Annotated in this window: 57 protein-coding genes, 1 tRNA gene and 1 other annotated feature (1 of these 59 running past the window's edge); of the genes, 30 read left to right on the top strand and 28 right to left on the bottom strand. The window is 65.3% G+C overall.

The annotated features are described in order from the left end of the window. The 6 genes from IE126_RS10380 to IE126_RS10355 form a co-directional block, all read left to right on the top strand. On the top strand, positions 1-756 hold the 3' portion of the coding sequence (locus IE126_RS10380; RefSeq protein WP_189380916.1) for an AEC family transporter. Its footprint begins 171 nt before the window's first position; the window shows 756 of its 927 coding nt (coding positions 172-927); its start codon lies beyond the left edge, outside the window; the stop codon is at positions 754-756. A 12-nt stretch (positions 757-768) separates the two neighbouring features. Further along, positions 769-1,599 carry an S-formylglutathione hydrolase gene (gene fghA / locus IE126_RS10375; RefSeq protein ID WP_108128998.1) on the top strand — a complete coding sequence of 277 codons (831 nt, stop codon included), beginning with the start codon at positions 769-771 and terminating at the stop codon, positions 1,597-1,599. Then, positions 1,592-2,038 (top strand): YaiI/YqxD family protein, encoded by a 447-nt coding sequence (locus tag IE126_RS10370; RefSeq protein ID WP_054302486.1) that lies wholly within the window; start codon positions 1,592-1,594, stop codon positions 2,036-2,038. The genes fghA and IE126_RS10370 overlap by 8 nt, the downstream gene beginning before the upstream one ends. A gap of 69 nt (positions 2,039-2,107) precedes the next feature. Continuing rightward, positions 2,108-3,046, top strand: coding sequence for a DMT family transporter (locus IE126_RS10365; RefSeq protein WP_054302487.1), 939 nt, complete (start codon positions 2,108-2,110; stop codon positions 3,044-3,046). Beyond that, a complete protein-coding gene (locus IE126_RS10360) occupies positions 3,043-3,669 on the top strand; it encodes an HAD family hydrolase (protein ID WP_189380915.1) in 627 nt (208 codons plus the stop codon). Before IE126_RS10365 ends, IE126_RS10360 begins: the two co-directional genes overlap by 4 nt. After that, the gene (locus tag IE126_RS10355; protein WP_054302489.1) at positions 3,666-4,580 is read left to right on the top strand and encodes an ornithine cyclodeaminase family protein; all 915 of its coding nucleotides are present in this window, start codon (positions 3,666-3,668) and stop codon (positions 4,578-4,580) included. Before IE126_RS10360 ends, IE126_RS10355 begins: the two co-directional genes overlap by 4 nt. 60 nt (positions 4,581-4,640) lie before the next feature. Here the strand turns inward: IE126_RS10355 and IE126_RS10350 are convergent, their stop codons facing one another. Further along, positions 4,641-5,069, bottom strand: a complete 429-nt coding sequence (locus IE126_RS10350; protein WP_108129001.1) for a GNAT family N-acetyltransferase — start codon at positions 5,067-5,069, stop codon at positions 4,641-4,643. After that, a complete protein-coding gene (gene dapE, locus IE126_RS10345) occupies positions 5,066-6,211 on the bottom strand; it encodes a succinyl-diaminopimelate desuccinylase (protein ID WP_189380914.1) in 1,146 nt (381 codons plus the stop codon). The genes IE126_RS10350 and dapE overlap by 4 nt, the downstream gene beginning before the upstream one ends. Positions 6,212-6,500: 289 nt before the next feature. Between dapE and IE126_RS10340 the strand changes: the two genes are divergently transcribed. The 5 genes from IE126_RS10340 (at position 6,501) to IE126_RS10320 (ending at position 13,662) form a co-directional block, all read left to right on the top strand. Next, complete coding sequence (locus tag IE126_RS10340) at positions 6,501-8,084, top strand: Hint domain-containing protein (protein ID WP_189380913.1); 1,584 nt, start codon at positions 6,501-6,503, stop codon at positions 8,082-8,084. Beyond that, on the top strand, positions 8,081-9,118 hold the full coding sequence (locus IE126_RS10335; RefSeq protein ID WP_189380912.1) for a Hint domain-containing protein: 1,038 nt from the start codon (positions 8,081-8,083) through the stop codon (positions 9,116-9,118). Before IE126_RS10340 ends, IE126_RS10335 begins: the two co-directional genes overlap by 4 nt. 81 nt (positions 9,119-9,199) lie before the next feature. Then, positions 9,200-9,895 carry a nitroreductase family protein gene (locus IE126_RS10330; protein WP_189380911.1) on the top strand — a complete coding sequence of 232 codons (696 nt, stop codon included), beginning with the start codon at positions 9,200-9,202 and terminating at the stop codon, positions 9,893-9,895. 30 nt (positions 9,896-9,925) lie between these two features. Beyond that, positions 9,926-12,169, top strand: a complete 2,244-nt coding sequence (rnr, locus tag IE126_RS10325; protein ID WP_189380910.1) for a ribonuclease R — start codon at positions 9,926-9,928, stop codon at positions 12,167-12,169. A 227-nt stretch (positions 12,170-12,396) separates the two neighbouring features. Further along, positions 12,397-13,662, top strand: a complete 1,266-nt coding sequence (locus IE126_RS10320) for a lytic murein transglycosylase (RefSeq protein ID WP_189380909.1) — start codon at positions 12,397-12,399, stop codon at positions 13,660-13,662. Between the two features lie 12 nt (positions 13,663-13,674). Here the strand turns inward: IE126_RS10320 and IE126_RS10315 are convergent, their stop codons facing one another. The 8 genes from IE126_RS10315 to IE126_RS10280 all read right to left on the bottom strand — a co-directional run bounded on the left by IE126_RS10315 (position 13,675) and on the right by IE126_RS10280 (position 22,463). Continuing rightward, positions 13,675-13,872 carry a hypothetical protein gene (locus IE126_RS10315; RefSeq protein ID WP_054302495.1) on the bottom strand — a complete coding sequence of 66 codons (198 nt, stop codon included), beginning with the start codon at positions 13,870-13,872 and terminating at the stop codon, positions 13,675-13,677. 124 nt (positions 13,873-13,996) lie between these two features. Beyond that, positions 13,997-15,211: a phenylacetate--CoA ligase family protein gene (locus tag IE126_RS10310; RefSeq protein WP_054302496.1), complete on the bottom strand. Its 1,215-nt coding sequence runs from the start codon at positions 15,209-15,211 to the stop codon at positions 13,997-13,999. Positions 15,212-15,225: 14 nt separating this feature from the next. Beyond that, the gene (locus IE126_RS10305; RefSeq protein ID WP_054302497.1) at positions 15,226-16,053 is read right to left on the bottom strand and encodes an ABC transporter ATP-binding protein; all 828 of its coding nucleotides are present in this window, start codon (positions 16,051-16,053) and stop codon (positions 15,226-15,228) included. A gap of 55 nt (positions 16,054-16,108) precedes the next feature. Next, entirely contained in the window at positions 16,109-17,398 is a 1,290-nt protein-coding gene (locus IE126_RS10300; RefSeq protein WP_054302498.1) for an ABC transporter substrate-binding protein, read from the bottom strand. Positions 17,399-17,492: 94 nt separating this feature from the next. Next, entirely contained in the window at positions 17,493-18,569 is a 1,077-nt protein-coding gene (locus tag IE126_RS10295) for a branched-chain amino acid ABC transporter permease (protein ID WP_189380908.1), read from the bottom strand. Positions 18,570-18,667: 98 nt separating this feature from the next. Beyond that, positions 18,668-19,654 (bottom strand): branched-chain amino acid ABC transporter permease, encoded by a 987-nt coding sequence (locus IE126_RS10290; protein ID WP_054302500.1) that lies wholly within the window; start codon positions 19,652-19,654, stop codon positions 18,668-18,670. 38 nt (positions 19,655-19,692) lie between these two features. Next, the gene (locus IE126_RS10285) at positions 19,693-20,514 is read right to left on the bottom strand and encodes an ABC transporter ATP-binding protein (protein ID WP_189380907.1); all 822 of its coding nucleotides are present in this window, start codon (positions 20,512-20,514) and stop codon (positions 19,693-19,695) included. After that, positions 20,511-22,463: a long-chain fatty acid--CoA ligase gene (locus IE126_RS10280; protein WP_189380906.1), complete on the bottom strand. Its 1,953-nt coding sequence runs from the start codon at positions 22,461-22,463 to the stop codon at positions 20,511-20,513. Before IE126_RS10280 ends, IE126_RS10285 begins: the two co-directional genes overlap by 4 nt. A gap of 192 nt (positions 22,464-22,655) precedes the next feature. On the opposite strand from IE126_RS10280, the gene IE126_RS10275 reads away from it, so the two are divergent. The 3 genes from IE126_RS10275 to IE126_RS10265 all read left to right on the top strand — a co-directional run bounded on the left by IE126_RS10275 (position 22,656) and on the right by IE126_RS10265 (position 27,004). Then, positions 22,656-24,581 (top strand): hybrid sensor histidine kinase/response regulator, encoded by a 1,926-nt coding sequence (locus IE126_RS10275; RefSeq protein ID WP_189380905.1) that lies wholly within the window; start codon positions 22,656-22,658, stop codon positions 24,579-24,581. Beyond that, positions 24,578-25,285 carry a response regulator transcription factor gene (locus IE126_RS10270; RefSeq protein WP_189380904.1) on the top strand — a complete coding sequence of 236 codons (708 nt, stop codon included), beginning with the start codon at positions 24,578-24,580 and terminating at the stop codon, positions 25,283-25,285. Before IE126_RS10275 ends, IE126_RS10270 begins: the two co-directional genes overlap by 4 nt. 108 nt (positions 25,286-25,393) lie before the next feature. Next, positions 25,394-25,451 (top strand) — a sequence feature (sul1 is cis-regulatory element that is thought to sense ions involved in sulfur or methionine metabolism; They are found in Alphaproteobacteria). A 62-nt stretch (positions 25,452-25,513) separates the two neighbouring features. Continuing rightward, positions 25,514-27,004, top strand: a complete 1,491-nt coding sequence (locus tag IE126_RS10265; protein ID WP_189380903.1) for a SulP family inorganic anion transporter — start codon at positions 25,514-25,516, stop codon at positions 27,002-27,004. A 205-nt stretch (positions 27,005-27,209) separates the two neighbouring features. Here IE126_RS10265 and IE126_RS10260 read toward each other — a convergent pair. Both IE126_RS10260 and IE126_RS10255 read right to left on the bottom strand, forming a co-directional pair. Then, positions 27,210-27,286 (bottom strand) — tRNA-Arg (locus IE126_RS10260). Positions 27,287-27,457: 171 nt separating this feature from the next. Continuing rightward, positions 27,458-28,810 (bottom strand): sensor histidine kinase, encoded by a 1,353-nt coding sequence (locus IE126_RS10255; protein ID WP_189381042.1) that lies wholly within the window; start codon positions 28,808-28,810, stop codon positions 27,458-27,460. Between the two features lie 327 nt (positions 28,811-29,137). Here IE126_RS10255 and rpmH point away from each other — a divergent pair, with 327 nt between their 5' ends. The 3 genes from rpmH to yidD all read left to right on the top strand — a co-directional run bounded on the left by rpmH (position 29,138) and on the right by yidD (position 30,089). Then, positions 29,138-29,272, top strand: coding sequence for a 50S ribosomal protein L34 (gene rpmH / locus IE126_RS10250; protein WP_054302507.1), 135 nt, complete (start codon positions 29,138-29,140; stop codon positions 29,270-29,272). Positions 29,273-29,316: 44 nt separating this feature from the next. Further along, positions 29,317-29,745, top strand: a complete 429-nt coding sequence (gene rnpA / locus IE126_RS10245; RefSeq protein WP_189380902.1) for a ribonuclease P protein component — start codon at positions 29,317-29,319, stop codon at positions 29,743-29,745. 86 nt (positions 29,746-29,831) lie between these two features. Then, positions 29,832-30,089, top strand: coding sequence for a membrane protein insertion efficiency factor YidD (gene yidD, locus IE126_RS10240; protein ID WP_189380901.1), 258 nt, complete (start codon positions 29,832-29,834; stop codon positions 30,087-30,089). Between the two features lie 72 nt (positions 30,090-30,161). Here yidD and IE126_RS10235 read toward each other — a convergent pair whose 3' ends face one another. Further along, entirely contained in the window at positions 30,162-31,109 is a 948-nt protein-coding gene (locus IE126_RS10235) for an L-threonylcarbamoyladenylate synthase (protein WP_189380900.1), read from the bottom strand. Positions 31,110-31,225: 116 nt separating this feature from the next. On the opposite strand from IE126_RS10235, the gene IE126_RS10230 reads away from it, so the two are divergent. The 5 genes from IE126_RS10230 to IE126_RS10210 all read left to right on the top strand — a co-directional run bounded on the left by IE126_RS10230 (position 31,226) and on the right by IE126_RS10210 (position 35,388). Further along, positions 31,226-32,926 carry an acyl-CoA dehydrogenase gene (locus IE126_RS10230; protein WP_108128556.1) on the top strand — a complete coding sequence of 567 codons (1,701 nt, stop codon included), beginning with the start codon at positions 31,226-31,228 and terminating at the stop codon, positions 32,924-32,926. Next, on the top strand, positions 32,923-33,963 hold the full coding sequence (locus IE126_RS10225; protein WP_407646016.1) for an MBL fold metallo-hydrolase: 1,041 nt from the start codon (positions 32,923-32,925) through the stop codon (positions 33,961-33,963). The genes IE126_RS10230 and IE126_RS10225 overlap by 4 nt, the downstream gene beginning before the upstream one ends. Then, a complete protein-coding gene (locus IE126_RS10220; protein ID WP_054302512.1) occupies positions 33,960-34,457 on the top strand; it encodes a DUF6173 family protein in 498 nt (165 codons plus the stop codon). Before IE126_RS10225 ends, IE126_RS10220 begins: the two co-directional genes overlap by 4 nt. 73 nt (positions 34,458-34,530) lie before the next feature. Next, a complete protein-coding gene (locus IE126_RS10215; RefSeq protein ID WP_054302513.1) occupies positions 34,531-34,665 on the top strand; it encodes an aa3-type cytochrome c oxidase subunit IV in 135 nt (44 codons plus the stop codon). Between the two features lie 84 nt (positions 34,666-34,749). Next, complete coding sequence (locus tag IE126_RS10210; protein WP_108128554.1) at positions 34,750-35,388, top strand: hypothetical protein; 639 nt, start codon at positions 34,750-34,752, stop codon at positions 35,386-35,388. Positions 35,389-35,400: 12 nt separating this feature from the next. Here IE126_RS10210 and IE126_RS10205 read toward each other — a convergent pair whose 3' ends face one another. Both IE126_RS10205 and IE126_RS10200 read right to left on the bottom strand, forming a co-directional pair. Beyond that, a complete protein-coding gene (locus IE126_RS10205; RefSeq protein WP_054302515.1) occupies positions 35,401-35,754 on the bottom strand; it encodes an AzlD domain-containing protein in 354 nt (117 codons plus the stop codon). Continuing rightward, entirely contained in the window at positions 35,751-36,455 is a 705-nt protein-coding gene (locus tag IE126_RS10200) for an AzlC family ABC transporter permease (RefSeq protein ID WP_054302516.1), read from the bottom strand. Before IE126_RS10200 ends, IE126_RS10205 begins: the two co-directional genes overlap by 4 nt. Before the next feature lie 91 nt (positions 36,456-36,546). On the opposite strand from IE126_RS10200, the gene mobA reads away from it, so the two are divergent. Genes mobA through IE126_RS10185 form a run of 3 tightly spaced genes read left to right on the top strand, consistent with a single transcriptional unit; the run spans position 36,547 to position 38,530 of the window. Beyond that, positions 36,547-37,128 (top strand): molybdenum cofactor guanylyltransferase MobA, encoded by a 582-nt coding sequence (gene mobA / locus IE126_RS10195; protein WP_189380899.1) that lies wholly within the window; start codon positions 36,547-36,549, stop codon positions 37,126-37,128. Then, entirely contained in the window at positions 37,116-37,952 is an 837-nt protein-coding gene (locus tag IE126_RS10190; protein WP_189380898.1) for a molybdopterin guanine dinucleotide synthesis, read from the top strand. The genes mobA and IE126_RS10190 overlap by 13 nt, the downstream gene beginning before the upstream one ends. Further along, on the top strand, positions 37,949-38,530 hold the full coding sequence (locus IE126_RS10185) for a GNAT family N-acetyltransferase (RefSeq protein WP_054302519.1): 582 nt from the start codon (positions 37,949-37,951) through the stop codon (positions 38,528-38,530). Before IE126_RS10190 ends, IE126_RS10185 begins: the two co-directional genes overlap by 4 nt. Positions 38,531-38,537: 7 nt before the next feature. On the opposite strand, the gene IE126_RS26275 is transcribed toward IE126_RS10185, so the two are convergent. Next, positions 38,538-38,669, bottom strand: a complete 132-nt coding sequence (locus IE126_RS26275; RefSeq protein WP_255349797.1) for a hypothetical protein — start codon at positions 38,667-38,669, stop codon at positions 38,538-38,540. A gap of 155 nt (positions 38,670-38,824) precedes the next feature. Here IE126_RS26275 and pheT point away from each other — a divergent pair, with 155 nt between their 5' ends. Further along, a complete protein-coding gene (gene pheT / locus IE126_RS10180) occupies positions 38,825-41,242 on the top strand; it encodes a phenylalanine--tRNA ligase subunit beta (RefSeq protein WP_189380897.1) in 2,418 nt (805 codons plus the stop codon). Between the two features lie 60 nt (positions 41,243-41,302). Here the strand turns inward: pheT and IE126_RS10175 are convergent, their stop codons facing one another. Next, positions 41,303-42,298, bottom strand: a complete 996-nt coding sequence (locus IE126_RS10175; protein ID WP_189380896.1) for an NAD(P)H-quinone oxidoreductase — start codon at positions 42,296-42,298, stop codon at positions 41,303-41,305. Beyond that, positions 42,295-42,990 (bottom strand): COQ9 family protein, encoded by a 696-nt coding sequence (locus tag IE126_RS10170; protein WP_189380895.1) that lies wholly within the window; start codon positions 42,988-42,990, stop codon positions 42,295-42,297. Before IE126_RS10170 ends, IE126_RS10175 begins: the two co-directional genes overlap by 4 nt. A gap of 106 nt (positions 42,991-43,096) precedes the next feature. Here IE126_RS10170 and rpsU point away from each other — a divergent pair, with 106 nt between their 5' ends. Next, complete coding sequence (rpsU, locus tag IE126_RS10165; RefSeq protein ID WP_082400860.1) at positions 43,097-43,303, top strand: 30S ribosomal protein S21; 207 nt, start codon at positions 43,097-43,099, stop codon at positions 43,301-43,303. Positions 43,304-43,373: 70 nt separating this feature from the next. Here rpsU and IE126_RS10160 read toward each other — a convergent pair whose 3' ends face one another. The 3 genes from IE126_RS10160 to IE126_RS10150 are packed head-to-tail and all read right to left on the bottom strand — an operon-like array spanning position 43,374 to position 45,362. After that, the gene (locus tag IE126_RS10160) at positions 43,374-44,024 is read right to left on the bottom strand and encodes an aquaporin (protein ID WP_054302524.1); all 651 of its coding nucleotides are present in this window, start codon (positions 44,022-44,024) and stop codon (positions 43,374-43,376) included. Next, positions 44,021-44,854, bottom strand: a complete 834-nt coding sequence (locus tag IE126_RS10155) for an arsenate reductase/protein-tyrosine-phosphatase family protein (RefSeq protein WP_108128547.1) — start codon at positions 44,852-44,854, stop codon at positions 44,021-44,023. Before IE126_RS10155 ends, IE126_RS10160 begins: the two co-directional genes overlap by 4 nt. Positions 44,855-44,903: 49 nt before the next feature. After that, positions 44,904-45,362, bottom strand: a complete 459-nt coding sequence (locus IE126_RS10150) for an Lrp/AsnC family transcriptional regulator (protein ID WP_054302526.1) — start codon at positions 45,360-45,362, stop codon at positions 44,904-44,906. A gap of 170 nt (positions 45,363-45,532) precedes the next feature. Between IE126_RS10150 and ald the strand changes: the two genes are divergently transcribed. Then, entirely contained in the window at positions 45,533-46,651 is a 1,119-nt protein-coding gene (gene ald, locus IE126_RS10145; RefSeq protein ID WP_189380894.1) for an alanine dehydrogenase, read from the top strand. A gap of 73 nt (positions 46,652-46,724) precedes the next feature. Here the strand turns inward: ald and mscL are convergent, their stop codons facing one another. After that, complete coding sequence (gene mscL / locus IE126_RS10140) at positions 46,725-47,150, bottom strand: large conductance mechanosensitive channel protein MscL (protein WP_054302528.1); 426 nt, start codon at positions 47,148-47,150, stop codon at positions 46,725-46,727. 163 nt (positions 47,151-47,313) lie between these two features. Between mscL and IE126_RS10135 the strand changes: the two genes are divergently transcribed. Further along, positions 47,314-48,006, top strand: a complete 693-nt coding sequence (locus tag IE126_RS10135; RefSeq protein WP_054302529.1) for a glutathione S-transferase N-terminal domain-containing protein — start codon at positions 47,314-47,316, stop codon at positions 48,004-48,006. A 24-nt stretch (positions 48,007-48,030) separates the two neighbouring features. Here IE126_RS10135 and IE126_RS10130 read toward each other — a convergent pair whose 3' ends face one another. The 5 genes from IE126_RS10130 to IE126_RS10110 are packed head-to-tail and all read right to left on the bottom strand — an operon-like array spanning position 48,031 to position 53,219. Continuing rightward, positions 48,031-48,780, bottom strand: a complete 750-nt coding sequence (locus IE126_RS10130) for an ABC transporter ATP-binding protein (RefSeq protein WP_189380893.1) — start codon at positions 48,778-48,780, stop codon at positions 48,031-48,033. Between the two features lies 1 nt (position 48,781). Continuing rightward, a complete protein-coding gene (locus tag IE126_RS10125; protein ID WP_189380892.1) occupies positions 48,782-49,618 on the bottom strand; it encodes an ABC transporter ATP-binding protein in 837 nt (278 codons plus the stop codon). Then, positions 49,615-50,520 carry a nickel transporter permease gene (gene nikC / locus IE126_RS10120; RefSeq protein WP_054302532.1) on the bottom strand — a complete coding sequence of 302 codons (906 nt, stop codon included), beginning with the start codon at positions 50,518-50,520 and terminating at the stop codon, positions 49,615-49,617. The genes IE126_RS10125 and nikC overlap by 4 nt, the downstream gene beginning before the upstream one ends. 4 nt (positions 50,521-50,524) lie before the next feature. Then, positions 50,525-51,577, bottom strand: a complete 1,053-nt coding sequence (locus tag IE126_RS10115; RefSeq protein WP_082400862.1) for an ABC transporter permease — start codon at positions 51,575-51,577, stop codon at positions 50,525-50,527. 43 nt (positions 51,578-51,620) lie between these two features. After that, positions 51,621-53,219, bottom strand: coding sequence for an ABC transporter substrate-binding protein (locus IE126_RS10110; protein ID WP_189380891.1), 1,599 nt, complete (start codon positions 53,217-53,219; stop codon positions 51,621-51,623). 155 nt (positions 53,220-53,374) lie between these two features. Here IE126_RS10110 and IE126_RS10105 point away from each other — a divergent pair, with 155 nt between their 5' ends. Continuing rightward, positions 53,375-54,409 carry a dipeptidase gene (locus IE126_RS10105; protein ID WP_189380890.1) on the top strand — a complete coding sequence of 345 codons (1,035 nt, stop codon included), beginning with the start codon at positions 53,375-53,377 and terminating at the stop codon, positions 54,407-54,409. 151 nt (positions 54,410-54,560) lie between these two features. On the opposite strand, the gene IE126_RS10100 is transcribed toward IE126_RS10105, so the two are convergent. Further along, positions 54,561-54,794 (bottom strand): hypothetical protein, encoded by a 234-nt coding sequence (locus IE126_RS10100; RefSeq protein ID WP_189380889.1) that lies wholly within the window; start codon positions 54,792-54,794, stop codon positions 54,561-54,563. Positions 54,795-54,893: the final 99 nt, after the last annotated feature.

Genomic DNA, 54,893 nt, shown 5'->3' with positions numbered 1-54,893 from the left:
GCGGAAATCTTCGACCTGCCCTTCGTGCTGGCCTATCTTTCGGCCTCGCTGCTGCTTTATGCGGCGGTCATGGCCATCGCCATCGCACGCGGTCGCGGGGTCGAGGAAGCGGCGATGGAGGCGCAATGCGCGCAATCGGGCAATACCGGCTTTCTGGGCGTGCCCATGCTGGTCGTGCTGCTGGGCGCGCAGGCGGCCGGGCCGGTGCTGATGGTGCTGACGGTGGATATGGTGGTGTTTTCGTCCCTCATCACACTGATCATCACCGCTGCGCGCGGCGGGCGACCGGGGTTGCAGACGCTGCGCATGCTGGCAATGGGCTGGCTGAAGAACCCGATGGTGGTGTCAATCGTTCTGGGGCTGATCTGGTCCGGAGCGGCGCTGCCGGTGCCCGGCCCGGTGAACGAGTTTCTGGGCATCCTCGGCGCCGCCGCCACCCCCGGCGCGCTGTTCGCCATCGGCGCCTCGCTGGCCGGGCGCGGGGCGGAACGGCTGGGCGTGGCGATCTGGCTGTCCTTCGCGAAGCTGGTGCTGCATCCGGCGCTGGTGGCGCTGGCGGCTTTTGTGATCTTCCCGGTCGATCCGTCGGCGGCGGGCGTCATGGTGGCGGCGGCGAGCCTTCCGGTCGCGGGCAATGTCTATATCCTTGCGCAACATTACGGCGTGGCCCCGCAACGGGTGTCCACCGCCATTCTTGTATCCACGGCGGCCAGCATCCTGACCGTCACAATGATCATCGCCTGGATCACGGGCTAAGGAGGACCGACGATGAAAACCGTTTCCGAAAACCGCGCCTATGGCGGCGTGCAGGGCGTCTACAGCCATGGCTCCACCGCCTGCGGCTGCGACATGACCTTCGGCCTGTTCCTGCCGGAAGAGGCCGAGCGTGGCCCTGTGCCGGTGATCTGGTATCTCTCGGGCCTGACCTGCACGCATGAGAATGCCATGGTGAAGGCGGGTGCGCAGAAATGGGCGGCCGAAGCGGGCGTTGCGCTGGTCTTCCCCGACACCTCGCCGCGCGGCGCCGATGTGCCGAATGACGAGGCCTATGATCTGGGTCAGGGTGCGGGCTTCTACGTCAATGCGACGGAAAAGCCGTGGTCCACCCATTTCCGCATGTGGGATTATGTGACGGAAGAACTGCCCGAGCTGATCTTCAAGGCCTTCCCCGTAGCCGAGGAGCGGCAGGCGATCACCGGGCATTCGATGGGTGGCCATGGTGCCCTGACGATCGGCATGAGCTTTCCGGGCCGGTTCCGCTCCGTCTCGGCCTTCGCGCCCATCGCCAACCCTTCGGGCAGCGACTGGGGCCGCAAGCAGTTCACAGCCTATCTGGGCGCGGACGAGGCGAAATGGGCGCCGCATGACGCGACGCTGCTGATGCGCAAGCGCGGCTTCGACGGCCCGATCCTGATCGACCAGGGCTCGGCCGACCAGTTCCTTGACCTGCTGAAACCCGAGGCGCTGGCCGAGGCAATGGCGGCGCGGCGGCAGGGGGGAATCTTCCGCATGCAGAAGGGCTATGACCACAGCTACTTCTTCGTCTCCAGCTTCATCGAGGATCACATCGGCTTCCACGCCGCGGCGCTGTATGACTGAGCGCCGCATCCTCATCGACGCGGATGCCTGCCCGGTGAAGGCCGAGGCGGAAACGGTGGCGACGCGCCACCGCATCCGCATGGTGCTGGTGTCGAACGGCGGCATCCGGCCCTCGGCCAATCCGCTGGTGGAAAGCGTCTTCGTCGCCGAAGGCCCGGACGAGGCTGACAAATGGATCGCCGCCACCGCCGGACCCGGCGATGTGGTGGTGACGGGCGACATCCCGCTGGCGGCGAAATGCGTGGCAGCAGGCGCGGCGGTGCTGAAACCCAACGGCGAGGCACTGACCACCGCGAACATCGGCATGGCGCTGGCCACGCGCGACCTGATGTCCGACCTGCGCAGCGCCGATCCCTTTCGCCAGGGCGGCGGGCGGCCTTTCGCCAGGGCGGACCGCTCGCGCTTCCTCGATGCGCTGGAACGCGCACTGCGGCGGTGACGCGAATGTTCCGTCCCGCCGTCGCGGGCGGAACAGACGGAACGCGCGGCACACGGCTAGGCTTTGGCCATGATTTCGCAGGCTTCCCCCCGCACCACCCTGTTGGGCATCCTTTGCGCCATCGGCGGCGCCTCGGTCCTGTCGATCAACGATGTGGCGATCAAGGCGCTGTCGGGCGGCTATCCGCTGCATCAGGTGATCCTGACCCGGTCGGCCATCAGCATGGCCTTCATCCTGACCTTCATCGGCCTGACCGGCAGCTTCCGGCAATTGCGCACCCGCCGCCCGCGCGGGCATCTTCTGCGCGTCAGTTTTGTCATGCTGTCGAACATCACCTATTTCCTTGGTCTCGCCGCACTGCCGCTGGCCGATGCGGTGGCCATCGCCTTCATCAGCCCGCTGGTGGTAACCCTGCTGTCGGTCGTGGTGCTGCACGAACATGTCGGCCCGCGCCGGTGGGCCGCAGTGGCGGCGGGTCTGGTCGGTGTGCTGATCATGATGCGCCCCGGCGCGGGCGCGCTGCATCCGGCGGCGGTGCTGGTGTTCATTTCCGCCTTCACCTATGCCTCGACCCATATGATGACGCGGCGCCTGCGCGATACTGAAAGCGCGGCGACGCTGAACTTCTACGTTCAGTGCGGTTTCATTGTGGTCAGTACCTGCATGGGCCTGATCGTGGGCGACGGCCATCTGGCGGGCGGCGGCAATGCCTCGCTGGAGTTCCTGTTCCGCCCCTGGGTCTGGCCGCCCCCGCAGGACTGGCCGGTGTTTCTGGCGACCGGCCTTGCCGTCGGCATCGGCGGGCTGATGGTCAGCCAGGCTTACCGGCTATGCGAGGCGGCGCTGATCGCGCCCTTCGAATATGTCGCCATGCCGTTGGCGATTGTCTGGGGCGTGACCGTTTTCGGCCAGTGGCCCGATGCAACCGCCTGGGCCGGGATCGCCCTCATCTGCGGCGCCGGGCTTTATACGCTGTGGCGTGAAACCGTGAACAGGAGACGCACATGACCGCACCGCAGGCCGTGATCTTCGACATCGGAAATGTGCTGCTGGAATGGAACCCCGAACGGTTCTACGACTGGCAGATCGGCCGCGCCCAACGTGAGGCGCTGTTCGCCGAGGTCGACCTGCACGCGATGAACGAGGCCATCGACGCGGGTGCGCCCTTCCGCGATACGATTTATGATCTGGCTGACCGCACCCCCGACTGGGCCGATGAAATCCGCATGTGGCATGACAACTGGCTCGACATGGCCTCCCCGCGCATTGACGGATCCGTCACGCTGCTGCGGGCATTGCGGTCGCGCGGTGTCGCGGTCTTCGCGCTGACGAATTTCGGCATCGGCAGCTTCGATTACGCGAAAACCCGCTATGATTTCCTGTCGGAATTCGACCGGGCCTATGTTTCGGGCCATTTGGGGGTGACGAAACCCGACCCGCGCATCTATGAACGGGTAGAGGCCGATTGCGGCCTGCCGCCCGGTTCGCTGCTGTTCACCGACGACCGGGAGGCGAATATCGCCGTCGCCCTGCAACGCGGCTGGCGCTGCCACCTGTTCGAGGGCTGGCAGGGCTGGGCGCGGCGGCTGGTGATGGAAGGATTGCTGAACGAGAAGGAGGCAGGATTGTGACAGTGGAGATCATCGGGCGCGAGGCGGAAGCCGAACTGGACTGGCTGACGCTCTGCGACGCGATCGAGGCAGGCCACGGACTGCCGCGCGCCGAAATCGCCGATGCCCTTCTCTATCGCGGCAAGGATACACTGCTCAATCGCGCCGCATGGATCGACGGGCTGGGTCAGCTGGTGAAATGCGCGACCGTATTTCCGGGCAACGGTGCCCTTGGCAAACCCAGCGTCAATGGCTCGGTCACGCTTTATGCCGATACGACGGGCGAGCTGGAGGCGGTGGTCGACTTCCATCTGGTCACCAAGTTCAAGACGGCGGGCGACAGTCTGGTGTCTGCGCGGCGACTGGCCAGACCCGAATCGCGCGAGATTCTGATTGTCGGCGCGGGCACTGTGGCGCGGTCGATGGTTGAGGCCTATCGGGCCGGCTTCCCCGATGCACGGTTTCACATCTGGAACCGCAGCCCGGGCGGGGCCAATGCGCTGGCGCGGGAGACCGGCGCAGAGGTGGCCACCGATCTGGCGGCGGCGGTGTCGGCGGCTGACATCATCTGCACCTGCACCATGAGCACCGAGCCGGTGGTGAAAGGCGAATGGCTGCGCCCCGGTCAGCATCTGGACCTGATCGGCGCCTATCGCCCCGACATGCGCGAGGTTGATGACGAGGCCCTGAGCCGCGCACAACTGTTCGTGGATTCCCGCGCGACGACAATCCATCACATCGGCGAGCTGAAAGACCCGATTGCACGCGGCGTCATTTCGGAAGCGGACATCCAGGCCGATTTCTACGACATCCCGCAGGGGCTTTACCGCCGCCGTTCCGCCGAAGAGATCACCATTGCCAAGAATGGCGGCGGCGCGCATCTGGATCTGATGACAGCGGCCTATATCCTCGCCGCCTGGCGCGGTCGGTGAGGCCGGGGGTTTTGCACCCCCGGACCCCCGCAGGATATTTATGCCAGGGTGAATGGCACTTCAGCGCGACAGCGGCAGCGTCATGTCGCGGTGCGGAATGCCCGCATCATCATAGGCCGGGCCTTCGGCAGTGAAGCCGAGCTTTTCGTAGAAGCCCAGCGCGGGCACCTGCGCGCTGAGACAGACCTTGTTGAAGGATGGATCGGCCGTGAAATGCCCGATGCCCGCGCGGATCAGCGCCGCGCCAAGGCCGGTGCCGCGCGCCTCGGGCAGCACGCAGACCCGGCCGATCTTGCCGGTTGCGCCCTTGCGCAGCAGGCGGGCGGTTCCGACTGGCCGGGCATTGATTGTAGCCAGCAGGTGAATCGCCTGATCGTCGAGGTCGTCCAGTTCATCCGCCTCGGCGATGCCCTGTTCCTCGATAAACACTTTGCGTCGCAGAGCGACACAAGTGGCAATATCGGTGGTTTCCACGATGACCGGGGTCACGCGAAATACTCCCGCAGGATGCGGCTGTAGATCGTCTTGAGCTGTTCGATCTGCGCCACTTCGACCCGTTCATCGACCTGATGCATGGTCTTGCCGACAAGACCGAATTCCACCACCGGGCAATGATCCTTGACGAAACGCGCGTCCGATGTGCCGCCCGAGGTGGAAAGCTCGGGCCGGCGGCCGGTTTCGGCTTCCACCGCGCGCGCGATCAGATCCGACAGCGGGCCGGGCGGCGTCAGGAAACTTTCGCCCGAGATCTGCACCCGCATCGCGATGCGGACGCCGGTTTCCGCCTCGACTACGCGGGCGTGGCTGGCGAGCCAGTCCGTGAGGCTCGCGCCCGAATGGGCATCGTTGAATCGGATGTTCACCGTGGCATGGCCGCGCGCCGGGATCACGTTGGTGGCCGGGTTGCCGCAGTCGATGGTGGTGATCGCCAGCGTCGAGGCGTCAAAATGCGCGGTGCCTTCGTCCAGCGGCTTTTCCTCCAGCCGCGCGAGCAGTTTCACCAGCGCCGACATCGGGTTCTTCGCCCGGTGCGGATAGGCGCTGTGGCCCTGCACGCCCTCCGCGGTGAACCAGCAGGTCATCGAACCGCGGCGGCCGATTTTCATCATCTCGCCCATCTCGTTGGGGCAGGTGGGCTCGCCCACGAGGCAATGCGTCATCCGTTCGCCATTGGCGGCCATCCAGTCCAGCAGCGCGGTGGTGCCATCCTCGGCATCGCCTTCCTCGTCGCCGGTAATGGCCAGGATCACCGCGCCGTCCGGCGGTGTTTCGCGCACGAAATCCAGTGCGGCGGCGGCAAAGGCCGCAACGCCCGATTTCATGTCGGTGGCGCCCCGGCCCCAGAGGATGCCGTCGATGATCTCCCCTCCGAAGGGATCATGCGTCCAGGCGGTGGCATCGCCCACCGGCACCACATCGGTATGACCGTTGAAGCCGAAGCTGCGGTTGGCACCTTTCGTGCCCCAGCGCGCGAAAAGGTTGGCAATGCCGCCGCGATCCACACGCGTGCAGGTAAATCCCCCTTCGGTCAGCATCCGCTCCAGCAGGGTCAGGGCCCCTCCCTCGGCCGGAGTGACCGAATTGCAGCGGATGAGGTCGGCAGTCAGGCGGACGGGATCGACGGGCTTCATGGCGGCCTCCTTGTTCTGGCCCTCAGGGATAAGGTGCCGGAGCGGCTGCCGCAAGCCCGCCACCGCAGCCCCCACCACTGTGGCCGGGGCGCCACCGGACAGCGCGGACCGTGGGAATGTGGCAACAATAGGGATGACATGGGGCATAATGCGGACATATCGTTCTCGTCAGATGCGGATACATGCCGCAGTAACCGACAGGGTGGATCAACCGCCCGGCCCCGAGCAGACCGGCAGATGACGGAGAAAACTCCGCAGCCGGGGGGACCTGAAAAGGTGAGACAGGCACATGGCGACCGGCGCCGAACTGACATACCAGACCAACGCCTCGGCGTTGCAGATGGCCAATGCGATTTTCGGCGATGGCGTGACCGTCACCGGGGCAAGCTATACCGGGCCAAATGCGTCTTCCGCGATCTATTCCAACGGGCATCTTTCACCCGGTGTCGTGCCCTCGGCAAGCGGGGTCATCCTGTCAACCGGCAATGTGACGAGCTTCACCCAGAGCTCGGGCGATCCCAACCGCAGCGCCAGCACCTCGACCAATACCTCGGGTGTCGATAACAACAGCCTGTTCAACGCCATCGCTGGTGCCCGCACCTATGATGCGGCCTGGCTGGATGTCGATTTCATCCCGACCGGCAACATGATGACGATGAAATTCGTCTTCGCCTCGGAGGAATACCCGGAATACGTCAATTCACAGTTCAACGATGTCGTGGGCGTCTGGGTAAACGGCACCCATGTGCCGGTCTCGGTCGGCAACGGCAAGACCGCCGTGAACAACATCAACCTGAACACCCAGCCCAACCTGACCATTTCCAACACGAATGACGCCTACAACACCGAGATGGACGGCTTCACCATCACCCTGTCGCTGGACATGAAGGTGATCGCGGGGCAGGTCAATTCCATCCGCATCGGCATCGCGGATACCTCGGATGCGAACTATGACAGCAACCTGCTGATTGCGGGCGATTCCGTGCAGACCGCGCTGGTCGCGGTGGATGACAGCATCACCATGGGCCCTGATGGCACCCGCACGCTGAATGCCCTGGCCAATGACCGTGGTCCCGGTAACAGCCAGCTTGTCATTACACAGATCAACGGCATCAACGTGGTCGCGGGACAGACCGTGACCCTTGCCAGCGGCCAGCAGATCACGCTGAACGCAGATGGCACCTTCACCATCGTCGGCAACGGCCAGACCGGAAGTTCGTCCTTCACCTACACGCTCGCCAACGGCAACGGAAAGGGCGTGACGGATGTGGGGATCGTCACCATCAACTCCGTGCCCTGCTTCGTGGCAGGCACCCGCATCCGCACGCCGGACGGGGACGTGCCGGTGGAACAGCTGGAACCCGGCGACCTGGTTCTGACGATGGATGACGGACCGCAGCCGCTGCGCTGGATCGGCAGCCGTCATGTGGCCGCCAGCGGCGCTTTCGCACCCATCCGTATCAAGGCGGGCACCTTCGGGGCGCATGGCACGCTCTTCGTCTCGCCCCAGCACCGGGTTTTGCTGCGCGACCGGCTGGCCGAACTGCTGTTCGGAGAGGCAGAGGTTCTGGTCGCCGCGAAAGAGCTGGTGAACGGCCGCAGCATCACGGTGCAGCCGGGGGGAGAAGTGGAATATGTGCATCTGATGTTCGACAGGCACCAGCTTGTCTGGTCGGAAGGTCTGGTGACAGAAAGCTTCCTGCCGGGGCCACAGGCCGCCGAAATCCTTGACCGTCCGGTTCTGGACGAGATCCGGGCCCTGTTTCCCGAACTCGACCCCGAGACCTGGCTGGGCTACGGCCCCGCCGCCCGCCCCACCCTGCGCGGCTTCGAGGCGCAGGTTCTGCTGACCGACGCCCGGCGCGCCGCATGAACACAGCGCCGCGCCCGGGGGGATGGACCGCGCTGTCTCAGCACGACCCGACCCGTCCGGGCGCAGGCGCGGGCCGCAAGGGGCTGATGGAGCGCGGGGCGCTGGTTCTTGAACTGGCCGTGCCGCTGCGCAAGGCACAGGTTCTGCTGGATTACCATGCCGAGGCCGATGGCTGGGAACGGGCGTTTTCTATCCTGCACGATCCCGAAAGCGGCCTGACCATCCGCCATCGGCAGGGCAAGGCCGTTGCGCTGCACCGGCTCTGTGGCCCCCTGCCCGCCGAACCGGGCATCGCGCAGGTCATCCTGAGCTTCGACGCCCCTGCCCGCCACTGGAAGCTGAGCTACTGCCGACCGGGCAGCGGCACCTTCCTCGCGGCGACCGGCGAGGCCCCCCTTCCACTGCCGCTGGACGATCTGGACCGGATGTGTGCGCTGTCCCCTCTGGTGCGCCGGCACGAGGCGGTGCTGTGGTTCGGCGCCACCTCCCAGGCTACACCGCCCTGCGCCTCGGGCTGGGTCCATCCGCAAAGCCGGATTGCGACGCCCTCAGGCTTTCGGCAGGCGGGCAGCCTTGGACCCGGCGACACCGTGTTACTGCACGACGGATCGGCGCGCGGCCTGCGCTCGGTACGGCATCTTGATCTCCCGGGGCGGGGCAGCCACACGCCGGTGCGGCTGCGCGCACCCTATTTCGTGGCCGGTCACGATCTGCTGGTCAGTGCCGATCTTCCCGTTCTGCTGACCGGCGGGGATATCGAGGATGTTTACGGGGAGCCGGCCCTGCTGGTTGCCGCCCAGCACCTGACCGACAGTTTCGCCGCGATCTTCGATACAGGGCATATGGTGGTGCGGACCGTATCGCTGGATGTGGGCGCCCCGGCGGTGGTGCAGGGCGATGGCATGGCGTTCCTTTCCGCCAGTCATACCGCCGGGCAGAATGGCCCGCCCCCGCTGCGCCAGCTGCGCGGGTTCGAGGCGATGGCGCTGCTGGCCGCGCTGAACCGCGGCAACACGGGCTGGCGCGCGGCCTGAGCCGCGCCAGGCATAGCGCTTGCCATTCGCGGCCCGGAATGCTCCCCTCGCCCTGCGGCAACACCCGCGATGGGAGGCATCATGTATAAGTCCGGCGAAGTGGCTTACCAGCCGCTACCCCTGCCCGACCGCGTTCAGAAACCCGATGATCAGGCGCTGGCCGATGCTCAGGCGTTTCTGGATTACATGCGCAAGCGTCATTCGGTCCGCGATTATGCCACCCGCCCGGTGCCGGAGGAGGTCATTGCAGCCTGTATCGCAGCGGCGGGCACCGCGCCTTCGGGCGCCAATCACCAGCCCTGGCATTTCGTCGCCATCGCCGATCCGGCGATGAAGGCCCGCATCCGCGCCGCGGCCGAGGAGGAGGAAGCCGCCTTCTACGCCGGTGGCGCGGGCGACGAATGGCTGGCCGCGCTGGAACCCATCGGCACCGGCACCACGAAACCGCATCTGACCGATGCGCCCTGGCTGATCGTGGTCTTTGCCCAGCGGTATGGGGTGACCGAAGACGGGCAGCGCTACAAGAATTACTACGTCCCCGAAAGCGTCGGCATCGCCACCGGCCTGCTGATCACCGCCTTGCATCACGCCGGGCTGGTCTGTCTGGAACATACGCCCAACCCGATGAAATTCCTCAACGAGTTGTGCGGGCGGCCCGATCACGAAAAGGCCGTGATGATCCTGCCCGTCGGCTGGCCCGCCGATCACGCCACCGTGCCGGAGGTCGCCAAGCGGAAGAAGCCTCTGGCCGAGATCCTGTCAGTGTTTCGCGGATGACGCCGCAGCGCCAGCGTGCTACGCAGGCGCATGGACCAGTTGCCCAGCAAAGACCAGATCCGTCAGTGGATCACCGACAACCCCGGCCTCGCCTCGAAACGCGACATCGCGAAGGCGTTCAGCATCAAGGGTGGCCCCGCCCGCATCGAATTGAAGCGCCTGCTGAAAGAGATGGAGCAGGAAGGTGGCATCCAGAAGCGTAAGCGCCAGTTCCGCGAGGCGGGCACCTTGCCGCCGGTATCCATCCTGCGCCTGTTGCCGCCCGATGCGGCGGGCGACCTGTTTGCCCGGCCGAATGAATGGGAAGGCGAGGACGCGCCGCTGATCCATGTCATCGCCCGCACCGGCGACCCGGCGCTGGGTCAGGGCGACCGCATTCTGGCCCGGCTGGAAAAGGTGGAGGGCGAGGCCCACGCCTATGAAGCGCGGCTGATCCGCAAGCTGGGCACCTCGGCCATCCGCGTTCTGGGCATCTTCCGTCGCGGCCACGAAGGCGGGCGCATCCTGCCCATCGACAAGGGCGCCGACAAGGAATGGCGTGTGCCCCCCGGCCTGACACTGGAGGCCGAGGATGGCGAACTGGTCGAGGCCGAACAGGCCGGACCGAAGCGCATGGGCCTGCCCAGCGCCCGCATCGTCGCCCGGCTGGGCGACCCGTCCGGGCCGAAGGCAGTCAGCCTGATCGCCATTCACCAGCACGGCATCCCCGACCAGTTCCCCGAAGCGGTACTGGCCGAGGCCGACCGCGCCGAACCCGTGACGCTGGGCGACCGCGAGGATCTGCGCCACCTCGACCTCGTGACCATCGACCCGGTGGATGCCCGCGACCGCGACGATGCGGTGCTGGCCACCCCCGATACCGATCCCGGCAATGCCGGGGGCTTTCACCTCTGGGTCGCCATCGCCGATGTGGCCCATTACGTCACGCCCGGTTCCGCGCTGGACCGCGAGGCCCGCAAGCGCGGCAATTCCACCTATTTCCCCGACCGTGTGGTGCCGATGCTGCCCGATGTACTGTCAGGCGATCTGTGCTCGCTGCACGAAGCGGTGGACCGGCCCTGCATGGCGGTCTGCATCACCATCGACGCGCAGGGCAGCAAGCGCGGCCATCGCTTTACCCGCGGCCTGATGCGTTCGCGCGGGTCACTGCATTACGGGCAGGTGCAGGCCGCGATCGACGGCGCGGTGGAACCGAAGCTGGAACCGCTGATGGACAGCGTGATCCGCCCGCTATACGCCGCCTATGCCGCGCTGAAACACGCCCGTGCCGTGCGGCAGCCGCTGGAACTGGACCTGCCGGAACGCAAGATCATCCTCTCGGACGAGGGCAAGGTGCTGTCAGTCGCCTTCCGCGAACGGTTCGACGCGCATAAGCTCATCGAAGAGGCAATGGTGCTGGCCAATGTCTGCGCCGCCGAAGAGCTGATCCGGCTGAAACGCCCGCTGCTGTTCCGCATCCACGAGGAACCGAGCCAGGAGAAGCTGGATGCCCTGCGCGAAGTGGCTGAGGCTTCGGGATTCACGCTGGCCAAGGGGCAGGTGCTGAAGACCGCGCATCTGAACCGGCTGCTGGCGCAGGCGGAAGGCACCGATCAGGACGAGCTCATCAACATCACCACGCTGCGGTCAATGACGCAGGCTTACTACAGCCCGCAGAACTTTGGCCATTTCGGACTGGCGCTGCGCAATTACGCGCATTTCACCTCGCCCATCCGGCGCTATTCCGACCTGATCGTGCATCGGGCGCTGATCGACGGGCATGGCTGGGGCGCGGATGGCCTCAGCGCCTGGGACGTCGAGAGCCTTGACGAGACCGCCAAGCTGATCTCGGATTCCGAGCGCCGGTCGATGGCTGCCGAACGCGACACCATCGACCGCTATCTTGCCTCTTACCTCTCGGACCGCGTGGGACAGACCTTCACCGGGCGGGTTTCCGGCGTGCAGAAATTCGGGCTTTTCGTGAAGCTGGATGAAACCGGCGCCGATGGCCTTGTGCCGATCCGTGAGGTCGGACGCGAGTTCTTCTTCTTTGATGCCGACAGCCAGACCCTGACCGGCGCCGATACCGGCCTGACCATCGGCCCCGGCGCGCGCGTGACAGTGAGGCTGGCCGAGGCCGTGCCGGTGACCGGCGGGCTGCTTCTGGAACTGATCGAGATCGACGGCGGCGCCCTGCCCGCCCCGAAACGCGGCAAGGCCGGGCATGGCCGCGGACCGCGCAAACCCGCCCGCGCGGCCATCGCCAAACGCAAGGTGGTGCGCAAGCGGCGCTGAAGCAGGGGGCTGTCTGCCCCCTCGCCCCTTCGGGGCTCACCCCCGAGGATATTTGGACCAAGATGAACTTCACGCCTTCATCTTGGCCCAAATATCCTCGGGGGGAGACTCCGCAGGAGACGGGGGGCGGAAAGCCCCCCTTCTCTCATCGCCGCCTTTCCCAGACGCAGGGTTCCCGCTACACTGGGGAGCGAGCAGACGCGAACAACCCGAAAAGGGGCCAGACCATGCGCTTTTCCAGAACCCTCATGACCCTTGCCCTGACCACTGCCCTGTCGGCATGCATCGGCGGCGGCGGCTCGGTCTCGCAATCAGGGAGCAGCCCCACGGTGATCAAATATGGCCGCGACCAGAACCCCGACCCGGCCAAGGTGGCGGGGCTGGAGCAGTGGATTGCAGCCTTCCGTCCGCGCGCGCTGGCTTCGGGCGTGTCGGCTGGCACCTATGACGCGGCCTTCCGCGAGGTGATCTATAACCCCGAGGTGATCCGGCGGTCGAACAACCAGGCCGAGTTCACGAAATCGCTGTGGGAATATCTGGAAACCGCCGTTTCCGACAAGCGCGTGGCCAATGGCCGCGCGATGCTGGCCCGGCATGCGGGTGTGCTGAACCAGATCGAGGCAACCTATGGCGTCGACAAGGAAGTCGTGGTTGCCGTCTGGGGCATGGAAAGCAGCTATGGCGAGAAGCGGGGCGATCTGCCGCTGATCGAGGCGCTGGCGACACTGTCCTATGACGGGCGGCGGGCCGAGTTCTTTCAGGGTCAGCTCATTGCTGCGCTGAAGATCCTTCAGGCCGGTGATACCGATGCGCGGCATATGCTGGGCAGCTGGGCCGGTGCCATGGGGCATACGCAGTTCATCCCGACCTCGTACCTTGCCTTCGCGGTGGATTTCACCGGCGACGGCAAGCGCGACATCTGGTCGGACGATCCGACCGACGCGCTGGCCTCGACCGCCGCCTATCTGGCGAAATCGGGGTGGCAGCGCGGGCAGCCCTGGGGGATGGAAGTCACCCTGCCGCCGGGCTTTGGCGCGGCGGTGTCCGGCAAGTCGGCCAAGCGGTCAGGGGCGGACTGGCGCGCCATGGGCATCACCCGCGCCGACGGGCGCCCGGTGCCCGACGGTCAGGCGGCGCTGCTGCTGCCCGCCGGGGTGAAGGGCGCGGCCTTCCTGATCTACCGCAACTTCCACGCCATCGAGCGTTACAATCAGGCGGATGCCTATGTCATCGCGGTCGGCCACCTGTCTGACCGGCTGAAAGGTGGTCCGGGGCTGAAAACCCCCTGGCCCGCGGGCGACAGCACCCTGCGCATGGCCGAACGGATGGAATTGCAGGAACGGCTGACCGCCATGGGCTTCGATACAGGCGGCGCAGACGGCAATGTCGGACAAAAGACCATTGCCGCCGTCAAGGCCTTCCAGACCGCGCGGGGGCTGGTGCCCGACGGCTATCCCGACCGTGAGGTTCTGGAACTGCTGCGGCGGCGCTGAGCCGCCGCCCCTTCAGGCGCGCAGTGGCAGGTTATCGGCGCGCGCCAGTTTCAGCCAGGCCACCATGCCCGAGAAGAAACCGATGGCGGCCAGAATGGCGGCCACGGTGATCTGGCCGCTGTCTTCGACCCCGGCGGAAAGCGCCAGATAGCCGAAGGCCCAGAAACCCGACCAGCTGATCACGCAGATCAGGGCAACAAGCTTGTTCATATGGTTCCTCCCAAAACCACGCGCGCGCGGGCAGGATGGGACAGATTGTCGCGGGCTGCCAGCAAAAAACACGCCGCGCTGCGGCATTTCGCCCCAGCGCGGCCAGTCGGAGGTCGTGTTGCGATCAGCCGTAGCTGCGGCGGTCCTCGATCACCTTGCCGTCATTGGGCAGGCTGCCCGGCGCCACGATTTCCACACGGCCTTTCAGCTTCAGCACATCGACGATGCTTTGTTCGTAGAGCCCGGGATTCGCGGCGCGACTTTCGACCTGCACGGTCATTGCATCCATCTCGCCCTCGCGGGTGGCGATGACACGGGCGCGGGCAACTTCTTCGTGACGGGCCACGAATTCGGCCACCTGTTCAGGGCGGACAAACATGCCCTTGATCTTGGTGGTCTGGTCAGCCCGGCCCATCCAGCCGCGAATGCGCAGATTGGTGCGGCCGCAGGGCGAGACGCCCGGCATCAGCGCCGAAAGATCGCCGGTGGCGAAGCGGACAAGCGGATAATCGCGGTTCAGCGTGGTCACTACCACCTCGCCCACCTCGCCCATCGGCACCGGATCGCCCGTACCGGGGCGGACGATCTCCACGATCACGCCCTCGTCAAGGATCATGCCCTCCATCGCCTCGGATTCGTAGGCGATATTGCCCAGATCGGCGGTGGCGTAGCATTGCAGGCACAGGATACCCCGGTCGGCATATTCCTTGCGCAGTGAATGAAACAGCGCGCCGCCGCCCACCGCCGCGCGGGTGATCGCCAGCCGCTCGCCCATTTCATCGGCGCGGTCGAGGATGACCTTCAGGTAATCCGGCGTGCCCGCATAGGCGGTCGTACCGATGTCCACAGCAGCCCGCACCTGCAAGTCGGTCTGGCCGGTGCCTGCGGGCAGCACGGCGGCCCCGACGGCACGGGCCCCCGATTCAAAGATCATCCCCGCGGGCGTCAGGTGATAGCCAAAGCAGTTCTGCACGATGTCGCCCCTGCCTACGCCGCAGGCATGCAGGAAACGGCCCATGCGCCACCAGTCGGCGGTGGTCCGGCCAATTTCATAGATCGGACCGGGCGACTGGAACACATGCTCGAAGGCACCGCCTGCGGGCAGGAAGCCCCCCATCGGCGGGCGGGCTTTCTGCGCGCCGGAAAGATCGGCCTTGCGGATCACCGGCAGGCGGGACAGCGCCTCCAGCCCCGTGATCTGCGCCGGATCGACGTCAGCGAGGCTTTCGGCCATCGCAGGGGCGGTTTTCGCATGGGCGATCAGGGCAGGCAGATCACGGGCCAGATCGGCGGCGCGCTGGTCGGCGGAACGGGTTTCCAATGTGTCGAAATAGGTCATTTGCGCCTCCCCCCTCACGACAGCCACCGCTTGCGGCGGCGATAGCTGCGCACGTCGCGGAAGGATTTGCGGCCCTTGTCCGACATGCCGAGGTAGAATTCCTTCACATCCGGGTTCTCGCGCAGTTCCTGCGCGCTGCCTTCCATCACCACCCGGCCACTTTCGAGGATATAGCCGGTATGGGCATAACGCAGGGCGACGTTGGTGTTCTGTTCAGCCAGTAGGAAGGTCACGCCCTCGCCCTCGTTCACCGCTTTCACGATCTCGAAGATCTGCTCCACCAGTTGCGGGGCCAGACCCATCGAGGGCTCATCCAGCAGGATCGTCTCAGGCCTCGACATCAGCGCACGGCCCATGGCGACCATCTGTTGCTCGCCGCCCGAGGTATAGCCCGCCTGTGACTTGCGGCGTTCCTTCAGGCGGGGGAAGTAATTGTAGACCATCTCAAGGTCGGCGCTGATCGCGCCCGCACCATCCGTCCGCGTATAGGCGCCGGTCAGCAGGTTTTCCTCGACCGTCAGGTGTTCAAAACAGTGGCGGCCTTCCATCACCTGAATGACACCGCGCTTCACCAGTTCGGCCGGGTTCAGATCCTGCACGCGGTCGCCGCGATAAAGGATCTGGCCCTTCGTCACCTCGCCGCGTTCGGAATGCAGCAGGTTCGACACCGCCTTGAGCGTGGTGGTCTTGCCCGCGCCATTGCCGCCCAGAAGCGCGGTGATACCGCCCTTGGGCACCGAAAGGCTGACCCCTTTCAGCACGAGGATGACGTGGTTGTAGATCACCTCGATATTGTTGACCTCCAGCAGGGTCTCGGCTTGGGTCGGGGTGGCGTCCAGCATGGCTTGGCTCCGGCAGGGAAAGGGGGGCCCCGGCGCGCGGGGCCCCCGGGTCAGATCAGTTGCAGCGTTCGGCGATGTTGTTCTCGGCCGCGAAAGCCGCCGAATCCTCGGCCACCAGCGGGTCAAGCACATCGTGATCCGGCTCGATGAAGCCGGTGATCAGGCTCCATTTCTTCGCCGCCGCATCCCATTGCTGGATCATAGCGCCACCGGCACCGCCGTGATCGGCACAAGTCGCCTTGAACGCCTGACCAAAGCCCTTCAGGCCCAGCTCTTCCAGACGCGCATCGGTGATTTCCAGCGCCTCGAACCCGTCACGCACCTGCGCCGCGTTCACCTTCGGCGTCCCTGCAAGTTCCTGCGCCTTGCGGATCGCCTCGGAAATCACGACCGCCGCATACATGCCGCGCGAATAGATCACCGAGCCGGCGGAATCGCCCGCGCCGCTGCCCTTGCCCGCATCGAAGACGTATTTCTTCAGGTCGGCATAGACCGGATAGTCGCCGCCCACACCGTTGAAGGTCAGCGCCTTGTAGCCATTGGCGCCGTCGCCAGCCGGAAGCACGTCATTTTCCGAACCCGACCACCAGATGCCGATGAACTTGTCCATCGGGAAGCGGATGTTGGCGGCTTCCTGCACGGCGACCGAGTTCATCACGCCCCAGCCCCAGAACAGCACATAGTCGGGCTTGTCGCGGCGCACTTGCAGCCACTGGCTTTTCTGTTCCTGGCCGGGGCTGTCGATCGGCAGTTCGCTCAGCGTGAAGCCATGCTTCTTGGCCAGTTCCTGAAGCGTGCGGATCGGTTCCTTGCCGTAGGCCGAGTTGTGGTAAAGCAGTGCGATCTTCTTGCCTTCAAGGCTGCCGCCGTTTTCATCCAGCAGGTATTTGATCGCCACGCTGGCGCCATCCCAGTAGTTCGCCGGGTAGTTGAATACCCATTCAAACACCTTGCCGTTGGCGGCCGAGGTGCGGCCATAGCCGGGGGTGTAAAGCGTGATGCCATCGGCCGAGACCTTGGGGATCAGCTGATAGGTGATCCCGGTGGACAGCGGATTGTAGACCAGCGCGCCCTGACCCTTGGTGGCCTCGTAGCACTCCACACCCTTTTCGGTGTTATAGGCGGTCTCGCATTCCGGCACCTGCACCTTCTCGCCGCCGATACCACCGTCCCGCTCGTTCAGCAGGGTGAAGTAGTCGTTGAAGCCGTCGGCATAGGGGATGCCGCCTGCGGCGAAGGGGCCGGTGCGGTAGCTGAGGTTCGGCACCACCAGATCGGCCAGCGCCGGGGCTGCCGTGGTCGCCGCTATGGCCGCCGCCGCCAGCATGGTAAAGGTCTTCTTCATTCGTATTCCTCCCGGTTTGTTATCTCCGGCGCCTCCCGCGCCGGGTCTGGTTTTCTCAGGCGCTTTCACGCCGGGTTTTATTCTGCCCGCCCCGTCAATGCGGGAAGGGCCAGAGCCGCAGCTTCTCTTTCGCGACCCGCCAGAGCTGCGCCAGCCCGTGCGGTTCGAGGATCAGGAAAACGATGATCAGGGCGCCGACGATCATCAGCTCGATATGCGCCGCCAGATCGGTGGGCCAGCCAAGCCCGCCCACCAGCACGTTCTTCAAGAGCACCGGCAACAGCACGAGGAAGGCCGCCCCTGCGAAAGAACCGAAGATCGACCCCAGCCCACCGATGATCACCATGAAGAGGATGAGAAAGCTTTTCTGGATGCCAAACGCCTCGCCTACCTCGGCCGCGCCCAGATAGACCGCAAAGAACAGCGCCCCGGCGATACCGATATAGAAGCTCGACACGGCAAAAGCCGACAGCTTGGTGGTCAGCGGGTTCACCCCGATGATTTCAGCCGCGATGTCCATGTCGCGGATGGCCATCCACTTGCGCCCCACCGTGCCGCGCGTCAGGTTGCGGGCCAGCCAGGCCAGCACGAACAGGAACACGGCGCAGAACAGGTATTTCGCCCAGGCCGGGGTGCTTGCCCCGGTCACCGCCACGCCCAGCAGCGTGCGCTCCGGCGCGGTGATCTGACCCGAGGCCGAATAGTTGTAGAACCACGGCACCTTGTTGAACAGCCAGACAAGGAAGAACTGCGCGGCCAGCGTGGCCACTGCCAGATAGAAGCCCTTGATCCGAAGGCTCGGCAGGCCGAACAGCACGCCCACCCCGGCGGTCACCAGACCGGCCAGCAGCACGTTCACCGGCATCGGCATCCAGGGAAACGCCGTCATCAGCTTGTAGCAGGCATAGGCCCCCACCGCCATGAAGCCGCCGGTGCCAAGGCTGACCTGACCGCAATAGCCGGTCAGGATATTCAGCCCGATCGCGGCGATCGCATAGATCAGGAAAGGCACGAAAACCGCATTGGCCCAGTAATCGTTCATCACGAAGGGCAGGATGCCGAAGCCAAGCACCAGCACCGCGTAATAGCGCATCCGGTCGAAACGGATCGGGAAGGTCTGGCTGTCATCGACATAGGAGGTCTTGAAGTCCCCCGCCTCACGGTAAAACATCAGTCCCGTCCTCCCATCGTCCGGCTTTCATCTTGGTCCAAATATCCCGGGGGTTTGGGGGCTGGCCCCCAATCCGACACCAATCGCATACCCATCGCTCAGACCCTCTCGATGATGCGTTCGCCGAACAGGCCTTGCGGCCGGAAGACGAGGAACAGCAGCGCCAGCACATAGGCGAACCAGTTTTCGGTCGCGCCTCCGATCAGGGGGCCCGCGAAGAACTCGAACAGCTTTTCGCCCATGCCGATGATCAACCCGCCCACGATAGCGCCGGGGATCGAGGTGAAGCCGCCCAGCATCAGCACCGGCAGCGCCTTCAGCGCGATCAGCGACAGCGAGAACTGCACCCCGGATTTCGAACCCCACATGATGCCCGCGACCAGTGCCACAAAACCGGCAATCGACCAGACCAGCACCCAGATGAAGCGCAGCGAGATGCCGACCGACAGCGCCGCCTGATGGTCATCGGCCACCGCGCGCAGGGCACGGCCGTATTTGGTATACTGGCTGAACAGCGTCAGGCTCGCCACCAGCAGGGCCGCGACCACGGCAGCCACGATGTCCAGCCGGTCGATGAAGAAGCCATAGCCGAAGGCGTTGAAGGTCAGCGCGTCGATGGTTTCCGAAATGCCCTGCGGCAGGCCGACATCCAGCTTCTTGATATCGGCGCCCCACATCACGTCGCCCAGACCTTCCAGGAAATAGGCAAGGCCAATGGTCGCCATGAACAGGATGATCGGCTCCTGATTCACCAGATGCTTCAGGACCAGCCGCTCGATCAGCCATGCCAGACCCACCATCACCAGCGCGGTCAGCGCGATGGCGACAATGGCGGGCAGCGTCCAGCCGAAGCTGTGCAGCTCGGTCCCGAAGATCGCGTTGATGACATGCGAGAACGGGATCTGCCCCTGTTGCAGGCCCACCAGCGTCAGCGCGGCGAACAGCGCCAGCACGCCCTGCGCATAGTTGAAGATGCCGCTGGCCTTGAAGATCAGCACGAAGCCCAGCGCCACGAGGGCATACATGATCCCCGCCATGAGGCCGTTGAGCGAGACCTCCATCGCATAAAGAAGCTGATCAGGCATGGCGTGCCTCCTTGCCTGCGCTGCGGCCCATGATGCGGTCAGTCATGCGACACCCCCAGATATGCGTTGATGACGTCGGGGTTTGCGCGCACCTCGTCGGGCGGGCCGTCGCCGATTTTCTTGCCGTAATCCATCACGACCACGCGGTCGCTCAGGTCCATCACCACGCCCATGTCATGTTCGATCAGCGTGATGGTGGTGCCGAATTCGTCATTCACATCCAGGATGAAGCGGCACATGTCCTCTTTCTCCTCGACGTTCATGCCTGCCATGGGTTCATCGAGCAGCAGCAGCTTCGGCTCCGCCGCCAGCGCGCGGGCCAGTTCCACCCGCTTCTTCAACCCGTAGGGCAGACGGCCCACGGGCGTCTTGCGGATGTGCTGGATTTCCAGAAAGTCGATGATCTTCTCGACCTTCTCGCGGTGCTCGGTCTCTTCGCGTTGCGCGCGGCCCCACCACATCGCCTGATCCAGCATGCCGCTTTTCATCAGCGTCAGCCGCCCAGTCATGATATTGTCCAGCACGCTCATGCCCTCGAACAGGGCGATATTCTGGAAGGTGCGGGCGATACCCTGCTGCGCCACCTCATAGGGTTTCATCGGCGCGCGTTTCTTGCCGCGAAACCAGACCTCGCCCTCCTGCGGGATATAAAAGCCCGAGATGACGTTCAGCATCGAGGATTTGCCCGCGCCGTTCGGCCCGATGATGGCGCGGATCTCGCCCTCGCGGATGTCGAAGCTGATATCGGTGATCGCCTTCACACCGCCAAAGCGCAGGGTGATGTTCTTCATCTCCATCAGCACGCCGCCGATCTTGCGGCCGTCTGAGGTGACATAGCCCTCGGGATTCATCGCGTTCATGCCGCCCTCCGCTGACCGGCGACGGTGGCCGCGTCCATCATCCTGACCGTGGCGCGGATCGCGCCCTTGCGGCCGTCCTCGTAGGTCACTTCGGTTTCGGTGTAGACGCTGTCCGCCCCGTCATAGAGACCGGCAATCAGATCGGCGTATTTCTGTTCGATGATGTTGCGGCGCACCTTGCGAGTGCGGGTCATCTCGCCGTCGTCGGCATCCAGTTCCTTGTGCAGGATGCAGAAGCGGTGCACCTGACAGCCCGACAGCATCGGGTCTTCGGCGACAGAGCGGTTCACTTCCTCCACATGCGCCTTGATGGCCTCGTAGACGCGCGGATGGCCGGCCAGTTCCTGATAGCTGGAATAGGCGATATTGTTGCGTTCCGCCCAGTTGCCCACTGCCGTCAGATCGATGTTGATGAAGGCGGTGCAGCGGTCGCGACCATTGCCGAAGACCACCGCCTCAAGGATGGCGGGGTAGAATTTCAGCTTGTTTTCCACATATTTGGGCGCGAACAGGCTGCCATCCGCCATCTTTCCCACGTCCTTGGCGCGGTCGATGATGCGCAGATGGCCGGTCGCTTCCTCGAAGAAGCCCGCGTCGCCGGTGGCGACCCAGCCCTCGGCATCCTTGGTCGAGGCCGTGCTTTCGGGGTTCTTGTAATAAGACATGAAGGTGCCGGGGCTGCGGTAGATCACCTCGCCATTCTCGGCGATCCGCACCTCCACCCCCGGCGAGGGCACGCCCACGGTATCCGACCGCACCTGACCGTCGGGCTGCTGGGTGATGAAGACCGAAGCCTCGGTCTGGCCGTAAAGCTGTTTGAGGTTGATGCCAAGCGAGCGGTAGAAATCAAAGATCTCCGGCCCGATCGCCTCACCCGCCGTATAGCCCACACGCACACGGCTGAAGCCCAGCGTGTTCTTCAGCGGCCCATAGACCAGCTTGTCGCCGATCCAGTAGGCCAGGCGGTCGGCGGCGGAGACGGGCTTGCCGTCCAGGATCGCGGGACCAACGCGCCGCGCAACCGCCATATAGTGATCGAACATCCGCTTCTTCAGACGCCCCGCATCTTCCATGCGGATCATCACCTGCGTCAGCTGCCCCTCGAATACCCGCGGGGGCGCAAAGAAATAGGTCGGCCCGATCTCGCGCAGGTCGGTCATCATGGTGGCGGCGGATTCCGGGCAGTTCACGCAGAAGCCGGTCCACATCGCCTGCCCGACCGAGAAGATGAAATCGCCGACCCAGGCCATCGGCAGATAGGCCAGAACATCGTCACCGGGGCGCAGCTTGTCGAACTCGGACGAGTTCTTCGAGGTTTCGATGATGTTGCGGTTCGACAGCACCACGCCCTTGGGCTTGCCGGTGGTGCCCGAGGTATACAGCATCACACAGGTGCTGTCGTAATCCAGCTCCGCGATGCGGGTCTCAAGTTCGGCGTCAAAGCGGTAGTGACCCGCCTTGCCCTCGGCCTCCACATCGGCCAGCGCATTCATGTGGGAATGGTCGTATTTCCGCATGCCGCGCTTGTCGACATAAATGACCTGCTCGACATGCGGCAGCCGGTCCTGGATCTCCAGCACCTTGTCGACCTGCTCCTGATCGCCGCAGACCACAAAGCGTGCGCCGCAGTGATCCAGCACATAGGCCATCTCTTCGGCCACGGCGTCCTGATACAGCGGCACCGGCACCGCACCGCACATCTGCGCCGCCACCATCGACCAGTAAAGCGCCGGGCGGTTGCGGCCGATCACCGCAACATGATCCCCGCGGTTCAGCCCCAGCGCCAGAAAACCCAGAGCGATGGCGCGGATTTCCGCCGCACCTTCCGCCCAGGTCCAGCATTGCCAGATGCCGAATTCCTTTTCGCGCCACGCCGGACGGGCGCCGAACAGGCGCGCATTCCGGTCCAGCAGCGCAGGGATCGAGTTCAACCCGTCCGTCGCAGCCATACATATTCCTCCCTGCGCCCTCCTCCGGGCGGTCGGTCCGGGGCGAATCTTCTGTCGCCTTTGCCGAACGATGCAACCTTTGCCGCCAAAACTTGCGCGACTTTTTCCCAATCCTTGCGAATTGTTGCAGGGCGGGATTTCCTCTTTTCCGCGAGTGGCGGCAGGTGTTAGCCATGGCCGGGGGGATGATGCATGCCAGTCAACGATGCCCGCACCGGCCTGATGCGCGCCGGGCTGAACCTGATCCAGCAGGCGCTGTCGATCTATGACCGCGACCTGAAACTGGCGCTGTGGAATCACCGCTTTCAGGAAATGTTCGACCTGCCCGAGCAACTGGTGACGCCCGGCGCCTCGTTCGAGGATACGATCTTCTATCTGGTGGAACGCGGCGAATATGGCCCGGTGGACGATCCCTGGACCGCCGTTCAGGCGCGGGTCGAGGCGGCGCGCGCCTTCCAGCCACACTATATGGAACGCGAACGCCCCGGCGGGCGCTGGATTTCGGTTGAAGGCGCCCCGCTGCCGCAGGGCGGCTGGGTCACGGTCTATACCGACATCACCGAAGTGAAGCTGCAGGAAAAGATGCTGCGCAACCGTTCGGCGGAACTGTCGGACGAGGTGCTGGCGAATGCCGAACGGCTGGCGCAGGCCAACCGTGCGCTGGCCGCGACCAATGCCGCACTGGCCGAGGCCAAGCGGGAACTGACCGAGATGGAGGCCCGCACCCGTCTGACGACGGAAATGATGCCCGCCCATATCGCCCATGTGGATTGCGATCTGCGCTATACCTATTCCAACCGCAGACTGGGCAGCGTGATGCCCGGCCGGTCGGCCGAAATCATCGGGCTGACCGGGCGTGAGGCTTTGGGCGATCTGACCTTCGGCAAGATCCTTCCCTATCTGAACCGGGCGCTGGCCGGGGAGGCGTCGGTGTTCGAGTTCACCGACGAGGAATCCGGTCGCCGCATCCGTGCGGCCTTCACCCCCGATCAGATCGACGGCGGGCCGGTGAACGGCGTCTATATCCTGTCGACCGATGTGACAGCGGAAACCCAGGCCCGTTCGGCACTGGCACAGACCCGCAAGCGCGAGCTTGCGGCGCAGTTCACTTCGGGCATGGCGCATGATTTCGCCAATCTGCTGACCGTGATTCTTGGCCTGCAAAGCCGGATGGAGCGGCTACCCCTGCCGGATGAGGCCCGCGCGCTGGCAACCGGCATTCAGGCTGCGGCCCGGCGCGGGGGCGTGCTGCTGGACCGGATCGCCTCGATCTCGGGCCGCCCGACGCTGAAACCCGCGCCCACCGATGTGGGTGCCCTGCTGGCCGATCTGCGGCTGCTGGCAACACCCACCCTGCCAGTTCAGACCCGGCTGGAGATCGTGCTGCCTCCGCAGATGCCGGTTCTGATGCTGGATGCGGGCGGTTTGCAGGATGCGCTGCTGAACCTCGTGCTGAATGCGCGGGATGCGATGGGGCCGAAGGGCGGCACGATCCGCATCGCACTGGCCTGCCTGCGCGACACCTGGCTGGAAATCCGGGTTGAGGACGACGGGCCGGGCTTCAGCCCCGAGGCACTGGAAAAGGCGCTGGACCCGTTCTTCACCACCAAGGGCAGCAAGGGGTCGGGGCTGGGCCTGTCGATGGTCTATGACCATGCGACGCTGGCGGGCGGGACGGTGCGGCTGTCCAACCGCCCCGGCGGCGGGGCCTCGATTTCCGTGCGGCTGCCCTTCCGCCCGGTGGCCGAGGGACAGGCGGAAGGTCTGCCGCCGCTGCTGGTCCTGCTGGTCGAGGATGACAGCGACATCCGCGAGGGTGTGCGCGAGATGCTGCGCGCACAGGGTCATGCGGTGATCGAGGCCGCCAGCGTGGACGAGGCGCTGGCGCTGGCCGAGGTGCCGGGCATCGGGCTGATCCTGTCGGATATTCAGCTGGGCGCGGCGCAGGGCACCGTGCTTGCCGAAACGCTCGCCGAACGCAGGCACCCTGCCCCGGTCCTGTTGATGAGCGCCCTGCCTGCCGGCGATCCGCGCCGCGCCGCCGCCCGCGTGCCGGTCCTGTCGAAACCTTTCGACGCCGCCGCCCTTGCCACCGCCATCGGAGCTGCCCGCGCATGAGCAAACCCGCGCATATCGCCATTCTGGACGACGAGCCGGAAATCCGCCGCATGCTGGCCGACGCTCTGGATGAAGCGGGCTTCCGCGTTACCACCCACGCCCGCGCCACCGAATTCGAGGCGGCGCTGAAGCGCATGACGCCGGACGTCTGCCTTGTCGATCTGGGTCTGCCCGACCGCGACGGGCTGGCTGTGGTGCATCGTCTGGCGCTGGAATCCGGGGCGGCCATCATCATCATATCGGGCCGCGCACAGGTGCAGGATCGCGTGACCGGGCTGGAGCTTGGTGCCGACGATTATATCATCAAGCCCTTCGATCCGGCCGAAGTGGTGGCCCGCGTCCGCGCCCGGTTGCGCAAGACCCGGGCCGAGCCGGAGCGCGGTGCCCAGACGGCCCGCTTCAATGGCTGGATGGCGCAGTTCGACCGCTATCTGCTGATCGCCGCCGACGGAGCAGAGGTGCCCTTCAGCCATGCCGAGGGCGAGGTGCTGCGCCTGTTCCTCGAAAGCCCGCGTCGCCTGATCAGCCGTGCCCAGATGCAGGAAAGCCTTGGCGGCGTGGCGGGCGAAAGCTTTGACCGCGCGATGGATGTCCGCATCTCGCGCCTGCGCACCAAGCTGGGCGAAGACCCGAAGAACCCGACCCTGATCAAGACGATCTACGGCGCGGGATATATCTTTCTGGGTGATGTAAGCTGGAGCTGACGGCAAAGGCAGGATGACCCGGAGGCCACATGGCCGCCATGCAGCAGCCCTCGTTCCCCGCACCGGCTTGGCATCTGGCAGCAAAACCAGTATGCGGGCGGCAGCGAACAAGGAGCCGGGTGCAATTCCCGGCTGGCTCTTCCGGCCGCCCATCCGCCGGACAACCTCACCAAACCCAGATCTGGATGACAGCCGACGGGCCATGCCCCGGCTGTGCGGGAAATTTGCATGTTTTCACCACAAACCTATCGTGCCGAATGGTTCGGCAATATCCGGGCCGACGTGCTGTCGGGCATCGTCGTGGCGCTTGCCCTCATCCCCGAGGCCATCGCCTTTTCCATCATTGCAGGCGTAGACCCGAAGGTCGGGCTTTATGCGAGCTTTTCCATCGCCGTTCTGACCGCGCTGACCGGCGGGCGGCCCGGCATGATTTCCGCCGCAACCGCCGCGACCGCCGTTCTTATGGTCACGCTGGTACGGGATCACGGGCTGCAATACCTGCTGGCGGCCACGGTGCTGACCGGCGTGATCCAGATTGCCATGGGGCTGCTGAAGCTTGGCTCTGTCATGCGCTATGTGTCGAAATCGGTGATGACCGGCTTTGTCAACGCCCTCGCCATCCTGATCTTTCTGGCCCAGTTGCCAGAACTGGACCCGAGGAAGGTGCCGCCCCTGACCTATGCGCTTGTGGCGGCGGGCCTAGCGATCATCTACCTGTTCCCGCGCGTGACAAAGGCCGTACCCTCTCCTCTGGTCACGATCATCGTCCTGACCGCGCTCAGCCTCGGGTTTGGCTGGGATGTGCGGACCGTCGGCGACACGGGCGCGCTTCCCGACACGCTGCCCGTCTTCCTGATCCCGGACGTGCCGCTGACGCTGGACACGCTGCTGATCATCCTGCCCTATTCCATCGCCATTGCCGTGGTTGGCCTGCTGGAAAGCCTGATGACACAGAACCTCGTCGACGAGCTGACCGACACGACATCCGACCGCAATCAGGAATGCATCGGCCAGGGCATCGCCAATGCGGCCACCGGCTTCATCGGTGGCATGGCGGGCTGCGCGATGATCGGGCAGAGCATGATCAACGTCAAATCCGGCGGGCGCGGCCGACTGTCATCTTTCACCGCAGGCTCGGTCCTGCTGATCCTTGTGGTCTTTCTGGGCGACTGGGTGGCCCGGATTCCGATGCCAGCGCTGGTCGCAGTTATGATCATGGTATCCATCGGCACGTTCTCGTGGTCATCTCTGCGCAACCTCCGCACCCATCCCCGTTCGTCCTCGGTGGTGATGCTGGCGACGGTCGCGACCGTGGTCTGGACGCATAACCTTGCCATCGGTGTGCTGGTGGGGGTGCTGCTGTCGGGTATCTTCTTCGCCGCCAAGATCGCACAGTTGTTCAAGGTCACGTCCAGCCTCTCACCCGACGGACGGGTCCGCACCTATGTCGTGGAAGGGCAGCTCTTCTATGGCTCCGTCGAGGATTTCGTCACGGCTTTCGACTTCCGCGCCGCACCCGAGCGCGTGGTGATCGACGTTACCCGCGCACATATCTGGGATATTTCCAGCGTGCAGGCACTGGATATGGCAGTCTTGAAATTCCGCCGGGCCGGAACAGTGGTTGAAATCATCGGCATGAACGCCGCATCGGAAACCATCGTCGACCGGCTCGCCACCCATGACAAGCGCAGTGACCCGACCGTCCTGATGGCGCATTGAAGCCGGGCCAAAGCCCCAAAATTCCGCCCCGGCACGCGAGGTGAACCGCGTGCCGGAGTTCCTTCCGGCACCCCGGCCGTTCAAAACACAATGCCGCGCCCGGATCGACAGGCCAGCAGCAACACCGCCCGCAGGCTGACGCGCACAACGCCTGATACACACCGCAACTTCCCCCAGTGGGGATGTTTCTCACAATTTCAGGAAATGGCGGACCCGGAGCGATTCGAACGCCCGACCCTCAGATTCGTAGTCTGATGCTCTATCCAGCTGAGCTACGGGTCCGCTGTGAGGGGGGATTTAGCGGCAGGGCCGGGGGGATGCAAGGGCGAAAAAGCGGAAGATGACAACTTTGTTTCTGCCGCTCTGTTCCGGCCTTGCTGCATTGGGAAAGCTGCCGCGCAGATTTCGGTGATCGGGGCCGAATTCCGGCCAGGGACAGCGCACCCGAGAGAATCAGCCCGCCGCTTCCTCTGCATCCAGCCCGCCCGCCCGCGGCAGGCGGATCAGGAATTCGGTGCCATCCTCGTCGCTGCGGACCAAATCAAGCTGGCCGCCATGGCCCCGGACAAGCTCCGCCGCGATGGCCAGCCCCAGACCGGCCCCCCCCTTGCGGGCAGATCCCTGGAACGCGCGAAACAGGTTGTCGCGCGCTTTCGGCGGCAATCCCGGCCCGGTGTCACCCACGCGAATCCACCAGGCGGCTTCATCCTCGCCCGCCGAAAGCTCGATCGTGCCGCCCCGCCCTGTCGCGTCGATGGCCTGCCGGGCATTGCGCACCAGATTGGCGACGACCCTGTAAAGCTGCTCGGCATCCGCCCGCACCATCAGCCCCGGCGCGGCATCGACCAGACAGGCAGGCTCCGACTGGGCCGAAAGCCCCTCGCCATCCGCCACATCCTCCAGCAGCGGACGCAGGGCGAAACGGGCAAGCCGGGGCGGATGCTCCTCGGCCTTGCCGAAGGCCAGCGTCGATTCGCAGAGATTGACAGCACGGCTGATCGAATTCACCAGCTTAGGCGCCGAACGTGCCACCGCCGGATCGGCACTTTGTTCGATTCTATCCGCAAACAGCTGCGCGGATGTCAGGATATTCCGCAGGTCATGGCTGATCTTGGCAACAGCTCCGCCAAGCTGGGCCAACCGCTCCTTTTGCCGGAACGCCGCGATCAGGTCCGTCTGCATGCGTTGCAGCGCCTCTTCGGCATCCCGCAACTCCACCACCCGTGCCGTGGGCGTGATGACATAACGCGCATCCTCCGGCGCCGCGGCATAGGCCTGCATATGCCGCACCACCCGGCGGATCGGCACCACCATAAGCCGGCGCACCGCCAGAAACAGCATCGCCGCCGTAATGACCGAGATCAGCGCGGACAGGAACAAGATGCGCAGGCCGTAATCATACATCTCGGTCCGCAGCGGGCCCTCACGCAGGGTGATCTCGATCAACAGCCCGGCCTGCTGTACCGGATTGCCGATGATGCGGATGATCCGGTCCTCGGGCGTCACAAGCACCGCCAGCGCATCCCGGATCAGATCGAATGACCCGTCCATGCGCAGATCGAAGGTCGCCGCTACCGGCTGCGGGATTTCCGACGACAGCACCAGTTGGCGCACCTCGTCGCGCCGCAACACCACGTTGAACACACCCGCATTGTTGAGAAGCTCCTGCTCCAGCTCGGGCGTGATCATCCCGTCATTGGCCAGCAAGGCCAGCGAGGCGATCTGCGCCTTTTCAAGCCGCAGTTGCAGATAATCCACCCGGAACCGCGCGATAGAGGGCACGAAGATCAGCACCTCCGCCAGCATGACGAAAGCGACGGTCAGCAACAGGAACCGCCCCGAAAGCGTATTGAGAATGCGGCTGGTCAGCTTCCTCACGGCACATCCGTCTCCGCTTGTGGCGGCTCGCCCGCCTCTCTCCCAGCACTAGCAAACCCGCCGGGCCGAATACAGCGCCATATATGCCCCGGACAACGGGCAGAAACCCCGGCCGAAGCAAGATTGCTGCGAAAAACGCCCCATCCGGAATTGACTTGCCGCCGCGCCCTGCGTAAAGGACGGGCCTCAGTTGCCGCGGCCCTCGAATCTTTCGGGGTTCGGGCTGCATGTTACCGCCGTTACTGGAGAGCCGCGATGAAGCGCACTTACCAACCGTCGAACCTGGTTCGCAAGCGCCGCCACGGGTTCCGCGCCCGCATGGCCACCAAAGGTGGCCGTCTTGTGCTGAATGCCCGCCGCGCCAAGGGCCGCAAGAAGCTGTCGGCCTAAGAAGGGTCGGCCCTGTCCTGCGGGGCCGCTTCGGAAGATCTGACATGACACCGCCGCTGGCAGAGGAAGCAAACCGCACGACCGGGGCTTCCGAAAGCCTCGCGGCGGTTTCGTCATATGCGCCCTACACAATCCTTGCCAAACGCGCCGATTTCCTGCGCGCCGCTCAGGCGCGCCGGCAGGGCACGGGCGGCTTCCTTCTGCAAGCCCGCGAACGCGGCGATGACCGCCCCGATATCCGCGTCGGCTTCACCTGCTCGAAAAAGATCGGCAATGCGGTGATGCGCAACCGCGCCAAACGCCGCCTGCGAGAGATCGTGCGCGCCGTCCTGCCCGGCCTTGCCCGCCCCGGCTGGGATTACGTTCTGGTCGGCCGCCCCGGCGCCACGGTCACCCGTGATTTTGCAGATCTGCAAGCCGATCTGGCGCAGGCGCTCGCCCAGATCCACCGCCCGCCGCGCCCCAAGACCTGAGCACGGCGCACCGCCCTGCCCTTGCTTCCTGCCCAAATACTCATATCTCCGGTCAAAACCCAGGCCACGGCCAAAGGCCTTTCCCCATGTCGCCGCTCGCTCAGATCTTTGCCCTGCCGATCCGCGCCTACCGGCTGCTGCTCAGCCCCTGGGTCGGCCATGGCTGCCGGTTTCAGCCTACCTGCTCGGCCTATGCTCTGGATGCGCTGGCCCGCCACGGCGGGATCAAGGGGGGCTACCTGACGGTTCACCGCATCTGCCGCTGCCACCCATGGGGCGGATCGGGCTACGATCCGGTCCCCGGTGCCGATCCCGAACACGATTGCACAAGGCGCCAGCCCTGAAACCTTCCGTGGCAACGCCTTTCGCAGGGGCTCGATGCCCCGGAGAAAGGCGCCTCTTGTCAGGCACACATATCAGGAGCGCGGCGCGGCGGCGCGGCGCAGGCGGTCGTTGATCGCGCGGCCCAGTCCAGTCTCGGGCACCGGGGCGAAGGCAATCGCGCCGCCCGGCCCGGCCAGCGCATCGGCCTCGCGCAACAGGTGGAAAAGCCGCGCCGCTGCCTCCACAGGATCGCCACTTTCGGACAGGCTCAGATCGCCGGCCACCGCGCCGAAACCCACCAGAATCTCGCCCGGCCGTGCCCCGGTCGCGTTCAGCCGCACCCGCGCCTCGGGCGCATAATGCGAGGCAAGCTGCCCCGGTGCCTTGGGCTGCGCCGGATCACCCGGCAGCACCAGCGCATGTCCCAGCACCGCCTCCACCGCCTCCACCGTCACCCCGCCGGGGCGCAGCAGCGCGGGCGGGCCGTCGAGCCCCAGAATCGTGCTTTCCAACCCCACAGCACAGGCGCCGCCATCCAGCACCGCCTCGATCCGGCCTGCAAGGCCTGCCATCACATGCGCGGCCCGCGTCGGCGATACCCGGCCCGAGGGGTTGGCCGAAGGTGCCGCCACCGGCAGCCCGGCCGACTGCAACAGCGCCCGCGCCACCGGATGCGCCGGAATCCGCACCGCCACCGTGGGCAGCCCCGCCGTCACCAGCGGCGACAACCCCGCCCCTTCGCGCAGCGGCAGCACCATGGTCAGCGGCCCCGGCCAGAAGGCCACGGCCAGTGCACGCGCCTCGGGCGTCAGCACCGCATAGCGCCCGACCGCGACAAGATCCGGCAGATGCACAATCAAGGGGTTGAAAGACGGGCGATTCTTCGCGGCATAGATCCGCGCCACCGCGTGATCATCGCGCGCATCCCCGGCCAGCCCGTAGACAGTTTCGGTCGGCATCGCGACCAGACCGCCCGCGCGCAGCACCCCGGCTGCCTCGGCGATCCCTTCTGACGTGGCGGCGATAAGACGGGTTTCCATGGTTCGTGACGCAGCGTTGATGTTGAGGCGGTTTGACCTTGCGTTAATCTCGCCCCCGACAGATGACCCCAGATAGACCCGCGCGCCCCGGTTGCCAAGCGCGGGAAGGAGGATAGATGCCCTACCGTGCCCCGGTTTCCGAATTCCGTTTCGTCCTTGACCAGGTGGTCGGCATGGATCAGGTCGCCGCGACCGAGCTTTTTGCCGAAGCAACCCCAGAAACGGTCGAGGCGATTCTCTCCGAAGCGGGCAAGCTGTGCGAAACCGTGCTGGCGCCGCTGAACCGCGCGGGCGACCTGACGCCCGCAAAGCTGGAAAACGGCGTCGTGCGCACCTCGCCCGGCTTTGCCGAAGGCTACAGGGCCATCACCGAGGGTGGCTGGGTCGGCATGGCGGCCAGCCCCGAACATGGCGGCATGGGCCTGCCGATGTCGCTGACCACCGCCGTGAACGAAATGATCGGCTCCGCCTGCCTGTCGCTGCAACTCAACCCGCTGATGACGCAGGGCCAGATCGAGGCGCTGGAGCATCACGCCTCGGACGCGATCAAGGAACTTTACATCCCGAAACTGATCTCGGGCGAATGGTGCGGCACCATGAACCTGACTGAAGCGGGCGCCGGGTCCGATGTGGGTGCGCTGCGCACCAAGGCGGAGCGCAATGGTGACGGCACCTATGCGGTGACAGGGCAGAAGATCTTCATCACCTGGGGCGACAATGATTTCGCGGGCAATATCTGCCACCTCGTGCTGGCCCGTCTGCCCGATGGCGCCCCCGGAACCAGAGGCATCAGCCTGTTCATGGTGCCAAAGTTCATCCCCGATGAAAGCGGCAATCCCGGCAAGCGCAACAGCCTTGGCGTCGTCAGCCTTGAACACAAGCTGGGCCTGCATGGCTCACCCACCGCCGTCATGCAATATGACGGCGCGACCGGCTGGCTGATCGGAGAAGAACACAAGGGCATGGCCGCGATGTTCACCATGATGAACAATGCGCGGCTGGGCGTCGGGATGCAGGGCGTGGCGATTGCCGAAGCGGCATTCCAGCACGCGCTGACCTATGCGACGGACCGCAAGCAGGGCAAGACGCCGCTGGGCGCCACCGCCATCGTCGATCATGCCGATGTGCGGCGGATGCTGGGGCAGATGAAGGCCGAAACCTTTGCCGCCCGCGCCATCGCGCTGGCCTGCGCGGTCGCCATCGACATGGGCCGCGCTACTGGCAGCGCTGACTGGCAGGCCCGCGCCGCCCTGCTGACGCCCATCGCCAAAGCCTACGGCACCGATATGGGCAACGAGGTCGCCTATCTGGGCGTGCAGGTCCACGGCGGCATGGGCTTCATCGAGGAAACCGGCGCCGCGCAGTTCAGCCGTGACGCGCGGGTGACCTCCATCTACGAAGGTACCAACGGCATTCAGGCGATGGATCTCGTGGGCCGCAAGATGATGGACGGTGGCGCGGCGGCCTACCGCCTGCTGCAAGAGATCGAGGATCACGCCAGCGAGGCGCGCGCCACGCTGCCCGACCTGGCGGGCGATGTCTGGGCGGCGGCCGAGGCGCTGCGCGAGGCGACGGAATGGCTGGTCGCGCAGGAGGCCAATGATCGCAACGCCGGGGCCGTGCCTTATCTGCGCGCCTTTGCCCGCGTGCTGGGCGGACATTACCACCTGAAGGCCGCGCTGGCCGATGCGTCACGGCAACCGCTGGCGGCCTTTGCCATCAAGCGCCTGATGCCCGAACATAGCGCGCTGATCGCACAGATGCGCGAAGGGGCGGCGGGGCTTTATGCCCTCACCCCCGAGGCGCTGGCCTCGTGAGCATCGATACCCGCAGCACCGGCCTGCGCTATCCGTTCGAGCCGCCCGCAGCGGGCGGCTCGGTCGCAATTGCGGAAGGCGTTCTGTGGCTGCGGCTGCCGCTGCCGATGGCGCTGGATCACGTCAATGTCTACGCGCTGGACGAGGGCGACGGCTGGACACTGATCGACACCGGGCTGGATACCCGCCGCGCGCGCACCGAATGGCAGGCGCTTCTGGATGGCCCGCTGGCGGGCCGCCCGGTGCGGCGGGTGGTGGTGACGCATCACCATCCCGACCATATTGGTCTTGCCGGATGGTTCATGGCACGCGGGGCGGAGCTTGTGACCACCCGCACCGCCTGGCTTTATGCCCGCATGCTGACGCTGGACGAACAGCCCGCCGCCACGCCGGAACAGCTCGCCTTCTGGCGCAGTGCCGGGATGGATGCGGCACTGCTGGAAAAGCGCGCGACGGAACGGCCCTTCAACTTCTGCGACGTCGTGCATCCGCTGCCACTGGGCTTTACCCGCACCGCCGACGGCGACAGCCTGACCATGGGCGGGCGGCGCTGGCGGGTGCATTGCGGCGATGGCCACGCCCCCGAACACGCGACCTTCTGGAGCGAGAGCGACGATCTGGTGATCGGCGGCGATCAGCTTCTGGCCTCGATCTCGCCCAATATCGGGGTCTATCCGACCGAACCGCTGGCCGACCCGCTGGGCGACTGGATCGACAGCTGCCGCCGCTTCGCCACACTGGCCGAACCCCGGCATCTGGTGCTGCCCGGACACAAGTTGCCCTTCACCGGCCTGCCACTGCGGCTGCACCAGCTTGAGGAAAACCACGACAGCGCCATCACCCGCCTTCTGGCGCATCTGGAACAGCCACAGACCGCGACGGGGTGCTTCCCTGCCCTCTTCCGCCGCAGCATCGGTGACGGGGAATATGGCCTTGCGATGGTGGAAGCCATGGCACATCTGACCTACCTTCTGCACAGGGGGCTTGCGAAACGCGACCTGTCCCCGGAAGGAGCCTGGATGTGGAGCCGCATATGATCGACGAAATCGCCACCTCTGCCGAGGTTCTGGAAGCCAGCGCCCTGCCTTGCGCCCATGTCGTCCATGCCGACCCGGATGCGCCGGAAACGGCAGAACAGCAGCCCCTGCCCGCCGCCGTGGCGCGCAAACCCGTGGAACAGAAAAGCCCGGCCGAATGGGCCTATGAGCGGCTCATCCTTTATATCCGCAATTTCGAAAGCCAGCTTGATGCCAGACATGAGGTGGCGATGGGATTCGCGGGGGGCGAGGTCGGCGTGCTGCGGATCGAGGGGCTGGGCTATTTCGACCCCGATCTGATCACCTTCTACGGTCGGGACGAGGACGGGGCGAAGATGCAGCTTGTGCAGCATGTCAGCCAGCTGAATGTCGCGCTGCGGGCCATCCCGCGCGAAATGCCCGACGCCCCGCCACGCCGCATCGGCTTTCGTCTGGCGCAGGACTGGGACGAACCGGCCCCGGCGGAGCCGCAACACCCTGCCCCCGAAGCGTGACGCGGGGAGGTGACAGCCCCCGGTGAATCAGGTATCGGGTTGGAAAATCACGGCAGATCCGGGAGACGCACCTATGGCCGAACACAAGCATGGCAGCATGGACATCCGCGAACACGAAAAGACCTTCGCGGGCTTCATCCGCATGTCGACCTGGGGCGCAGGCATCGCCATCGGCGTGCTGATCTTCATGGCTCTGGCCAATTCCTGATCCCGGTCTCCGGCGGACCGGGCCCCGGGGGTCGAACCCCGGCCCGGCCCCGACCTCCTGCCCGACATCCTGAAGGAGCGCCCGATGCGCCGCCATCTGCTTTGTGTTGCCCTCGTCGCAACCCTGTCCGCCTGCGGCGCAGCCGAGCCGACCTGGGCACCGGATGAAGCCGTCGCAAAGGCGCGCTATGTGCATGACGGCCCGCCCGCGATCACGCTGTTTACGGTGATCAGCACCCGCAACGGCTCGGGCGCGCATGCAGGGCTGATGATCAACGGCTCGCAGCGGATCATGTTCGATCCGGCGGGAAGCTGGAAACTGCCGCGTCTGGCCGAACGCAATGACGTGCATTTCGGCATGACCGACAAGATGGTCAATTTCTACATCGACTATCACGCCCGCGAAACCTACTACGTCGTCGAGCAGACCAAGATCGTCTCGCCCGAGGCCGCGCAACTGGCGATGCAGCGCGCGATGTCCTACGGCGCGGTGCCGAAGGCGCATTGCACCGATGCCGTCTCGACCATCCTGCGGGGCGTCCCCGGCTTTGAAACCCTGCCGCACACCTGGTTCCCGAAGAAGCTGATGGAAGAATTCGGCAAGTTGCCTGGCGTGACCGAACGCAAGATCACCGACGATGATGCCGACGACAATCATGGCGTTCTGCTGGTGCAGGCGGGCGATCCCCGTCTGGCGGAGCAGGATGCCGCCGCCGCGCAGTAAGGCGCGGCGGGCTCAGCCCAGCAGCAGCGGCAGACCGAACAGCACCGCAACACCTGCGCCGATCGACGCCAGCGTGTTGCGGGTGATCACCCCGGCCAGCACCGTCATCACCGCAGCGGCAAGCCGCACCGGATCTGTCTCGCCGCCCGTCGCGGCGGGCCACAGCACGGCGGGCGCCACCAGCCCCGGAATCACCGCCATCGGCGTATAGCGCAGCAGCCGCAGCACCATCGGCGGCAGAGGCCGCGCCCCGATCACCCCCAGGAACGAAAAGCGCAGCGCGAAGGTCAGAGCCCCCAGCGCCACGATCAGGGTCCAGAGCTTCCATTTGACCGCGATGATCTCGGGCAGTTGATCGGGACTCATGCGCGTTTCTCCCACAGGGTTTCAACCAGCGCCCCGACGACCATCGCCGCCGCCGAGGCGACCAGCAGCCCAGAGGAATAGGGCATCCACCACAGGGCCAGCGTGCCCCCGACCGAAACAAGGGCGGCGGCATAATGCGCAGGTGTGCGCAGGACCGGGGCGATCATCGCCAGAAAGGCGATGGGCACGGCGAAATCCAGCGCGAGGTCAGACGGAATCGCCTTGCCAAAAGCTGCCCCACCCCAGGTGGACAGATACCAAAGCGGCACGACAAGGCTGACCGTGCCAAAGAAATAGGCGACTTTCTCTGCCACCGGGCGATCCGGGTTGCGGGTAAACTCGGTGATGGCAGCGACATAGCTCTGATCCACCAGAAGGTAGGAAATCAGTGCCCGCTGCCACAGCTTCGCCAGCCCCAGATGCGGCGCCAGCGAGGCGGAATACATCGCCATGCGCAGGTTCACGGCGGCAGCGGTGAAGATCACCACCACCAGCGGCGCGCCGTCCTGCATCAGCTGCACCGCCGCGAACTGCGCGGCGCCGGCGATGACCACCACCGAAAACCCCATGGTTTCAAGCACCGTCATCCCCGCCCCGGTGGCGACCACGCCAAACAGGGTTCCGAACGGTCCGATGACCAGCACGAAAGGCAAGGAGGCGGCAAGGCCGCGCAGGAAAGCGGCGCGCAGTGGAGAAGGCATGGGACAATCCGGCATGTCGGAGGAACCGGCTTTACCGGCCGGTGCAGAAGGCTTAGGGCTTTGCGGGGCGGGCTGCAACCCGGAGGAGGTCATGCGCATCGACGGGGTTATCCTTGCAGGCGGCGGCGGGCGACGCATGGGCGGTGCTGACAAGGCATTGCTGCCGCTGGCGGGCCAGCCTCTGATCCTGAACGCCATCGCGCGCCTTGAACCGCAAGTTTACAGGCTTTGTCTTTCGGCCAATGGCGATCCGGCGCGGTTGGCCTTCACCGGCCTGCCCGTGCTCGCCGATGATGTGTCGCAAGGGCCGCTGTCGGGCATTCTGGCGGCGCTGGAGGCCAGCGAAGGCGCGGATGCGCTTGTCAGCGTGGCGGTGGATACCCCGTTCTTCCCCGGCGATCTGGTGCCGCGCCTGTGGATGGCCGCCGATGGCGGACTGGCCTATGCCACATGTGGTGGCCGCGCGCATCCGACCTTCGCGCTGTGGCCGCTGGCGCTGCGCGCCGCCCTGCGGGGCTGGCTGGCTGCGGGCAAGGCGCGGATGATGGACTTCTGCACGGCCCATGGCGCCGTCGCCGCCCCCTTCCCCGGCGGCACACCCGATCCGTTCTTCAACCTGAACACCCAGGACGACCTTGCAGCGGCGGAACAGGCGATCCGATGCGCGGGCTGAACATCGCCGTGGTGGATTGGTCGGCGGCCAGCCGCCCCACCCCGGCGCGCGACAGCGCCGATGCCATCTGGATCGGCCTGTGCACCGCTGCGGGCGAGCGTCAGATCTACTGCCGGACAAGGGCCGAGGCCGAGGCGCGGATCATCGCGGAAACAGCGACCGGCGAGTGGCTGGTGGGGTTCGACTTTCCGATGGGTTATCCCGCCGGTTTCGCCGCCCGGCTGACCGGGCAGGCCACGGCGCGCAGTCTGCACGACTGGCTGGAACGCGCGGTGCAGGACGGGCCGGACAATGCCAACAACCGCTTCGAACTGGCGGCGGCAATCAATCGTCGTCTGGGCGGCGGCGGCCCGTTCTGGGGATGCCCGGTCACGGTCGACCTGCCCGGCCTGCCCCGCCGAAAGATCGTGGATTATGCCGCGCTCGGGCTGACCGAACGGCGCGGGGTGGAACAGCGAATCCGGCGCGCCCAGCCGGTCTGGAAGCTGTACACCACCGGCTCGGTCGGGTCACAATCGCTGACCGGCCTGCCGGTGGTCGCCCGTCTGGCCCGGCGCCCCGGGACCGCCGTCTGGCCGTTCGAGCCGCCCGCGCGCATCACGCTGGCCGAGGTATATCCCTCGCTCCTGGATGCCGAAGTGCGCGCTGAGGGCGACGCGGTGAAAGACCGCGCGCAGGTGCGGCTTCTGGCGCGTGCGCTCTATCGCCTTGCCGGGGCCGGGCACCTGCCTGCGCTGCTGGAATGCCCGCCGGAAGCCAGGTCGGAAGAGGGCTGGGTGCTCGGCGCGGGACAGGAGCCCTTGCTCCGGGCCGGACTGGCATGAGCCTGCGTCTGACCCTTGGCATTGCCCCCGAACACCGCACCGAAGCCGCGCGGCTGTACTGGCAGGCGTTCAGCGGCAAGCTGGGTCGCGTGCTGGGGCCGGAACCGATGGCGCTGGCCTATCTGAACCGGGTCATCCGCGCCGATCACGCCATCGGCGCGGTGGGTCAGGGACGGCTGCTGGGCCTTGCCGGCTTCAAATCCCCGGAGGGCGGCTTTGCCGATGGCAAATGGTCTGACCTGCGCGCCACCTTCGGTATGGCCGGGGGCGCATGGCGCATCGCTTTGCTGGCCGCCCTTGGTAACGAGGTCGACAATCGCCGCTTCCTGGTCGACGGCATCTGTGTTGCGGAAGACGCGCGCGGCCACGGCATCGGCAGCGCGCTGGTCGAGGCCCTGTGCGACCTTGCCCGCCAGCGCGGCTATGGCGAGGTGCGGCTGGAGGTCGTGGATACCAATACACGCGCCCGCGCGCTTTACGCCCGGCACGGTTTCGAGGGCACCGAGGTGATGCGGCTGGGCCTTCTGCGCCATGCCTTCGGCTTTGAAAGCGCCGAAACCATGATAAGGCGGCTTTGACAGCCGGTCAGGGCAGCGGAACCGCCCCTGCCCGCAGACCCGAGACCAGCACCAGAAGTATGGTCAGCCCCATCAACACCGCCAGACGCTGCGGGCGCGATTGCGGACGATCCTGCGGGATTTCAAGCCAGTCACTCATAGGCCTCATTTACACCACATTTCGACCACAATCATTAACAAGCCCAATGCACGACGTGGACAGCCCGTTTCCCCGGCAGAAACCGGCCTCCCGTCACCCTTCCCCTTCGCGCCGCGATGCGCTAAGGCCAAGGCACGAAAATCAAGAGGCGTGCCATGAAATTCACCCTGTCCTGGCTGAAGGATCATCTTGAAACCAGCGCAACGCTGGATCAGATCCTGACCGCTCTCACCGATCTCGGCCACGAGGTCGAGGAGGTCGAGAATCCTGAGGTGAAGCTGGGCGCCTTCCGCATTTGCCGTGTGATAGAGGCGGTGCAGCACCCCAATGCCGACCGACTGCGGGTCTGCCGCGTCGCCACCTGGCCGAACGGGCCGGAAGGCGCAATGGAGGAGGTGCAGGTGGTCTGCGGCGCGCCGAATGCGCGCACTGGTCTCGTGGGCGTGTTCGCCCCGACCGGAACCCATGTGCCAGGCACCGGGGTTGACCTGAAGCCGGGCAATATCCGTGGCGTCGACAGCAACGGAATGCTGTGCTCGGAACGCGAACTTGAACTGTCTGACGACCACAACGGCATCATCGACCTGCCCGAGGATGCGCCGGTGGGCGTGCGCTTCATCGACTACAAGGGTCTGAATGACCCGATGATCTATGTGAAGATCACGCCCAACCGCCCCGACGGGCTGGGAGTGCGTGGTCTGGCCCGCGATCTGGCGGCGCGCGGCCTTGGCACGCTGAAAGCCCTCGACATTCCGGCGATCAAGGGCAGCTTCGCCTCGCCCGTCGGCGTGAAGATCGACGACAGCCTGAAAGCCAAGGGCTGCCCGTTGTTTGCGGGCCGCACCATTCGCGGCGTGAAGAACGGCCCCTCGCCCGACTGGATGCAGGCGCGGCTGAAGGCGATCGGGCTGCGGCCGATCTCGGCGCTGGTCGATATCACCAACTATTTCACCTTCGGGCTGAACCGCCCGCTGCACGTCTTTGACGTGGCCAAGGTGAAGGGCGATCTGCGCATCCATCCGGCGGCGGGCGGCGAGGAGCTGCTGGCGCTGGACGGCAAGACCTATGCGCTGAAACCCGGCATGATGCTGATTTCCGACGACGCCCAACCCGAAAGCCTTGCCGGCATCATGGGGGGCGAGCTTTCGGGCTGCACCGATGACACCACCGATGTGTTCCTCGAATCGGCCTATTGGGATCCGATCACCATTGCCACCACCGGCCGCGCGCTGAAGGTCAACTCCGACGCGCGCTATCGGTTCGAACGCGGCGTGGACCCTGCCTTCACCCTTCCGGGGCTGGAGCTGGCGACGCAGATGATCCTTGATCTTTGCGGCGGAGAGGCGTCGGAGATCGTGGTCGATGGCGCCGTGCCGGATACCGCGCGCAGCTATCGCTTCGATGCGAAACGTGTCGAACGGCTCGTGGGCATGGAAATCCCCGAAGCCGATCAGCGCGCCACGCTGGCGGCTTTGGGCTTCACCCTCACCGGCGATCAGGCCGCCCCGCCTTCGTGGCGTCCCGATGTGCAGGGCGAAGCCGATCTGGTGGAAGAAGTGGCGCGCGTTGCCTCGCTGTCGAAACTGGTGGGCAAGCCGATGGCCCGCGCCCTGCCCGGTGTGCCAAAACCGATCCTGACCCCGCTGCAAACCCGCGAAAAGGCCGCCCGGCGCACCATCGCGGCGCTTGGGTATAATGAATGTGTGACCTACAGCTTCATCGACCAGACGGCGGCGGCGGCCTTTGGCGGCGGGACCGATGCGGTGAAGGTGGACAACCCGATCTCGTCGGAAATGACGCATCTGCGGCCTGACCTGCTGCCCGGCCTTCTGCGCGCCGCTGCCCGCAACCAGGCGCGTGGCTTCATGGATCTGGCGCTGTTTGAGGTTGGCCCGGTGTTTTCGGGTGGTGAACCCGGAGAACAGGCGACGGTGGCGACCGGCCTCCTGATCGGGTCTTCGGCGCCGCGCGATCCCTACGGCTCGCGCCGCCCGGTCGATGTGTTCGACGCCAAGGCCGATGCAGAGGCGGTGCTGGCCGCCATCGGTGCACCGGCCAAGGTGCAGATCAGCCGGAAGGTGCCGGGCTGGTTCCATCCCGGCCGGTCGGGCGTGATCGGGCTGGGGCCGAATGTGCTGTGCACGTTCGGCGAGGTGCATCCGCGCATCCTGCAAGCCTTTGACGTGAAAGGCCCGGCCGTGGCTTTCACCGTGCAGGTCGCCAATGTGCCGCAGCCCAAGGTCAAGACACCGACCCGCCCGGCGCTGGCCATTTCGGACCTGCAAGCGGTGGAGCGCGATTTCGCCTTCGTGGTGGATGCGGGCGTAGAGGCGCTCACGCTGGTCAATGCCGCCGCAGGTTCGGATAAGGCGCTCATCGAAAGCGTCCGCGTCTTCGACCAGTTCACCGGCGAAAAGGCCGAGGCGCAAATGGGTGCGGGCAAGAAATCTTTGGCCATCACCGTGCGCCTGCAACCGCAGGACGCCACGCTGACCGACAAGGACATCGAGGCGGTTTCCGCGAAGATCGTCGAGAAGGTCGCCAAGGCGACCGGCGGCACGCTGCGCAAGTAAGCTGCAAAAACCCAACAAAAAGGGGCGTCCTCGGCGCCCCTTTTGCGTATCTGGTTGCCCTTACGCGACCTTGAGCACGATCTTCCCGATATGGCCGGAGCTTTCGATCCGGTGATGCGCCTTGGCGGCATCCACCAGCGCAAATTCGCTGTCAATCACCGGGCGCAGCGTGCCACGTTCCACCATGGGCCAGACGTGTTTCGCAAGGTGACGGGCATAGCGCGCCTTGGCCAGATCGCTTTGCGGTCGCAGGGTTGACCCCGTGATCGTCAGCCGCCGCATCATCACCTCGGCGAAGTTCAACTCGGCTTTCGATCCCTTGAGGAAGGCGATCTGCACCAGCCGCCCCTCGTCTGCCAGCGCCTTGACGTTGCGCTGGATGTAATCGCCGCCCACCATGTCGAGGATGACATGCGCGCCGCCCTCGGCCTTCATCACCTTCACGAAATCCTCTTCGTGATAGTTCACCGCTTTCTCGGCCCCCAAAGCCTCGCAGGCCGCGCATTTCTCGGGGCTGCCGGCAGTGGCGAAAACACGGGCACCCAGGGCACGGGCCATCTGGATCGCCGTCGTCCCGATCCCAGACGCCCCGCCATGGACCAGAAACCGCTCGCCCGCGCGCAGGCCGCCACGCAGCATGACGTTGGACCAGACGGTATAGCAGGTCTCGGGCAGGCAGGCGGCCTCTTTCAACCCGATGCCCTCGGGCATTGGCAGGGCATGATCTTCCGGCGTCACGGCATATTCGGCGTAACCGCCCCCGGGCAGCAGCGCAGTTACGCGGTCGCCTTCCTGCCATTTGGTCACACCGGGGCCAACGGCGGCAACCCAGCCCGAGGCCTCCAGCCCCGGCAGGGGCGAGGCGGTGGGGGGCGGCGCGTAAAGCCCGGCCCGTTGCAGCGCGTCAGGGCGGTTCACCCCGGCGTAGGCCACCCGGATCAGAATTTCGCCATGGCCCGGCACCGGCACCGTCACCTCGACCGGCCGCAGAACCTCCGGCCCGCCGGGTTCGGAAATCTCGATCGCCGTCATCACATGGGGGGGCGGTAGCGTCATGTCCTGTCCTTCAAGCTTCCCGGCAAATCCGCAGGCGCGCGCGGCGCCCTGATCTGCTCCATCAGTTTTATCGGCCCGGCCAGCAGCGCCTTGCCCAAGGGGTTAGAGCGCACCGCCGCCTTCATCTTCTCGAACTGCATGACATCGCCGATGCGGCGGTCAAGAAAATCGCGCGTGGCTTCGTGCCCCGGACTGTCATCCCCCAGCCAGTACAGCACGGTGGCGGAATAAACCGCCGACAGCGTGGCGCGCTTGGAATACCAGTTCACGTCATCCGAGGTATCGCCGAGCGCCGTCCAGATCGCATCCGCCGTGCCCCAGATCGCCCGCGCGCCTTCGGCCGCGTTCTGCGGCAGGGCAAAGAAGGTGCTGCCCCGGCGGACAAGCTCTTTGTCCTCGACCAGATCGAGCCGGGTCATCACGGCGCGGGCAATGCGGTCACGAATGCGCAGGACGTCAAGGTCCGTCGCGGCCAGCGCCTCCATCATGCGGGTATCGCCCTGCCGGTGATAGGCCAGCGCCAGATCGAGAGCACCGCGCGGGAACAGCGCGGCGCCCAAAGCAGGTTCCACCCCCGAATCGGCCAGCGCGGCCTTCAGCGTGGTTTCAGACCAGCCATCAAAGGGCACATGGGCCAGTGCGGCCCCGATCACCGCCTCGCGGGCGGCATTCAGCGGGTTTTCCTCGGTCATGGCGGCTCCTTTCCCGTCGGAAGGTAGACAAGTCCCGCGGCTTTTGCTATGGCCCGCGGGCCTGCACATCAGTGCAACTCTAGCTTAGGAAGGTGGTGACAACCACATGCAGGTCAGCGTTCGTGACAACAACGTCGAACAGGCGCTCCGCGCCCTGAAGAAAAAGCTCCAGCGCGAAGGCGTGTTCCGCGAAATGAAGCTCAAGCAGCATTTCGAGAAGCCGTCGGTCAAGAAAGCCCGTGAGCAAGCCGAAGCGATCCGCCGTGCGCGCAAGCTCGCGCGCAAGAAGGCTCAACGTGAAGGCGCTCTCTGAGAGACGTGTCTGAACTCTGGGCGGGGTAACCCGCCTTTCGAGGAACCCCCGCGCCCAGGCCGGGGGTTTTTCATTTTGTGGCGGGAACGGGGCGAAACAGCCATGGCCCAAGAAGCGCCGCGCCCCCTGCCCCGACAAGCTGCGCCAGAATGAAGCCCGGTGCATCCACGGCGCGGATGCCTGCGAAACTGTCGGTCAGGGCGCGGGCAATCGTCACCGCCGGATTGGCGAAAGAGGTCGAGGCGGTGAACCAGTAGGCGGCGGTGATGTAGCACGCCACCACCGGGGCCGCGCGCGTGCCCGCGCCCAGGATTGCCAGCACCAGCCCGAAAGTCGCCACTCCCTCGGCCAGCCATTGCGGCCCGCCACTGCGCACTGTGGCCCCGGCCTGCACCAGCGCAAGGCCGAACATGGCATGGGTCAAAATCGTGCCTGCGGCCCCGCCACCGACCTGCGCGATGATGCGCAATAGCGCCGCAAAGGGACGGTGCCGCCCCTGCATCAACCCGAGCAGCGTGACGGCCGGGTTGAACTCGGCCCCCGAAACCGGCGCGAAGACGGTGATCAGCACATAAAGCCCCGCCCCCGTCGCCAGTGCATTGGCCAGAAGCGCCAGCGCCGTATCTTCGGTCAACCGGCTGGCCATGATGCCCGATCCCACGACAACCGCCACCAGCAGCGCGGTGCCCAGCGCCTCGGCCACAAGCTGCCGGGCGGTCATTCGTTGCCGATCTGCTTGAGGCGGCTTTGCAGCGACATCCGGTCCAGACTGTCCAGCGGCAGCGCGGTGAATGCGGCGATCCGGCGGCTCAGCGCCCTGTAGGTTTCAGCGAAGGCCAGCGCCTTTTGTGCATCCGAGCCTTCCACCGCCGCAGGGTCAGGCAGCCCCCAATGCGCCGTCACCGGCTGGCCCGGCCAGAACGGACATTCCTCTGCCGCCGCGCTGTCGCAGACGGTAAAGACGAAATCCATCTTCGGTGCCTCCGGCCCGGCGAATTCGTCCCAGCTTTTGGAACGGGCAAAGCCGGTGTCGATGCCTTCTCGCCGCAGCAGATCCAGCGCGAAGGGATTGGGGGCACCGCCCGGCCGCGACCCGGCGGAATAGGCGCGGAACCGGCCCGCCCCCACATGGTTCAGGATGCCTTCACCCAGAATGGAGCGGGCGGAATTTCCGGTGCAAAGAAACAGCACGTTGAAGCTGCGCGACATGGCGGGCCTTTCGCAGGCGCATACGATGCTGTCCAGCACCGGCGCACAAAGGGTTGCATCGCCGCCGCAGCAATCCTCCAGCAGCCAGCCCACAAGCGCACGCAGGCTGGTCATATTGGCACTGTAGCGGATGGATCTGCCGTCGCGCGCGGGCACGATCAGACCCGCCGCCTGCAACTGCGCCAGTTGCGAAGACAGCGTATTCTGGCGCAGGTCAAGCTGACGGGCGATGTCGCCCGCCGCCAGCCCCTCGGGGCCAGCCTGAACCAGAAGACGAAAGACCTCGATCCGCGAGATCTGTCCCAGGGCCTGAAAAGCGGTTTGCGCGGCCAATATATCCATGATTCCCGAAATATCGAAATATAACCGCCATCGCAAGCCGGTTTCGCGATCAGACCGAATAGGCCGTGGTCTTGACCACCGTTCGCAACGCGAAGGAACTTTGCATCTGCGCCACGCCCGGCAACCGGCTGAGGTACTGGCGGTGGATGCGGGCGAAATCCTCGGTATCCTCGGCCACGATCTTCAGCAGGTAGTCGGCGCTGCCCGCCATCAGGTGACATTCCAGAATGTCGGGGATGCGCGCCACCTGACGTTCAAACGCATCCAGCAACTCATCCGCCTGCCCTTGCAGGGTAATTTCCACGAACACCGTCGTCGGACGACCGAGGCGGCGCGGGTCCAGCAGGGCGACATAGCCTGCGATGAACCCCTCCTCCTCCAGCCGTTGCACCCGGCGGTGGCAGGCCGATGCGGACAGATGCACCTGTTCCGAAAGCTCTGCATTGGTGATACGGCCATCTTTCTGCAATGCAGCAAGAATGCGGCGGTCTGTTGCGTCAAGTTCCATGGTTTCGAAGATTTCTTCGGTTATTGGCGGGTTTCAATCCATATTCTTGCACAGCCATGGGCAAGATACAGCCTGAAAACAAATTTCTTGTGCCGATTCTGCGGCAGGCTGATTGGCACAGGCCGCGCGGGGGATGCCCCGGAAAAGGCGGCGCTCAGGGAGTGTGACACATGAAGATCGGATGCCCGAAAGAAATCAAACCGCAGGAGTTCCGCGTCGGGATGACTCCCGACGCGGTAAAAGAGGCGGTAAATCACGGCCATAGCGTGATGATCGAAACGAATGCCGGCGCGGGGGCCGGCTTTTCTGATTCTGACTATGTGGCGGCGGGTGCCACCATTCTGGGCACGGCGGAGGAAATCTTCGCGCAGGCCGAGATGATCGTGAAGGTGAAAGAGCCGCAGGCCATCGAACGCAAGCGCCTGCGCGAGGGGCAGGTGCTGTTCACCTATCTGCACCTGGCCCCCGATCCGGCACAGACAAAGGACCTGCTGGACAGCGGCGTGACGGCCATCGCCTACGAAACCGTGACAGATGATCGCGGCGGGCTGCCGCTGCTGGCGCCGATGTCAGAGGTCGCCGGGCGGCTCGCACCGCAGGTCGGCGCCTGGACCCTGCAAAAGGCCAATGGCGGGCGCGGCGTTCTGCTGGGCGGCGTGCCGGGTGTGCTGCCGGGCAAGGTGCTGGTCATCGGCGGCGGAGTCGTCGGCACCCATGCCGCCAGGGTCGCCGCCGGAATGGGCGCTGATGTGACGGTGATCGACCGTTCGGTGAACCGCCTGCGCTATCTGGACGATGTGTTCGGGCGCGAGTTCAAGAATGCCTATGCCAGCGCGGGCAACACCATCGCTCTTGCCCGCGAGGCCGACCTGATCATCGGCGCGGTTCTGATCCCCGGTGCGGCCGCGCCCAAGCTGATATCCCGCGCGCAACTGGCTGAACTGAAGCCCGGCGCGGCGCTGGTGGACGTAGCCATCGACCAGGGCGGTTGTTTCGAAACCAGCCACGCCACCACGCACCAGGACCCGATTTACGAGGTCGACGGCATCATGCACTACTGCGTGGCCAATATGCCCGGCGCGGTCGCGCGCACCTCGACCCAGGCACTGGGGAATGCCACCATGCCCTTCATGCTGGCCCTGGCCGACAAGGGCTGGAAACAGGCCTGCGCCGAGGACAGGCATCTGCTGGCGGGCCTCAATACCCACAAGGGCAAGCTCACTTATGCCGCCGTTGGCGCGGCACTTGGCCTGCCGACCATCGGCGCGACAGAAGCGCTGGCACTCTGACCCTTGCACAGAGCCGACATCCGAGCACGAAAAAGCCCCCCGCCGATGCGGGGGGCTTTTGAATTTCACGCAATCACTTCTTCAGCGCGTCGCGGATTTCCAGCAGCACCTCAAGCTCGGTCGGGCCAGCGGGCGCAGCGGCAGCGGCCGCCTCTTCCTTGCGGACAGTCGCCTCTTTCAGACGGTTCACCGCCTTCACCAGCAGGAAGACGACCCAGGCGATGATCAGGAAATTGATTACCGCAGTGATGAACGAACCATAAGCGAAGACAGGCGCACCAGCCTCTTTCGCGGCGGCCAGCGAGGTATATTCACCATCGCCCAGATTGATGAACAGGTTCGAGAAGTCGATCCCGCCCGTCACCATCCCGATGATCGGGTTGATCAGATCGGCCACCAGCGAATTCACGATGGCCGTGAAAGCTGCACCGATGATGATACCGACCGCAAGGTCCACCACATTGCCTTTTGCGATGAACGCCTTGAATTCATTCAACATTACCCAGTCCCTTCTTGTGACCTGACCGGCTGGCACTTCACATGGCGCCATGTCCCCGGCGTCTGCCCGCACAGACGTGACCGCAGTATCGCACAGCCCTGTACCTTTTGTGATGGGGAAAATGGGCCTAACTCTGTCACAGCGCAACAGAAAGGCTGCCCATATGACGCTCGCCGCTTTCCCGATTACACGCCGCTGGCCCGCCACCCGCCCCGAGGCAATCCAGCTTTATTCCCTGACCACCCCGAACGGGGTCAAGGTCTCCATCGCGCTGGAGGAAATGGGACTCGATTACGAGGCGCATCTGGTTGATTTCGGCACCAACGACCAGTTCACCCCGGAATTCCTGAGCCTCAGCCCCAACAACAAGATCCCGGCGATCCTTGATCCGAACGGCCCCGGCGGCACGCCGCTGCCGCTGTTCGAAAGCGGCGCCATCCTGATCTATCTGGCCGAGAAATCGGGCAAGCTGCTGCCGCAGGACCGCCGCTATGAGGTGCTGCAATGGCTGATGTTCCAGATGGGCGGGCTTGGGCCGATGTTCGGCCAGCTTGGCTTCTTTCACCATTTTGCCGGGAAAGAGATTGACGATCCCCGCCCGAAGGAACGCTACCGCGCCGAGGCGGCACGGCTGCTGAAGGTGCTGGATGGCGCGCTGGAAGGACGCGAGTGGGTCGCAGGCGAATTCTCGATCGCCGATATTGCGATCTGTCCCTGGCTCAACACGCTGCTGAACTTCTACAAGGCTGCCGGAATTGCCGGCTGGGACGATTTGAAGAACGTGCCCGCCTATCTGGAGCGTTTTCTTGCCCGCCCGGCCGTGCAGCGCGGCATGAAAATCCCCGCCCGAGGCTGAACCGGAAAGGGGGCCATCGGCCCCCTACCCCATCAGCCGGTCGGCGCTGGCCTCGAACAGGCTGCGGGCGTAATCGGTCTGCATCCGCGCCCCGGCCAGTTCTGCGCGCGTCAGCTCCTCCACTGCACGGCCGTGCTGCATCACCAGCACCCGGTCGCACATATGGTCGATCACCGCGAGGTCATGGCTGACCATCAGGAAAGTCAGCCCCCTTTCCGCCCTCAGCCGCGCCAGCAGGTTCAGCACCTCGGCCTGCACACTGGCATCCAGCGCAGAGGTCGGCTCGTCCAGCAGCAGGATTTCCGGTTCCAGCATCAGCGCGCGGGCGATGGCAACGCGCTGGCGCTGCCCACCTGAGAGCTGATGCGGATAGCGGAAGCGAAAGCTGGACGGCAGGCCCACATCCTCCAGCGCCCGCATCACCCGCTGATCCGCGCCGCCTATGCCATGAATCGCCAGCGGCTCCGACAGTGTTCGATCCAACGTGTGCCGGGGGTGCAGACTTGCATAAGGGTCCTGGAACACCATCTGCACCCGGCGGGCAAAGGCGCGGTCGTGGCGCAGCGCCTCACCGCCGATGCGGATGCTGCCGCCCGACACCGGCGCAAGGCCACAGATCGCCCGCAGGATGGTGGACTTCCCCGAGCCGCTTTCGCCCACCAGCCCGAAACTTTCGCGCATATCGACGCGCAAGCTGACGCCCTGCACTGCGCGCACCTCGCGGCCCTGTGCGGTGAAGGTGACAGAAAGGTCATCAATCTCGATCAGGCTCATCTCAGACCTCTTTCGCCCAAGCGGCATCGCGGTCAAGCCCGGGCAACGGCCCCCGGTCGCCGCCAATGCGCGGCAGGCAGTTCAGCAGGCCCTGTGTATAGGGATGCTTTGCATGCAGAAGGTCGGCGGCGGCCAGTTCCTCGACCACGCGCCCCTTATACATCACCAGTACGCGGTCGCAGAACCGCGCCACCAGCCGCAGATCGTGGCTGATGAAGATCAGCCCCATGCCCCGGCTGCGCACCAGATCGTCAAGGATTTTCAGAACCTCGGCCTGCACCGTCACATCCAGTGCGCTGGTCGGCTCATCCGCGATCAGCAGGTCGGGGTTCGGGATCAGCATCATGGCAATCATCACCCGCTGGCCCATCCCGCCGGACAGTTCATGCGGATAAGCCTCCATCACCCGTTCCGGGTCGCGGATCTGCACCGCCTCCAGCGCGGCGATAGCCTTGGCGCGCGCCTCGGCACGGCCCAGACGGTCGCGTTTGCGCAACCCCTCCATCAACTGATCGCCCACCCGCATCACCGGGTTGAGGCTGTATTTCGGGTCCTGCATCACCATGGCGATACGCGGCCCGCGCAGGGCTCGCATCTCGCGTTCCGTGAGGCGCATCAGATCCTGCCCGTCAAAGCGCATCTCGTCCGCCTCGATCCGCCCCGGAGGCCGGATCAGCCGCAGAACCGACCGCCCCGTCATCGTCTTGCCCGAGCCGCTTTCGCCCACGATGCCCAGCCGTTCCCGCCCGAGGCTGAACGAAACGCCACGCACGGCCTCTACCCGCCCGGTTTCGGTATCGAAGGTCACGCGCAGGTTCTTTACCGACAGCAGCGTCATTTCGCGGCACTCCTCGGGTCCAGCACGTCGCGCAAACCATCGCCCAGCAGGTTGAAGCCAAGGCTGACGATGAAGATGGCAAGGCCAGGCATGGTGGCGACCCACCATTGCTCGAACAGGTATTTGCGGCCCGCGCTGATCATCAGACCCCATTCCGACAAGGGCGGTTGTGCGCCAAGGCCAAGGAAGCCCAGACCGGCGGCAATCAGGATCACCCCGGCCATGTCCAGTGTCACCCGGATGATGACCGAAGGCAGGCACATCGGCACGATATGACCCCAGATGATCCGCCCCGCGCCCGCCCCTTGCAGGCGCACTGCGGCGATATAGTCGGAATTGCGCACGGTCAGCGTTTCGGCCCGGGCGACGCGGGCATAGGGCGGCCATGCGGTCAGCGCGATGGCCAGCACCGCATTTTCGATCCCCGGCCCCAGCACGGCCACCAGCGCCAGCGCGAGGATGAGACGCGGGAAGGCCAGAAAGATGTCGGTCAGCCGCATCAGAACAGCATCGACCCAGCCGCCAAAATAACCCGCAACCGTGCCGACCATCAGCCCGATCAAGGGCGCCGTCACCGCCACCAGCGCGATGATGTAAAGCGTGATACGCGAGCCATAGACGATCCGGCTCCAGATATCGCGGCCGAAGTCGTCGGTGCCCAGCCAGTGCCCCGGCGTCAGCGGCGGTTGCAGACGGTTTTGCAGGTTCTGTGCAATCGGGTCATGTGTCGCCAGCACCGGCGCGAAAGCGGCGATCACCAGCAGAAGCCCGATGATCACCAGCCCCGCCATGGCCAGCGGGTTGCGTTTCAGACGCAGCCAGCCCAGCCACAACTGGCCAAGCTTCGCCTGCCGCCGCGAGGTCGGGTTTGGGTCGCGCAGCCATTCTGTCAATGTGCTCATCGCCTTACCTCGCACGCGGATCGACCAGCCGGTAGAGCAGGTCGGAAACAAGGTTCAGCACCACGAAGGCCACGCCCACGACAACCGTGCCGCCCAGCACGGCAGGCATGTCATTCACCAGCAGCGCGTCGGTGATGTAACTGCCAAGGCCGGGCCAGGCGAAGATCGTCTCGGTCAGCACCGAACCTTCCAGCAGATAGGCATAGCTCAGCGCGATGACGGTGATCAGCGGCACCATCACGTTGCGCATGGCATGGACCCAGATCACCCGCCATTCCGGCATGCCCTTCACGCGGGCGGTGGTGATATATTCCTGCCCCAGCTCATTCATCATGAAGCTGCGGGTCATCCGGCTGATATAGGCCATGGAGACATAGCCCAGCAGCCCGGCGGGCAGGATGATGTGGGAGATCGCGTTGACGAACATGTCCCATCGTCCCGCCAGCGCAGTGTCGATCAGGATCATGCCGGTATAGGGCGTCACCTCGAATTCGTAGAACATGTCGAAGGCCGCATCCAGCCGCCCCGGCCCGCCGACCCAGCCCAGCACGCCGTAGAACAGCAAAAGCCCGATCAGCCCCAGCCAGAACACCGGCATGGAATAGCCCATCAGCCCGACCAGCCGCACGAAATGGTCGGCCAGACTGCCCGGCCGAGTCGCCGCCAGCACACCTGCCGGAACGCCCGCGATGACGCCCAGAATGGTGGCCAGCGTTGCCAGTTCCAGCGTCGCCGGAAAGGCACGCGTCACAGCCTGAATCACCGGCTCGCCGGTGCGGATCGAGGTGCCAAGGTCACCTTGCAACGCATTGCCGACGAAAATGAAGAATTGCTGCCACAGGGGCTTATCGAGCCCCAGCGCCACGCGCGCGGTTTCGATCTGCGCCTCCGAGGCGCGTTCGCCGACAATGGCGATCACCGGGTCAATGGGCACGACACGGCTGATGATGAAGGTGACGAACAAAAGCCCGAGCAGCGTGACGGCCAGTGAAAAGGCCGCGCCGCCAAGGCCGCGCAGGCGGGCCATCCAGCGGGAGGAGGAAAGCGATACAGTCATCGGTCAGGGCGGCCCCCGGCCCGTACGGCCGGGGGCCATCCTCTTACTTGGTCACAAGCCAGTAAGCGGCCGAGTCGATCGCGCCGCCGGTGTAGAAGCCGCTGACATTGCTGCGCATGGCCGAGTTGTAGCCGATCTGGAACATCACGATGAAGGGCGAGGTTTCACGGTGCAGCTTCTGCTCTTCCTCATACATCGCCTTCCGCTTGTCGCCGTCCCGCTCCATCACCGCGGCCGAGGTCATGTCGTTCAGCTTGCCGGGATCATAGGCATTGCGCCAGGCCAGCGTGCCGACCTTCGCCTCGTCGGCATTGTCGGGGTTCCAGGCGAACGACCCGGCATTGGTCTGCGGGTCCGGGTAATCCGGCCCCCAGCTTTGCAGCGTGGCATCATGCTGGCGCGCGCGATAGCGCTTGAGCTGTTCCGCGCCCTCGCCGATGTTCAGCTCCACCTCGATCCCGGCCTGGCCGAAAGTGTTCTGGATCGACTGCGCCATTTCCATCCGGTCAGCAGCATTGCGCACATCCATCACCACCTTGGGGTTCTGCACGCCGCTTTCGGCCAGCAGCGCCTTCGCCTTTTCCACGTCAAGGCTATAGGGCGTGTCTTCCAGCGCGCCCAGATAGCCCTTCGGCAGGAAGGCCTGATGCACCACCATGTTGCCCTTCAGCACGGTGTCGGCCAGCCCCTGATAGTCGATGGCCCAGCGCATCGCATCGAGGAACTTCTCGTTCTTGTAATTCTCGTTCTTCTGGTTGAACGACAGATAGAAGATCTGCCCGCCGACATCCTTCTGGATCTTCAGATCGGCATTTCCGGCGATGCCTTCAATGTCCACCGGCGTCAGTTCGCGCGCGATGTCGATATCGCCCTTCTCCAGCAGCAGACGCTGCGTCGCGGCCTCGGGCACATGGCGCATGAACACCGATTTCACCTTGGCATCGCCGCGCCAGTGGCCCTGACGCGCTTCCAGCAGGTAACCCTCGTTCGGTTTGTAGCTTTTCAGGATGAAGGCGCCGGTACCAGCCGAATTGGTCTTCAGCCATTCGTTGCCCATGTCACCGTTGACCTCATGCTCCATCACCGTCTTCATATCGACGACAGAGGCCACACCGGCCGTGAGGCAGTTGTAAAGGAAGGTCGGCGCATAGGGCTGATCAACCTTCAGCACCACGGTATCCCCCTCGGCCTTCACCATCTCGTCCACATTCTCGGCCGTCCAGCCAAACTGGTTGAGGATGAAGGCGGGCGATTTGTTGATCTTCACCGCACGGCGCAGCGAGAAGGCCGCATCCTCGGCCGTCACCGGATTGCCGCTGCTGAAGGTGATGCCCGACTTCATCTTGAAGGTGAAGGTCAGGCCGTCCTCGCTGACCTCCCAGCTTTCGGCCAGACCCGGCTGCGGCCCGGAGGGCTGCGACGGGTCCAGCTCCACCAGACCGTCATAGATGTTGTTCACCACATCGAGACCAGAGAATTCGTAGGCCTCCTGCGGGTCCAGCGACACGATATCGTCAATCGCATCCGCGATCACCAGCGCATCAGGCGGCGTCGCGGCCAGAAGCGCGGCAGGCGCCGCACCCAGCATCAGCGCGGCGGCGGCAGCCAGCCCGAAGCGACGCGCGGTCAGGTCAAACGTCATGGTGAACTCCCTGGTTCTTGTTGTGATTATCGTGGCGATTCCGGCGGCCCTTGCCGGGAAATCCTGACCGATTGGGCAATTTTGCACCGGGCTTGTCAACAGCCCTGAAACATGGGCAGATCGGCCCCGCAACACGCCGGAAAAAGGAGCAACCCATGACCCGTTTCGCCATTTTCGATGGCCACAACGATCTGTTGTCGCGCCTCTGGTTTGAAGGTGACAGCACGGGCGAAAGCTTCTTCACCGGGCGCAAAGGCGACATCTCGCTGGACGCCTGCCGCGCGGGCGGCTTTGCAGGGGGGTTCTTCGCGATCTGGGTGCCCGGCGAGCCGCAGGACGCCCCGAACCCGGCCGCCACCCTGCGCGCTTTTCCCCCGGTAGATACTGCCAAGGCCCATCGCGTGACGCTGGAACAGGCCGCCATCCTGATCCGCATGGCGGCAAACCACCCCGAGAGCTTTCGCCTCTGCCGCAGCGTGGCCGAGATCGAAACCGCACGCGCCGAGGGCGCCATCGCCGCCATCCTGCACGTCGAGGGCTGTGAAGGCATCGGCGCCGGGCTGGACGAATTGCATGTCCTGCATGCCGCCGGGTTGCGCAGCCTCGGCCCGGTCTGGAGCCGCGACAATATCTTCGGCCACGGCGTGCCCTTCAACTTCCCCGCCTCGCCCGATACCGGCCCCGGCCTGACGGATGCGGGTAAGCGGCTGGTCGCCGAATGTGACCGGCTGGGCGTGCTGCTGGACCTCGCGCATCTGAACGAGGCCGGGTTCTGGGATGTCGCGAAGATCAGCACCAAACCACTTGTCTCCACCCATTCCGCCGCCCATGCGCTGTGCACCGCCACCCGTAACCTGACCGACCGCCAGCTGGACGCCATGGCCGAAACCGGCGGGCTTTGCGGGCTGAATTTTGGCGTGGGCTTCCTGCGGGAGGATGGGGTGAAGAACCCCGACATGCCTGTCGAACAGATGATCCGCCACCTTGACCACCTCATCGCCCGGCTGGGCGAAGGCGGCGTGGCGCTCGGATCGGACTTCGACGGTACCACCATCCCCGGCTGGATGGGATCGGCGGCCGATCTGCCGCTGCTGACCACCGCGATGGAATGCGCGGGCTATGGTGAAGCCCTGATCGCGCGGCTGTGCTGGGGCAACTGGATAGACCTGCTGCGCCGCACCATCGGCTGAGCCAGGCTGCGCGGTCGGCTTTCGAGTATTTGGACAAGAAGCAAGAGCAGACCGCGGCAAGGGGACGGAGAACGGCCCTCAGGCGCGGCGCAGTCGTGGCGCGCCGTTCACCGCCCCGCCGGTGGCCTTGGTTTGCTTCTTGCCCAAATACTCATTGCAACGGCTGTCGCGTGACGAATGCGCCGAGACAAAGCGCCCCCAGCGCGAGCGCGGTGCCGGTGCCCAGCAGGGCGGGCACGCCACCGAGGCCCAGCAGCGCCGCGCCGACAGAAGGCGCTGCCGCGATCGCAAGAATGGGCGCGACCGCCGCCGCGCCGGAGATCGCGCCAAAGCCCGCCCGCCCCAGCTTTTCCATCAGCAGCACAGGCCGAAGGATTGAGCCCACATTCTCCAAGTAAGTCGCTGATTTCGCTGTCGTAATCGTGATATTTCGCATATAAATCATGGCGTTGACGGCTGCGAGGGGCGCGTTTCATGGATCACC

Origin of the sequence: Gemmobacter nanjingensis (assembly GCF_014652195.1) — a bacterium.
Classification (GTDB): Bacteria; Pseudomonadota; Alphaproteobacteria; order Rhodobacterales; family Rhodobacteraceae; genus Gemmobacter; species Gemmobacter caeni.
This window is presented reverse-complemented; position numbering and strand designations above follow the sequence as displayed.

What these genes read in the sequence shown, in the direction of transcription:
- fghA (WP_108128998.1), top strand. Translation starts at nt 769, where the DNA reads ATGAAAACCGTTTCCGAAAACCGCGCCTATGGCGGCGTGCAGGGCGTC.
- IE126_RS10370 (WP_054302486.1), top strand. Translation starts at nt 1,592, where the DNA reads ATGACTGAGCGCCGCATCCTCATCGACGCGGATGCCTGCCCGGTGAAG.
- IE126_RS10365 (WP_054302487.1), top strand. Translation starts at nt 2,108, where the DNA reads ATGATTTCGCAGGCTTCCCCCCGCACCACCCTGTTGGGCATCCTTTGC.
- IE126_RS10360 (WP_189380915.1), top strand. Translation starts at nt 3,043, where the DNA reads ATGACCGCACCGCAGGCCGTGATCTTCGACATCGGAAATGTGCTGCTG.
- dapE (WP_189380914.1), bottom strand. Translation starts at nt 6,211, where the DNA reads ATGAAGCCCGTCGATCCCGTCCGCCTGACTGCCGACCTCATCCGCTGC.
- IE126_RS10340 (WP_189380913.1), top strand. Translation starts at nt 6,501, where the DNA reads ATGGCGACCGGCGCCGAACTGACATACCAGACCAACGCCTCGGCGTTG.
- IE126_RS10335 (WP_189380912.1), top strand. Translation starts at nt 8,081, where the DNA reads ATGAACACAGCGCCGCGCCCGGGGGGATGGACCGCGCTGTCTCAGCAC.
- IE126_RS10330 (WP_189380911.1), top strand. Translation starts at nt 9,200, where the DNA reads ATGTATAAGTCCGGCGAAGTGGCTTACCAGCCGCTACCCCTGCCCGAC.
- rnr (WP_189380910.1), top strand. Translation starts at nt 9,926, where the DNA reads ATGGACCAGTTGCCCAGCAAAGACCAGATCCGTCAGTGGATCACCGAC.
- IE126_RS10320 (WP_189380909.1), top strand. Translation starts at nt 12,397, where the DNA reads ATGCGCTTTTCCAGAACCCTCATGACCCTTGCCCTGACCACTGCCCTG.
- IE126_RS10315 (WP_054302495.1), bottom strand. Translation starts at nt 13,872, where the DNA reads ATGAACAAGCTTGTTGCCCTGATCTGCGTGATCAGCTGGTCGGGTTTC.
- IE126_RS10310 (WP_054302496.1), bottom strand. Translation starts at nt 15,211, where the DNA reads ATGACCTATTTCGACACATTGGAAACCCGTTCCGCCGACCAGCGCGCC.
- IE126_RS10305 (WP_054302497.1), bottom strand. Translation starts at nt 16,053, where the DNA reads ATGCTGGACGCCACCCCGACCCAAGCCGAGACCCTGCTGGAGGTCAAC.
- IE126_RS10300 (WP_054302498.1), bottom strand. Translation starts at nt 17,398, where the DNA reads ATGAAGAAGACCTTTACCATGCTGGCGGCGGCGGCCATAGCGGCGACC.
- IE126_RS10295 (WP_189380908.1), bottom strand. Translation starts at nt 18,569, where the DNA reads ATGTTTTACCGTGAGGCGGGGGACTTCAAGACCTCCTATGTCGATGAC.
- IE126_RS10290 (WP_054302500.1), bottom strand. Translation starts at nt 19,654, where the DNA reads ATGCCTGATCAGCTTCTTTATGCGATGGAGGTCTCGCTCAACGGCCTC.
- IE126_RS10285 (WP_189380907.1), bottom strand. Translation starts at nt 20,514, where the DNA reads ATGAACGCGATGAATCCCGAGGGCTATGTCACCTCAGACGGCCGCAAG.
- IE126_RS10280 (WP_189380906.1), bottom strand. Translation starts at nt 22,463, where the DNA reads ATGGCTGCGACGGACGGGTTGAACTCGATCCCTGCGCTGCTGGACCGG.
- IE126_RS10275 (WP_189380905.1), top strand. Translation starts at nt 22,656, where the DNA reads ATGCCAGTCAACGATGCCCGCACCGGCCTGATGCGCGCCGGGCTGAAC.
- IE126_RS10270 (WP_189380904.1), top strand. Translation starts at nt 24,578, where the DNA reads ATGAGCAAACCCGCGCATATCGCCATTCTGGACGACGAGCCGGAAATC.
- IE126_RS10265 (WP_189380903.1), top strand. Translation starts at nt 25,514, where the DNA reads ATGTTTTCACCACAAACCTATCGTGCCGAATGGTTCGGCAATATCCGG.
- IE126_RS10255 (WP_189381042.1), bottom strand. Translation starts at nt 28,810, where the DNA reads ATGCTGGCGGAGGTGCTGATCTTCGTGCCCTCTATCGCGCGGTTCCGG.
- rpmH (WP_054302507.1), top strand. Translation starts at nt 29,138, where the DNA reads ATGAAGCGCACTTACCAACCGTCGAACCTGGTTCGCAAGCGCCGCCAC.
- rnpA (WP_189380902.1), top strand. Translation starts at nt 29,317, where the DNA reads ATGACACCGCCGCTGGCAGAGGAAGCAAACCGCACGACCGGGGCTTCC.
- yidD (WP_189380901.1), top strand. Translation starts at nt 29,832, where the DNA reads ATGTCGCCGCTCGCTCAGATCTTTGCCCTGCCGATCCGCGCCTACCGG.
- IE126_RS10235 (WP_189380900.1), bottom strand. Translation starts at nt 31,109, where the DNA reads ATGGAAACCCGTCTTATCGCCGCCACGTCAGAAGGGATCGCCGAGGCA.
- IE126_RS10230 (WP_108128556.1), top strand. Translation starts at nt 31,226, where the DNA reads ATGCCCTACCGTGCCCCGGTTTCCGAATTCCGTTTCGTCCTTGACCAG.
- IE126_RS10220 (WP_054302512.1), top strand. Translation starts at nt 33,960, where the DNA reads ATGATCGACGAAATCGCCACCTCTGCCGAGGTTCTGGAAGCCAGCGCC.
- IE126_RS10215 (WP_054302513.1), top strand. Translation starts at nt 34,531, where the DNA reads ATGGCCGAACACAAGCATGGCAGCATGGACATCCGCGAACACGAAAAG.
- IE126_RS10210 (WP_108128554.1), top strand. Translation starts at nt 34,750, where the DNA reads ATGCGCCGCCATCTGCTTTGTGTTGCCCTCGTCGCAACCCTGTCCGCC.
- IE126_RS10205 (WP_054302515.1), bottom strand. Translation starts at nt 35,754, where the DNA reads ATGAGTCCCGATCAACTGCCCGAGATCATCGCGGTCAAATGGAAGCTC.
- IE126_RS10200 (WP_054302516.1), bottom strand. Translation starts at nt 36,455, where the DNA reads ATGCCTTCTCCACTGCGCGCCGCTTTCCTGCGCGGCCTTGCCGCCTCC.
- mobA (WP_189380899.1), top strand. Translation starts at nt 36,547, where the DNA reads ATGCGCATCGACGGGGTTATCCTTGCAGGCGGCGGCGGGCGACGCATG.
- IE126_RS10190 (WP_189380898.1), top strand. Translation starts at nt 37,116, where the DNA reads ATGCGCGGGCTGAACATCGCCGTGGTGGATTGGTCGGCGGCCAGCCGC.
- IE126_RS10185 (WP_054302519.1), top strand. Translation starts at nt 37,949, where the DNA reads ATGAGCCTGCGTCTGACCCTTGGCATTGCCCCCGAACACCGCACCGAA.
- IE126_RS26275 (WP_255349797.1), bottom strand. Translation starts at nt 38,669, where the DNA reads ATGAGTGACTGGCTTGAAATCCCGCAGGATCGTCCGCAATCGCGCCCG.
- pheT (WP_189380897.1), top strand. Translation starts at nt 38,825, where the DNA reads ATGAAATTCACCCTGTCCTGGCTGAAGGATCATCTTGAAACCAGCGCA.
- IE126_RS10175 (WP_189380896.1), bottom strand. Translation starts at nt 42,298, where the DNA reads ATGACGCTACCGCCCCCCCATGTGATGACGGCGATCGAGATTTCCGAA.
- IE126_RS10170 (WP_189380895.1), bottom strand. Translation starts at nt 42,990, where the DNA reads ATGACCGAGGAAAACCCGCTGAATGCCGCCCGCGAGGCGGTGATCGGG.
- rpsU (WP_082400860.1), top strand. Translation starts at nt 43,097, where the DNA reads ATGCAGGTCAGCGTTCGTGACAACAACGTCGAACAGGCGCTCCGCGCC.
- IE126_RS10160 (WP_054302524.1), bottom strand. Translation starts at nt 44,024, where the DNA reads ATGACCGCCCGGCAGCTTGTGGCCGAGGCGCTGGGCACCGCGCTGCTG.
- IE126_RS10155 (WP_108128547.1), bottom strand. Translation starts at nt 44,854, where the DNA reads ATGGATATATTGGCCGCGCAAACCGCTTTTCAGGCCCTGGGACAGATC.
- IE126_RS10150 (WP_054302526.1), bottom strand. Translation starts at nt 45,362, where the DNA reads ATGGAACTTGACGCAACAGACCGCCGCATTCTTGCTGCATTGCAGAAA.
- ald (WP_189380894.1), top strand. Translation starts at nt 45,533, where the DNA reads ATGAAGATCGGATGCCCGAAAGAAATCAAACCGCAGGAGTTCCGCGTC.
- mscL (WP_054302528.1), bottom strand. Translation starts at nt 47,150, where the DNA reads ATGTTGAATGAATTCAAGGCGTTCATCGCAAAAGGCAATGTGGTGGAC.
- IE126_RS10135 (WP_054302529.1), top strand. Translation starts at nt 47,314, where the DNA reads ATGACGCTCGCCGCTTTCCCGATTACACGCCGCTGGCCCGCCACCCGC.
- IE126_RS10130 (WP_189380893.1), bottom strand. Translation starts at nt 48,780, where the DNA reads ATGAGCCTGATCGAGATTGATGACCTTTCTGTCACCTTCACCGCACAG.
- IE126_RS10125 (WP_189380892.1), bottom strand. Translation starts at nt 49,618, where the DNA reads ATGACGCTGCTGTCGGTAAAGAACCTGCGCGTGACCTTCGATACCGAA.
- nikC (WP_054302532.1), bottom strand. Translation starts at nt 50,520, where the DNA reads ATGAGCACATTGACAGAATGGCTGCGCGACCCAAACCCGACCTCGCGG.
- IE126_RS10115 (WP_082400862.1), bottom strand. Translation starts at nt 51,577, where the DNA reads ATGACTGTATCGCTTTCCTCCTCCCGCTGGATGGCCCGCCTGCGCGGC.
- IE126_RS10110 (WP_189380891.1), bottom strand. Translation starts at nt 53,219, where the DNA reads ATGACGTTTGACCTGACCGCGCGTCGCTTCGGGCTGGCTGCCGCCGCC.
- IE126_RS10105 (WP_189380890.1), top strand. Translation starts at nt 53,375, where the DNA reads ATGACCCGTTTCGCCATTTTCGATGGCCACAACGATCTGTTGTCGCGC.